This is a genomic window from Mesorhizobium sp. ArgA1 (assembly GCF_053714375.1).
Window position 1 is genome coordinate 1 of the sequence record NZ_JBSKBQ010000022.1, and the last position, 53,078, is coordinate 53,078.

The window sequence follows — 53,078 nt, forward strand, 5'->3', positions numbered from 1 at the left end:
AGAGAAGCTGCGCTTCGCCATCCGTGAAGGCGGCCGCACCGTCGGTGCCGGCATCGTCGTCACCATCAAAGAATAATTGGACTTAAACCGATCTGTCGCGGGCGCGGAGTTGCCCGCGCCGCGCCAGAACAAGGAAGTGACGCATGAACGGACAGAATATCCGCATCCGCCTGAAGGCGTTTGATCACCGGGTGCTCGACGCCTCGACGAAAGAAATCGTGTCGACGGCCAAGCGCACCGGAGCAAACGTCCGCGGCCCCATTCCGCTGCCGACGCGGATCGAAAAGTTCACGGTCAACCGGTCGCCTCACGTCGACAAGAAGAGCCGCGAGCAGTTCGAGATGCGCACGCACAAGCGTCTGCTCGACATCGTCGATCCGACCCCGCAGACGGTCGATGCTTTGATGAAGCTCGATCTGGCCGCCGGTGTCGACGTCGAGATCAAGCTCTAAGGGAATGAGAGCGCGGTAAGGGGCGGTGCCCCTGGCCCGGAACTCTAAAGGAATTGAACCGATGCGTTCAGGTGTGATTGCAAAGAAGGTGGGAATGACCCGCATCTATAATGATGCCGGGGAACATGTTCCCGTCACCGTTCTCCAGATGGAGAACTGCCAGGTCGTGGCTCAGCGCACGCAGGAGAAGAACGGCTATACGGCCGTCCAGCTCGGCGTTGGCCTTGCCAAGGTGAAGAACACGTCGAAGGCGATGCGCGGCCATTTCGCGACCGCTTCCGTCGAGCCGAAGGCGAAGGTCGCCGAGTTTCGCGTCTCCGCCGACAACATGATCGACGTCGGCGCCGAGATCACCGTCGAGCATTTCGTCGCCGGCCAGAAGGTCGATGTGACGGGCACGACGATCGGCAAGGGTTTCCAGGGCGTCATCAAGCGCCACCACATGGGTGGTGGCCGCGCGACGCACGGTAACTCGGTCTCGCACCGTACGCACGGTTCGACCGGCCAGCGTCAGGACCCGGGCAAGGTGTTCAAGGGAAAGCATATGGCTGGCCATATGGGCGACACCCGCGTCACCACACAGAATGTCGAGATCGTTTCGACCGACGCCGATCGCGGCCTGATCCTGATCCGCGGTGCGGTTCCCGGATCGAAGGGCGCCTGGATCCTGGTCCGCGATGCGGCCAAGGTGGCACTGCCGGCCAATGCGCCGAAGCCTGCCGCGATCCGCGCCGTTGCGAAGAACGAGGCTCCGGCCGCAGAGGGAGCAGAATAATGGATCTCAAGATCACAACGCTTGGCGGCAAGGACGCCGGCAAGGTGAAACTCTCCGAGGAGATTTTCGGCCTTGATCCGCGCGAGGACATCCTGCAGCGCGTCGTGCGCTGGCAGCTGGCCAAGCGCCAGCAGGGCACGCACAAGGCCAAGGGCCGCGCCGAAATCGCGCGCACCGGCGCCAAGATGTACAAGCAGAAGGGTACGGGCCGCGCCCGTCACCATTCGGCACGCGCTCCGCAGTTCCGCGGCGGCGGCAAGGCCCACGGCCCGGTCGTTCGCAGCCACGAGCACGATTTGCCGAAGAAGGTGCGTGCGCTCGGCTTGCGGCATGCTCTCTCGGCCAAGGCCAAGAGCGCGTCGATCATCGTCATCGACGAGCTGAAGCTGACCGAGGCCAAGACGAAGGCGCTGATCGCGAATTTCGCGACGCTGGGCCTGACCAATGCTTTGGTGATCGGCGGTGCCGAGCTTGACCAGAACTTCAAGCTGGCGGCGACCAACATCCCGAACATCGACGTGCTGCCCATCCAGGGCATCAACGTCTACGACATTCTTCGCCGCGGCACGCTGGTCCTTTCGAAGGCCGCCGTCGAGGCTCTCGAGGAGCGCTTCAAATGACCGACCTTCGTCATTACGACGTGATCGTCTCGCCGGCGATCACCGAAAAGTCGACCATGGCCTCCGAGCAGAACCAGGTCGTCTTCAACGTCGCCAAGAAGGCGTCGAAGCCGGAAATCAAGGCCGCTGTCGAAGCGCTGTTTGGCGTCAAGGTTACGGCCGTGAACACGCTTGTCCGCAAGGGCAAGATCAAGCGCTTCCGCGGCACGATCGGCCGCCAGAGCGACGTCAAGAAGGCGATTGTGACGCTGGCCGACGGCCAGTCGATCGACGTCGCGACGGGTCTCTGAGCAAGGCCGCGAGGACAGGACAATGGCACTTAAAAAATTCAACCCGGTAACGCCGAGCACCCGCCAGCTGGTCATCGTCGACCGCTCGGGCCTCTACAAGGGCAAGCCCGTCAAGGGTCTGACCGAAGGCCTGACCAAGTCGGGCGGCCGCAACAATCACGGCCGCATCACGGCCCGCTTTATCGGCGGCGGTCACAAGCGTTCGTACCGCATCATCGACTTCAAGCGCCGCAAGTTCGACGTCGTCGGCACGGTCGAGCGCATTGAATACGATCCGAACCGCACCGCCTTCATCGCGCTGATCAAGTATGACGATGGCGAGCTGTCCTACATCATCGCTCCGCAGCGTCTTGCCGCCGGCGACAAGATCGTGGCCGGCGAAGCGGTCGACGTGAAGCCGGGCAATGCGATGCCGCTGGCTTCGATGCCGGTCGGCACGATCGTCCACAACATCGAGCTGAAGCCGGGCAAGGGCGCCCAGGTCGCCCGTTCGGCCGGCGGCTACGGCCAGCTGGTCGGTCGCGACCAGGGCATGGCGATCCTGCGCCTCAACTCGGGCGAGCAGCGTGTCGTTCACGGCTCCTGCATGGCCACTGTCGGCGCCGTGTCGAACCCCGACCATGGCAACATCAACGACGGCAAGGCCGGCCGCACGGTCTGGCGTGGCAAGCGCCCGCACAATCGCGGCGTGACAATGAACCCGGTCGACCACCCGCATGGCGGTGGTGAAGGCCGCACCTCCGGTGGCCGTCATCCGGTCAGCCCGTGGGGCAAGCCGACCAAGGGCAAGAAGACGCGGTCCAACAAGGCGACCGACAAGTTCATCCTGCGCTCGCGCCATCAGCGCAAGAGCTAAGAAGAGGTAACGCCAAGTGACTCGTTCTATTTGGAAAGGCCCCTTCATCGACGGCTACCTTCTCAAGAAGGTGGACAAGGTTCGTGAAGGTGGTCGCAATGAGGTGATCAAGATGTGGAGCCGTCGCTCCACCATCCTGCCGCAGTTCGTCGGCTTCACCTTCGGTGTCTACAACGGCCAGAAGCATGTTCCCGTCTCGGTGAACGAGGACATGGTCGGTCACAAGTTCGGTGAATTCGCTCCGACCCGGACCTATTACGGTCACGGCGCGGATAAGAAGGCGAAGAGGAAATAATCATGGGCAAGGCCAAAGCTCCGCGCAGGCTTGCTGACAACGAAGCGCGCGCCGTTCTGCGCACGATCCGTATCAGCCCGCAGAAGCTGAACCTGGTTGCCGCGCTGATCCGCGGCAAGAAGGTCGCGACAGCGCTTTCCGACCTCGAATTCTCGGCCAAGCGGATTTCCGGCACGGTCAAGAAGACGCTGGAATCGGCGATCGCCAACGCGGAAAACAACCACGACCTCGACGTCGATGCGCTGATCGTGGCGGAAGCCTATGTCGGCAAGTCGATCGTCATGAAGCGTTTCCACGCTCGTGGCCGCGGTCGCGCCAGCCGTATCGAAAAGCCGTTCTCGCACCTCACGATCGTCGTTCGTGAAGTCGAAGAAAAAGGGGAGGCCGCATAATGGGCCAGAAAGTCAATCCGATCGGTCTGCGCCTCGGCATCAACCGCACCTGGGATTCGCGCTGGTTCGCGAACACCGGCGAGTACGGCAAGCTGCTGCATGAGGACATCAAGATCCGCAAGTATCTTGAGAAGGAACTCAAGCAGGCTGCGATCTCCAAGGTCGTGATCGAGCGCCCGCACAAGAAGTGCCGCGTCACCATCCATGCGGCACGCCCGGGCCTGATCATCGGCAAGAAGGGCGCCGACATCGAGAAGCTGCGCAAGAAGCTGATGGAGATGACGAAGTCCGAGACGCACCTCAACATCGTTGAAGTGCGCAAGCCGGAAATCGACGCGACCCTGGTCGCCCAGTCGATCGCCCAGCAGCTCGAGCGCCGTATCGCGTTCCGCCGCGCCATGAAGCGCGCCGTTCAGTCGGCGATGCGCCTCGGTGCCGAAGGCATCCGCATCAACTGCGCCGGCCGTCTCGGCGGCGCCGAGATCGCGCGCATGGAATGGTACCGCGAAGGCCGCGTGCCGCTGCATACGCTGCGCGCCGATGTCGATTACGGCACGGCCGAGGCGAACACGGCTTACGGCATCTGCGGCGTCAAGGTCTGGGTGTTCAAGGGCGAAATCCTCGAGCACGATCCGATGGCTTCGGAGCGTCGCGCGACCGAGGGTGATGCTGCGCATGGCGGTGGTGGTGATCGCGAACGCGGTCGTCGTCGCGAAAACGCCTGATTATTTAGGAATTTGGAGTTAGAACGATGCTGCAGCCAAAGCGCACAAAGTTCCGCAAGCAGTTCAAGGGCCGTATCCATGGCACCGCAAAGGGCGGCACCAACCTGGATTTCGGTGGTTTCGGGCTGAAGGCGCTTGAGCCGAACCGCGTCACCGCGCGTGAGATCGAGGCGGCCCGCCGCGCGATCACTCGTGAGATGAAGCGTGCCGGCCGCGTATGGATCCGTATTTTCCCTGACGTGCCGGTGACGTCGAAGCCGACTGAAGTGCGCATGGGCAAGGGCAAGGGCGCTGTCGATTACTGGGCGGCGCGCGTCAAGCCGGGCCGCATCATGTTCGAGATCGACGGCGTCAACGAAGAAACCGCCCGTGAGGCGCTGCGTCTCGGCGCGGCCAAGCTCTCGGTCAGGACGCGCTTCGTACAGCGCATCGCAGAATAAGGACGGGCTGATCATGAAAGCCGAAGACATCCGGACCAAGACCCAGGACCAGCTGACCGACGATCTGGCCAGCCTGAAGAAGGAGCAGTTCAACCTGCGCTTCCAGAAGGCCACGGGCCAGCTCGAGAAGACCGCGCGCGTGAGGCAGGTCCGCAAGGACATTGCGCGTATCAAGACCATCGCTGCGGAAAAGTCCGCGGCCAAGAAGGCTTAAGGACGAAAACCATGCCAAAGCGCATTCTGCAGGGCACTGTCGTCAGCGACAAGAACGAGAAGACGGTAGTCGTCAAGGTCGAACGGCGCTTCACGCATCCCGTGATGAAGAAGACCGTGCGCATGACCAAGAAGTACAAGGCGCACGACGAGAACAACGCCCACAAGGTCGGCGACCAGGTGTTCATCCAGGAATCGAAGCCGATTTCCAAGGACAAGCGCTGGATCGTCGTGTCTTCGGACCAGGCGTAAACAACGAATTTTGGACAGACCGGGGAGGGGCTTTGCGCCCATCCCGTTAGAAAAGAAGAAGGCGGCCAGTCATGATTCAGATGCAAACAAACCTCGACGTCGCGGATAATTCCGGCGCGCGTCGTGTCATGTGCATCAAGGTGCTGGGCGGCTCGAAGCGGAAATACGCTTCCGTTGGCGACATCATCGTGGTGTCCATCAAGGAAGCCATTCCGCGCGGCCGCGTTAAGAAGGGCGATGTGATGAAGGCGGTCGTGGTTCGCACGGCCAAGGACATCCGCCGCCCGGACGGCAGCGTGATCCGTTTCGACAAGAACGCGGCCGTTCTCGTCGACAACAAGAAAGAGCCGATCGGCACGCGTATCTTCGGACCGGTTCCGCGCGAACTCCGCGCCAAGAACCACATGAAGATCATCTCGCTCGCGCCTGAAGTGCTGTAAGGAGCCGGACCAATGCAAAAGATTAGAAAAGGCGACAAGGTCGTCGTGTTGGCCGGCAAGGACAAGGGCCGTTCGGGCGAAGTCCTCTCGGTTCAGCCGAAGGAAGACACCGCGCTGGTGCGCGGCGTCAACATGATCCGTCGTCACCAGAAGCAGTCCCAGTCCCAAGAGGGCGGGATCATCACCAAGGAAGCGCCGATCCAGCTGTCGAACATCGCGCTGGCCGACCCCAAGGATGGCAAGCCGACCCGCGTCGGTTTCATCTTCCAGAAGGACGGCAAGAAGGTGCGCGTCGCCAAGCGCTCGGGAGAAGTCATCAATGGCTAAGGCTCAAACCACGAAGCCCAAGGCTGAAAGCAAACAGTCCAAGGCCCAGAACACGCCGCGCCTCAAGCAGGTCTACAACGAGACCATCCGCAAGGCGTTGCAGGAGCAGTTCGGCTACGACAACGAGATGCAGGTTCCGCGCATCGACAAGATCGTGCTGAACATGGGCGTCGGCGAAGCGACCGCAGATTCGAAGAAGCCTTCGATCGCGGCCGAAGACCTGGCGATGATCGCCGGCCAGAAGGCCGTCGTCACCCGCGCACGCAACTCCATCGCCGGGTTCAAGGTCCGCGAGAAGATGCCGATCGGCGCCAAGGTCACGCTGCGCAAGGAACGCATGTACGAGTTCCTCGACCGCCTCGTGAACATCGCACTGCCACGCGTCCGCGACTTCCGCGGACTCAATCCGAAGAGCTTCGATGGCCGTGGCAACTACGCCATGGGCATCAAGGAACACATCGTGTTCCCGGAGATCAACTACGACAAGGTTGATCAGATCTGGGGCATGGACGTCATCGTTTGTACGACTGCGAAGACGGACGACGAAGCCAGGGCATTGCTCAAGGCCTTCAACTTCCCCTTCCGCCAGTAACGGCAGCGAGAAAAGGAAAAATCTGAAATGGCAAAGACCAGCTCAGTCGAGAAGAACAACAGGCGCCGCAAGCTTGCCGACCAGTACGGTCCCAAGCGCGCTGCCCTGAAGGCGATCATCATGGACCAGTCCAAGCCGATGGAGGAGCGCTTCCGCGCTCAGCTGAAGCTTGCTGCCCTGCCGCGCAACTCGGCCAAGATTCGCATCCGCAACCGCTGCGAAGTGACGGGGCGTCCGCGCGCCTACTATCGCAAGCTCAAAGTATCGCGCATCGCGCTTCGTGATCTCGGCAATAACGGCCAGATCCCGGGCCTGGTCAAGTCGAGCTGGTAAGGAGGACATAACATGTCATTGAGCGATCCTCTCGGCGATATGCTGACCCGCATCCGCAACGCGTATGGCCGCAAGAAGTCGAGCGTCTCGACGCCGGCCTCGCGCCTGCGTACCCGCGTCCTCGACGTGCTGAAGGCTGAAGGCTATATCCGCGACTACAGCCAGACCGACTTCGACAACGGCAAGTCCGAAATCGAAATCGAGTTGAAGTATTTCGACGGTGCTCCGGTCGTGCGCGAAATCGCCCGCGTCTCGAAGCCGGGCCGTCGCGTTTACGTGTCGGCCAAGTCGATCCCGCACGTCGCCAACGGCCTCGGCATCGCCATCCTTTCGACGCCGAAGGGCGTGATGGCCGACCACGAAGCCCGCGAGCAGAACGTCGGCGGCGAGATCCTCTGCCAGATCTTCTGATCTGGCAGCTGACCCGCAAAGTGGAATCCGGTCTTCGGATCGTTTCCGAAGACAGAGACCTGAAACAAGAGAAGTGACGAGGACAACAAAATGTCTCGTATTGGAAAGAAACCCGTTTCGCTGCCGCAGGGCGTGACCGCGACCGTCAACGGCCAGACCGTGACGGCGAAGGGCCCCAAGGGCGAGCTGAAGTTCGTGGTGAACGACGAAGTGCTGGTCAAGATGGAAGGCAGCGAGATCGCTGTCCAGCCGCGCGACCAGACCAAGACCGCCCGCTCCAAGTGGGGCATGTCGCGCACGCAGATCGTCAACATCCTGCAGGGCGTCAAGGATGGTTTTGAGAAGAAGCTCGAGATCACCGGCGTCGGCTATCGCGCAGCACTTCAGGGCAAGAACCTGCAGCTGGCTCTTGGCTTCAGCCATGACGTCGTTTACGAGACGCCGGCCGGCATCACCATCACTGTGCCGAAGCCGACGGAAATCACCGTGACCGGCATCGACAAGCAGCAGGTCGGCCAGGTTGCCGCCGAGATCCGCGAGTATCGCGGTCCCGAGCCTTACAAGGGCAAGGGCGTCCGCTATGCCGGCGAGAAGATCGTCCGCAAGGAAGGCAAGAAGAAGTAAGTTTAACGCCGCGGGGAGCGGTCGCGGGAGGCGCTTTCGCCTACCGCATATGGCGGCCCCCGTCTTTTGAAGGCAAGGAAGACTAGTATGGCCGACAAGGAATCCATCCAGCGCCGCGCGCAGCGCGTCCGCCGCCAGATCAAGAAGGTCGCCGGCGAGCGTCCGCGTCTGTCGGTGCACCGCACATCGAAGAACATCTACGTCCAGGTCATTGACGACGCCAAGGGCCACACCATCGCTGCCGCCTCGACGCTCGAAAAGGACTTCAAGGGATCGCTCAAGACTGGCGCCGACACGGCCGCAGCCGCCGCGATCGGCAAGCTGATCGCCGAGCGCGCTTCGAAGGCCGGCGTCAAGGAAGTCGTCTTCGACCGCGGCCCATACATCTATCACGGCCGCGTCAAGGCGCTGGCCGAGGCTGCCCGCGAAGGTGGTCTCAGCTTCTGATTTTTTCACCGTCGGCAACCCAAGCGGTGCCGACAAATAGCAACCCGTGCTTCCGGAAAAGAACAAGGAACAGGATATGGCACAGGAACGTAGGGATGGCGGCCGCGGCCGCGATCGTGAAGAGCGCGATGACGGCATGGTGGACAAGCTCGTCCACATCAACCGCGTCGCCAAGGTCGTCAAGGGCGGCCGTCGCTTCGGTTTTGCAGCGCTCGTCGTCGTCGGCGACCAGAAGGGTCGCGTCGGCTTTGGTCACGGCAAGGCGCGCGAAGTGCCGGAAGCGATCCGCAAGGCTACCGAATCGGCAAAGCGCGACATGATCTTCGTGCCGCTGCGCTCGGGCCGCACACTGCACCACGACGTCGAGGGACGCTGGGGCGCCGGACGCGTGCTGCTGCGCGCTGCCAAGCAGGGTACCGGCATCATCGCCGGCGGCCCGATGCGCGCTGTCTTCGAGACGCTCGGCATGCATGACGTGGTGGCCAAGTCGATGGGTTCGTCGAACCCCTACAACATGGTTCGCGCCACGTTCGACGCGCTGAAGAGCCAGATGCATCCCAAGGATGTGGCTGCCGCGCGCGGCATCAAGTATTCGACCCTTCAGGCCCGCCGCGGCACCGCCGTTGCGGCTGAAGAATAGTCGATCTGACCAGGGATTTTTGACCATGGCCAAGAAAGCAACCAAGACCATCACCGTTGAGCAGATCGGTTCGCCGATCCGCCGCCCGAAGGAACAGCGCGCGACGCTGGTCGGCCTCGGCCTCAACAAGATGCACAAGCAGCGCACGCTGGAGGACACTCCCTCGGTGCGCGGCATGATCGCTGCCGTCCAGCATCTCGTCCGCGTCGTGGACGAGGGCTGAGCAAAAGCGCAGGAGAACCCAGATGAAACTCACCGATCTGCGTGACAATGAAGGCGCGACGCACTCCAAGAAGCGTCTCGGCCGTGGCATCGGCTCCGGCTCGGGCAAGACCGGCGGTCGCGGCGTCAAGGGTCAGAAGGCGCGTTCCGGCGTCGCCATCAACGGCTTCGAGGGTGGCCAGATGCCGCTCTACCGGCGCCTGCCGAAGCGTGGCTTCAACAACATCTTCGCCAAGAGCTTTGTCGTTGTGTCGCTCGCCCGTATCCAGACGGCGCTCGATGCCAAGAAGCTCGACGCCAAGGCGACCGTGACGGCCGAGGCACTGGTTGCCGCCGGCGTCATCCGCCGCGCCAAGGATGGCGTGCGCATCCTCTCGGATGGCGAGCTCAAGGCAAAGTTGGCATTCGACGTTGCCGGCGCTTCGAAGGCTGCGATCGAGAAGATCGAAAAGGCCGGCGGTTCGGTCAAGCTGCCGGAGCAGGCTGCTGCCGAGTAACGGCAATTTGAAGCGCGCTTGGCAGGAACGGCCTCCGTTTTTGCTCACGATTGCGCTTTGATCCGATCAATTAAGCGGCCGCGTCAACGCGGCCGCTTGCATGTTGAGAGCCCGGAGCTTATCTCGTGAGCTTCGGTGAAACGCGCCGCCTGAGCTGCGGGCATCGAGCGTGATCAAGCGGAGAATCAGGCATGGCTTCGGCTGCTGAACAACTAGCCTCGAATCTGAATTTTGCGGCCTTCGCCAAGGCGGAGGACCTGAAGAAGCGAATCTGGTTCACCATCGGCGCGCTGCTCGTCTATCGCCTCGGTACCTATATCCCGCTGCCCGGTATCAACCCGGATGCGTTCGCGCAGGCCTTCTCTTCGCAGGCCAAGGGCGTGCTCGGCATGTTCAACATGTTTGCCGGCGGTGCCGTGCAGCGCATGGCTATCTTCGCGCTCGGCATCATGCCTTACATCTCGGCCTCCATCATCATGCAGCTTATGACCTCGGTCATCCCGTCGCTGGAAGCGCTGAAGAAGGAAGGCGAGCAGGGCCGCAAGGTCATCAACCAGTATACGCGGTACGGCACGGTTCTGCTGGCGCTGGTGCAGGCCTACGGCATTTCGGTCGGTCTGGAAGGCGGTAACGGCATCGTCAACGATCCCGGCATGTTCTTCCGCATCTCGACCGTCGTCACGCTGGTCGGCGGCACCATGTTCCTGATGTGGCTGGGCGAGCAGATCACCGCGCGCGGCATCGGTAACGGCATTTCGCTGATCATCTTCTCCGGCATCGTCGCTGGCCTGCCACGCGCTATTTCCGGCACGCTGGAACTCGGCCGGACCGGCGCCTTGTCGACCGGGCTGATCCTGGCGATCATCGTGCTGGCCATCGTCGTCATCGCGCTCATCGTCTTCTTCGAGCGCGCGCAGCGCCGCCTGCTGATCCAGTATCCGAAGCGCCAGGTCGGCAACCGCATGTTCCAGGGGGACACCTCGCACCTGCCGCTGAAGCTCAACACGTCGGGCGTCATTCCGCCGATCTTCGCGTCGTCGCTGCTGTTGCTGCCGGCAACGGTTGCCGGCTTCTCGCAGTCGACGAACCTGCCGGCGTGGGCAAGCACGGTGCTCGCCTCGCTCGGCCACGGCCAGCCACTCTATATGCTGTTTTATGCGGCGATGATCGTGTTCTTCGCCTTCTTCTATACGGCGATCGTCTTCAATCCCAAAGACACAGCCGACCAGCTCAAGAAGCATTCCGGCTTCATTCCCGGCTACCGTCCGGGTGAGCGCACCGCCGATTACATCGACTATGTCCTGACGCGCATCACCGTCGTCGGCGCCATCTATCTGGTGCTGGTGTGCCTGCTGCCCGAGTTCCTGATTTCGGCGACTGGCGTACCATTCTATCTCGGTGGCACATCGCTTCTGATCGTGGTCAGTGTAACCCTCGATACGGTGGCGCAGATTCAGGGCCACCTGATCGCGCACCAGTATGAGGGCCTGATCAAGAAGTCGAAGTTGCGCGGGGGGAAGAAGGCCAGATGAGATTGATTTTGCTTGGGCCGCCAGGGGCGGGCAAGGGGACGCAAGCACAAAGACTGGTAGACAGACACGGCATACCCCAGCTGTCGACGGGCGATATGCTGCGGGCGGCCGTGCAGGCCGGCACCGAAGTCGGCAAGCGCGCCAAGGCGGTGATGGACGCCGGCGAGCTGGTTTCAGACGCCATCGTCAACGCAATCGTCGCCGAGCGCATCGATCAGCCCGATTGCGCCAACGGTTTCATCCTCGACGGCTACCCGCGCACGCTGGTGCAGGCTGATGCGGTTGAATCGATGCTCGGCGAGCGCGGCATCGGCCTCGATGCGGTGATCGAGTTCGTCGTCGACGACAAGGCGCTGGTCGGCCGCATCGTCAAGCGCGCCGAAGACGCCAAGGCCGCCGGCCAGCCGGTGCGCAAGGACGACAACCCGGTGGTGTTCGAAGAGCGCCTGCGGGAATATTACAAGAAGACCGCGCCGCTGATCGGCTATTACTATGCCAAACGTACGCTGAAGAGCGTCGACGGCATGGCCGGCATCGACACCGTGACAGCAGAGATCGAAGCGCTGCTCACGGCAGTGACGCGGGAGACCGTTACGGCAAAGTAAAGATTGCGCTTGACTGGAACGGTTCGCTGGGTTATGGCGGCCCGTCTTCCTATCAGGCATGAGGCTTGCTTGTCCGCAAGGGCAAGGCAGCCGCATTGAAACCAGGAAACTCCCGCATGGGCCGGCCTCCACCGGACGCGGGGTAATTTGAACAGCGCCGGGCCTACCTTTTGAAGGTTGGCCGGCCCACATGGAGAAGAGAAGAATATGGCTCGTATAGCCGGCGTCAACATTCCGACCAACAAGCGCGTCGTCATTGCGCTTCAGTACATTCACGGCATTGGCAAGAAGTTCGCCCAGGAGATCGTCGACAAGGTCGGCATCCCGGCCGAGCGCCGCGTCAACCAGCTGACCGACGCGGAAGTGCTGCAGATCCGCGAGACCATCGACCGCGATTACCAGGTCGAAGGCGACCTGCGCCGCGAAGTGTCGATGAACATCAAGCGTCTGATGGACCTCGGCTGCTACCGCGGCCTGCGTCACCGTCGCTCGCTGCCGGTTCGCGGCCAGCGCACGCACACCAATGCACGCACCCGCAAGGGCCCGGCCAAGTCGATCGCCGGCAAGAAGAAGTAATTAGGGGAATAAGGGAGTAGGGGAGTAAGGCAGTAGGGAACGCAGCCGAGCCGGTCGCACTTTCCCCTACTCCCTTACTGCCCTATTCCCCTACTCCCTTACGAAGGTGGAGCCGCTGGCATTACGGCGGTGTAGAGATCAACTGAAAGGACTATCATGGCCAAGGAAGCCGCTCGTGTTCGCCGTCGCGAACGCAAGAACATCTCGTCGGGCGTTGCCCACGTCAATTCGACCTTCAACAACACGATGATCACCATCACCGACGCGCAGGGCAATTCCATTGCCTGGTCGTCGGCCGGTGCCCAGGGCTTCAAGGGATCGCGCAAGTCGACCCCGTTTGCCGCCCAGATGGCTGCCGAAGACGTCGCCAAGAAGGCCCAGGAACACGGCATGCGCATGCTCGAAGTCGAGGTCTGCGGACCCGGCTCCGGTCGTGAATCGGCGCTTCGCGCCCTGCAGGCGGCTGGCTTCACCATCACCTCGATCCGTGATGTGACGCCGATCCCGCACAATGGCTGCCGCCCGCGCAAGAAGCGCCGCGTCTAAAGAATTATTGAACGCCACGCGAGCGCTTAAGCACGCTCCTCCGGGGCATTCCAGGTCGCCCGCCACGATTGGATGGTGGCGGGTCAACGGAAGGAAAGCATCATGATCCAGAAAAATTGGCAGGAACTGATCAAGCCGAACAAGATCGAGTTCTCGTCGAAGAAGAAGACGCTGACCACGCTGGTCGCCGAGCCGCTCGAACGCGGCTTCGGCCTGACGCTCGGCAACGCGCTGCGCCGAGTGCTTCTGTCTTCGCTGCGCGGTGCGGCTGTGACCGCCGTGCAGATCGACGGCGTTCTGCATGAATTCTCGTCCATCGCCGGTGTGCGTGAAGACGTGACCGACATCGTGCTCAACATCAAGGAAATCGCCATCCGCATGGAAGGCGATGGCCCCAAGCGCATGGTCGTTCGCAAGCAAGGCCCGGGTGCGGTTCTGGCCGGCGACATCCAGACGGTTGGCGACGTCGAGATCCTCAACCCCGACCACGTCATCTGCACGCTGGACGAAGGCGCTGAAATCCGCATGGAATTCACTGTCGACACCGGCAAGGGCTACGTGCCGGCAGAGCGCAACCGCGCCGAAGACGCGCCTATCGGCCTTATCCCGGTCGACAGCCTATATTCGCCGGTCAAGAAGGTCTCCTACAAGGTCGAAAACACCCGCGAGGGCCAGGTTCTCGACTATGACAAGCTGACCATGACCATCGAGACCGACGGTTCGATCTCGGGCGAGGACGCGGTGGCATTCGCTGCCCGCATCCTGCAGGACCAGCTTGGCCTGTTCGTCAATTTCGACGAGCCGCAGAAGGAAGTCGCCGCCGAAGCCGTCACCGAGCTCGCCTTCAACCCGGCGCTGCTCAAGAAGGTCGACGAGCTCGAGCTTTCGGTGCGTTCGGCCAACTGCCTGAAGAACGACAACATCGTCTATATCGGCGATCTCATTCAGAAGACTGAAGCGGAGATGCTGCGCACCCCGAACTTCGGCCGCAAGTCGCTGAACGAGATCAAGGAAGTCTTGGCGGCGATGGGCCTGCACCTCGGCATGGAAGTGCCGGACTGGCCGCCGGAAAACATCGAAGACCTCGCCAAGCGCTACGAAGACCAATATTGAGCATGAATTCCAAGGATCGGCGGCGAGAGCCGCTCGATCCGACGGTCATGCGGAAAACCATCAGAGGCCGTGGCCTCTTGAACAACTGAAGAAGGAAAAGAGCCATGCGCCACGGTTTTAAGGGCCGCCGCTTCGCCCGCAGCATCAGCCATCGCAAGTCGATGTTCGCCAATCTCGCCGTCTCGCTGATCGAGCACGAGCAGATCGTCACCACCCTGCCGAAGGCGAAGGATCTGCGTCCGATCGTCGAGAAGCTGGTGACGCTCGGCAAGCGCGGCGATCTGCACGCCCGCCGCCAGGTGATCGCCCAGATCGGCAATGAAGGCGTCGTCAAGCGCCTGTTCGACACCATCGCGCCGCGCTATGCCAGCCGCAATGGCGGCTACCTGCGCATCATGAAGGCGGGCTTCCGCCACGGTGACAATGCCGCCATGGCTGTCATCGAGTTCGTCGACCGCGACCCCGACGCCAAGGGCGCCGGCGACCGTGCTCGCCTCGAAGCCGAAGGCGCCAATGAGGAAACCGCGGCCGCATAAGGCTCGGGTTTTCCAGGAATGACTTCAAGGGGCCCTCGGGCCCCTTTTTAATTGTCGCGAGGCCGTCTGCACCTAAAGGTCTTTTGCCTGCCAGCTGCGTGCTTTTGCACGACAATCGCCGCATTTCAGTGCATTAGCCTTTCATTCTGCACAATCGTCGGGACAATGCGCCCGAACTGGAGGGAATCGGAATGCACTTCAAACGGCTGTTTCTTGTCGCCCTTTGCGCGCTGGCCGCCTTTGCCGCGGCACCGGCTGTGAGACAGGCGCTGGCCGAGGACGCAGCCAAGCCCGCCGATCCCGGGCTGTCCGATGTGCTGACCGACCTCCTGCATGGCGTCGAGGGCGAGAACGGCACCTCCGGCCCGGACAAGCGCGTGCCGTTCGGTCGCGAGGAGGTGCAGCTGTCGTTTGCGCCGCTCGTCAAGCAGACGGCGCCCGCGGTGGTCAACGTCTACGCCTCGCAGACGGCAAAGGTGACGTCGCCCTTCGATGGTGATCCTTTCTTCGAGGAATTCTTCGGCCGCGCGCAGCCGCGCGCTCAATCTTCGCTCGGCTCGGGTGTGCTGGTTGACCCGAGCGGTGTGGTCGTCACCAATTTCCACGTCATCAAGGATGCCGACGAGGTCAAGGTGGCGACCGCGGACGGGCGCGAATTCACCTCGAAGGTCATGCTCAAGGACGAGACGCTTGACCTTGCCGTGCTCAAGATCACGTCCGACAAGCCGTTTCCGGTAATCGCCATCGGCGATTCCGACGCGCTTGAGGTCGGCGACCTGGTGCTGGCCATCGGCAACCCGTTCGGCGTCGGTCAGACCACCACCAGCGGCATTGTTTCGGCGCTTGCGCGCAGCCATATCGGCGTTTCGGATTCGGGCTACTTTATTCAGACGGACGCTGCCATCAATCCCGGCAATTCCGGCGGCGCCCTCATCAACATGGGCGGCCAGTTGGTCGGCATCAACACCGCCATCTATAGCCGCAGCGGCGGCTCGATCGGCATCGGTTTCGCCATTCCCGCCAACATGGTTCGCGCTTTTGCCGACGCGGCCAAGGCCGGGCTCGATTTCTTCGAGAGGCCCTATATCGGCGCCGAGTTCGAGGCGGTGACGCCACAGATCGCCGAATCGCTCGGCATGGAGAAGCCGACCGGCGCGCTGGTGTCGTCGGTAGAGGAGGCCGGACCGGCGGCCAAGGCAGGGCTGAAGCCCGGCGATGTCGTGCTGCAGCTCAACGGCACGACCGTCGAAGGCATCGAAGCGCTGGACTACCGCATGGCGACGCTGTCGATCGGCACCAAGGCGACCTTCGCCATCCTGAGCAAAGGCCAGCAGGCGACGATGGAGATTGCACTGGAGCGCGCGCCGGAGGGCGCCAAGGCCTCGGAAGTGACGCTGCATGGCCGCAGCCCGTTCTCCGGCGCCAAGGTCGCGGAACTGTCGCCCAGGCTCGCCCAGCGGCTTGGCCTGCGCACCGACCTCAAGGGCGTCACCGTGGTCGACATCAACCGCGATTCGCCGGCCGCCGATTTCGGCTTCCAACCGGGCGACATCGTGCGCGAGGTAAACGGCACGGCGGTCGATACGGCGGCTACACTGGCGCAGCTTGCCCAGCAGGATACGCGCTGGTGGCGCTTTACCGTCGAGCGTGGCGGGCAGATACTGCGCCAGGTGTTGCGCTATTAAGCTGGCCGCCCCATCTGCGGGCGATCAGCTCCAACCAGAAGACCTACATGGCCGATCTGTTCAGCGTCGATGAACCGGAAAGAGCGCCCCCCGGCCGGCCGCTCGCCGATCGGCTGCGTCCGAAAAACCTTGGCGAAGTCGTCGGCCAGGAGCATCTGACCGGGCCCGACGGCGCGCTGACGCGGCTGATCAATTCCGGTTCGCTCGGCTCGATGATCTTTTGGGGGCCGCCGGGAACCGGAAAAACCACCGTGGCGCGGCTGCTGGCCGGCGAGACCAGTCTTGCCTTCGAGCAGATTTCGGCCGTGTTTTCCGGCGTCGCCGACCTGAAGAAAGTGTTCGAGGCTGCAAAACTACGCCGCGCCAATGGCCGCCAGACGCTGTTGTTCGTCGACGAGATCCATCGCTTCAACCGTGCCCAGCAGGATTCTTTCCTGCCGGTGATGGAGGACGGGACAGTCGTGCTGGTTGGCGCTACAACCGAGAACCCGTCCTTCGAACTCAACGCCGCTTTGTTGTCCCGCGCGCGGGTCATGGTTTTTCATTCGCTTGGTGAGGACAGCATCGCCAAGCTGATGACGCGGGCCGAGGAGACGGAGGGCAGGGCGCTGCCGCTCGACGACGAGGCGCGGGCGATGCTCATCCGCATGAGCGACGGCGACGGCCGTGCCTCGCTGACGCTCGCAGAGGAAGTCTGGCGTGCCGCCAAACCTGGCGAGGTTTTCGATCCCGAAGGGCTACAGCGTATCGTCCAGCGCCGCGCGCCGATCTACGACAAGGGTCAGGACGGCCATTACAATCTGATCTCGGCGCTGCACAAATCGGTGCGTGGATCCGATCCCGACGCGGCACTCTACTATCTCGCCCGCATGTTCGACGCCGGCGAGGACCCGCTGTATCTCGGCCGCAGGCTGGTGCGCATGGCGATGGAGGATATCGGGCTGGCCGACCCGCAGGCGCTGGTCGTCGCCAACGCCGCCAAGGACGCCTATGACTATCTGGGCTCGCCCGAAGGCGAACTCGCTTTCGCCGAGGCCACCGTCTATCTCGCCACAGCGCCCAAATCCAATGCCGTCTACACCGCCTTCAAGGCCGCCACGCGCGCGGCGAAGGAGTTCGGTTCGCTGCTGCCGCCCAAGCACATCCTGAATGCGCCGACCAAGCTGATGAAGGAAGAGGACTACGGCGCCGGCTATCGCTACGATCATGATGAGCCCGATGCCTTTTCCGGCCAGGACTATTTTCCCGAAAAAATGGGCCGGCAGACATTCTACGATCCGCCCGAACGCGGCTTCGAGCGCGACATCAGGAAACGGCTGGATTATTGGGCGAAGCTGCGCGGCGAGCGGGAAAAATAGGTTTCCTGCTGCCGGTGCATTGAGATCAGTTGAGTGATGTATCTAAAAGAGGTCCTGCCGGCTCGAAGCTGCATATTCGGCCAGTGGAACAATCCGTCAGCAGTGAGGTTTTCGCTGTTTGAAGTTGGATTATCTATTTTTTTCTGAACACATATGTCCACCATGGTCGAGCGGCCTTTTCTGCACGAGCACGCTGCGCATCAACAGCCTGCAAAAATCCCGGGTTCCAACCGTGTTTTTCGGGGCCTCTCTTCAGATTCAATTTTTCTCCAAATGAGAGAAAACCCAATACCCTCCGGCCATATTTCGTCAGTTCCAAGCTTGGTTGAATGGAAACATAAAGGTCTTCTTTGGTGCCATAACCAAGGCCGGGATATACCATAAATTGATCTATCTCTTGCGAAATCATGGCAGCAAAAGTAGCCTCACTCACCGTTTTCTCTGCCGCACTCAAAAGCCCATATTCATTGAGAAGCCCCCCTCGTATCGCCCGCAGACCATCTTTGTGACGGATCAGAGCAAAGTAGATACCAAAGCCTATCATTGCGATGTTACGCCATCCGGATTTTTGAATGTAACGTTTCATGATTACATCAGTGGAATAAACGTCATATTCGCCGTTTCGCTTGGCTAGGTAACTCCTAAGAATGTCATGGGAGTCTGGGTCGATACTCAAAAGAGCTTGCATTGCTGGAGCGAGCGCCCCCTGACCCTCTGGTCCCCAGAGTTGGCGAAAAATTCCTTTCTCCTCGATGGCGGCAGAATGGGCATTTAAGTAAGCCGTCATGAGACGACGAAGTGCCGGCGCAACGGGAATGCGATCTTGCGTCAACCGCTTAAAGAATGCTGCTTCAGTCAGCGTTCGTTTCTCAATTTTGAAAGATAGCTCCAGCACGTCGTTTTGTAGAAGCTCTGTGAGACGCTGGTCTATGTCCTCAGCGAGGCGAACAAGAGCCTCGGAGATTGCGTCCTTGGAAAATTCATTAATATGTACGACATGCCGACGATCTGATTTGGCAAGAAAGCGTTTGACCAGTTTTTCGGGTGGATATGGAGATGTATCCTCAACGAAACCGTCCTCGCCGTCTGCTATCAGTCGAAATCTCAAATTGCTCGTACACCAAGCGCGCTGGATATAAACGGAATTCGAGTACGAACGTATCTCGATCCGATTGGGATCCGCGAGATCAACAATGTCCTGAAGATAGGGATAGCTTTTATCGCGAAATCGCTGAAAGCTGAAGACAGGTGATCGTTTCTTTCCATTTATATCGACCCGTTGGAAATCAATTCGCCGATGATCTCCGGCGAATTTGATCCAAAAAGCGACCTCATTTGGTTCCCAAACGATGTCGTCGACAAAATCTGGAGGCATTCCATTGCGAGTTCTAATCAGTTTGACCTGTTTTGGCGGGTCAATTGTCCATAGTTCAACTGTACCCTTGTTACGATGATACCCCTTAAGATTATCGTCCCATTTTAACTGTGGACTACTAAAATCGCTCTGAAAGACCGTGCTTAAGGTCTTCCTTGCGAAAGCATCAATTACATCTAGTTTTATTCTCAGATTGCGACGCCGTCGCGTGCCCAAATGAGGTACGAGAGCATAATCTCCACTTTGGCTGTACCATCGCCACGGGTTGTCGGCTGCTGGGAGAGGTGTGAATTTCAACGACCAATCCGTTGGATCGATTCGACAGAAACCAAGCTTCGGCCTTATTGAATTAGAATAGTAGCACAGAAATGACAGCCGGCCGGAATTATCCTGAAAGATATTCTTGGCAATATCTAAATCAATGGATCCGTCAGTGTTACCTCTGCTGCCTCCGTCACGATAGACGATTCGCCCCGAATTTTGCCCTGTCGGCAAATCGATAAAATTACCCTCGGTAATTGTTGAAAGGTCGGTGGCCTTCAATATTGCGATATGATGAGGGTACCAGGTGGTATTTGAGCTCCGCGGCAAGCCAATCGAGCTCGCATTATAAGCAACAATAAACTCCGAATTACGCGCCACAAGGAGTCGGTACCGTCTGCCCGACAACAAACTTCGTCTCGCGATTTCCAGGCCCGAGCGGAAATTGATCAGGCAGATTTCGCCTTCGTCCGACAGGCATACCAAAATATCGGTGCCAACGAGCGCCACTTCCTCAATTGTGTTTCGATGAAATGGCAGAAACATTTTCCAGTCGCCGTTGTCGTTTACGGCAGCGACTTTGTTATAGTGCCGTTCTGTTCCTGTGACGTGAGCGCATAGCATTATATGTATACTCCACGATCGTGCTTGGAAATAACATTGAGGCAACCTCGGACGACGGACGGCGATTCAACTGCGAATAGATACCGAGCCCTTGTTGCGGATAGAAGTGTCGCATTGGCGACCCCGGGCAACGGGATCTTTAAACGCAGCAGCATGGATGAAGCGCCGGTCCACAATGCGCGAGTCGGTCAATAATGCAGCTTCGAGCCGATAGGGCCAAATGCTGACATCCTCGCCGTTCTGCGTATGCGATAGCATTGTGCAGGGAAACAAAAAATCCTATCAAGGCGCACGGCTGGCGGGGGTCGCCGCAATTTGGCTCATGCAAACAGGATCGCGCTCCCGCGCGGAACACAATGACAAAGCAAACCCGTAAAATCCTACGTCAGGCTGCGATCGCCATTCCGCTTCTCGCGCTCGGCTTTTACTTCATCCCGATCCTGACCACGATCTGGATCGTCTGCGGCCTGATCGACGTGCTGCGCAACGCCAACAAGAGCTGGTCGCTGTTGCGTGCCTATTTCCTCGGCAACGGCATCTTCACCTGGCTGCTTTCGCCGTTCAATCTGCTGGTCGACCTCGTCTGCTACCGCAATCCGGGTGTGTGGAAGCTTGACCAGTTTCCGCCGGACTATCAGCGCGAGGTCAACGAGGTTTTGGACGTCTTCAAGGCGCGCAAGGACGAGATCATTGCCGACATCGACACCAATCTCGGCACGGCCAGGCGCGGCATGTATGTCTATCAGTGGTATGGCAAGCACAAGATCGACAACGTTGCCGAGTTCAACAAGGATTTCAAATACATCAAGACCATTGCCGTGTCGGTCTTCAGGGGCAAGGAATCGACCTCCTGGCATTTCGGTCCGCTGCGTCTCAGCCTGCGCATCCTCTACAATCTGCTGCCGGTGAAGGCCGAGGTTTTCGTCGAATGCAACGGCGCCAGAAACTACTGGCACGACAATCCGCTCTATATATTCGACGACACGCTGCTGCACCGCTCGGTCAACGAGTATGACGGGCACCGTTACTGCGTGTTCATGGACATTGTCCGTCCGTCGCCGTTCCCGGGCCTCATGGCCGGCCTCCTCGCCATCGTCTCGGTTAGCGTCGAGCGCATCAATTCCATGTTCTACAAGAACTGGAAGATGCTGGGCTCGAGCAAGGCAAAGAAGGTCGGCGCGACCTGAGCGGGTCATAAGGGGCAGCAAGCGGCAATGCTCAATCTCCTTCTGGTGGTCATCGGCGGCGGTATCGGCGCCGGCATTCGCCACCTGACCAATATCGGCGCGCTGCGCCTCTTCGGTCCGAACTACCCCTGGGGCACGATGGTGATCAACATCGTCGGCTCATTCGCCATGGGCCTGTTCATTGCCACGCTGATGCGGCGCGGCGGTTCGAACGAGCTCAGGCTGTTCGTGGCCACCGGCATTTTTGGCGGCTTCACCACCTTCTCCGCCTTTTCGCTCGATTTCGCGACATTGTGGGAACGCGGCGCGACGCTGCCGGCGCTGGGCTATGCGCTGGCCAGCGTCGTCGGCGCCATTGTCGCCCTGTTTGCGGGACTTTGGCTCGCAAGAACCGCATAGGCTTGGCTCCGGGACTTTATTGAATCTAAGCTTTCTGAAAATCGATTCCGATTTTCGAGCCGATAGTGCTATTGCCCCGCTTCGAAACGGATAGATAAAAATCATGGCAGGCGTTGAACAGATCACGGTGGAGGCCGGCGAGGCGGGCATGCGGCTCGATCGCTGGTTCAAGACCCATTTCCCCGGCCTCGGCTTCGGCCATCTGCAGAAGCTGCTGCGCTCCGGCCAGATTCGCGTCGACGGTGGCCGGGTCAAGGCCGACAGCCGTGTCGAGCCGGGCCAGGTGGTGCGCGTACCGCCGCTCGAGGTCGACAAGAAGGGCGAGAGCGCACTTACGGGTCACTCGATCCGCAACCAGGGCGATGCCGATGTGCTGGCCAAGATGCTGATCCACGAAGACCCGAAGGTCTTCGTCTTCAACAAGCCGGCCGGCCTGGCCGTGCAGGGCGGGTCGGGCGTCACCCGCAATGTCGACGACATGCTGGAGGCGTGGCGCAGCCAGAAGGGCGAGAAGCCGCGCCTGGTGCACCGGCTCGACCGCGATACGTCGGGCGTGCTGGTGGTTGCCCGCACCAGGCTTGCGGCGATGAAGCTCTCCGAGTCCTTTCGCGCACGCGAGACCAAGAAGACCTACTGGGCGCTGGTCAAAGGCGTGCCGCCCAAGCGCGAGGACAAGATATCGACCTGGCTGATCAAGGAGCCGACCGAGGACGGCGACCGCGTGCGCGTGGCAGCCCACGGTGAAAAGGGCGCCGACCACGCCGTGTCGTACTACCGCATCATCGAGCAGGCGGCGCAGACGATGACCTGGCTGGAAATGGAGCCCTATACCGGCCGCACCCACCAGCTTCGCGTTCATGCCGCCTATATTGGCTGCCCGATCATCGGCGATCCCAAATATTTCGAGGCCGACACCAATTGGGATTTCCCAGGCGGCATTCAGAATCGCCTGCATCTGCATGCGCGCCGCATCGTCATTCCGCATCCGGACAAGGGCGTCATCGACGTCACTGCGCCGATGCCGCCGCATATGCGCCAGAGCTGGAACCTGATCGGCTTCGACGACGCCAGCGCGGAGGACTGACATTGGCTGTTGCCTCGGCATTGGATCGCCGTGACGCGGTCGATCTGGCGGCCGCTTCCATCATGGTCGGGCTGACCTTTTCCTGGGGGCTGAATTATGTCGCCGCCAAGATCTCCTTGCCGTCGGTCTCATCATCGTCAACCGGCCGGCGCGCAAGCAGGTACCTGGATAGAAAGTTCTACCATGCGTGACATCCTCAATGACCTCGAAGCAGGCAAGCAGCTTACCGATCCGGATCCGGTGCGCCGTGCACAGATCCAGATGAAGACGCACCTGCCGAAGCGCTTCTACAAGGACGTGTCGGTCGCGGCTGTCGAAGACGGCTTTGCCGTGCATCTCGACGGCAAGCCGGTGCGCACGCCGGGCAAGGCGCTGTTGGCGCTGCCGACCGAGAAGGCGGCACAGTTGGTAGCCGGCGAATTCGAAGCGCAAGGCGAAACCATCGACCCGGTGACGATGCCGGTGCTGCGTCTGGTCAACACTGCCATTGACGGCGTCGCCAGCGACCCGCAGGCGGTGCTGGAGGACGTGTTGCGTTTCGCGTCGTCCGATCTGACCTGCTACCGCGCCGACGCGCCGCAGGGACTGGTCGAGCGCCAGAACCAGCATTGGGACCCGGTCATCGACTGGGCGAGGGCGACATTGGGGGCTCGGTTCAATCTCGCCGAGGGCATCATCCATGTCGAACAGCCGCGCGAGAGCATCGCGGTGCTCGGCGCCCATCTTGCCCAGCGCGCCGAGCCGCTGCGGCTGGCCGCAATCCATGTCATGACGTCGCTGACCGGCTCGGCGCTGCTGGCGGTTGCGGTCGACTATGGCGCACTCGACGGCGAGGCGGCCTGGGCCGCCGGCCATGTCGATGAGGACTGGCAGATCGAGCACTGGGGGCAGGATGCCGAGGCGGTGGCGCGCCGTTCGGCCCGCAAGCGCGACATGATGGCCGCCGTCAGCCTGCTGGAAGCGCTTGAGAGCTGATCTCGGCTCATTGCCGCACTGCACCTAATACCAAAGTCATAAACCCAATGTCGGTCTGCCTCCGGCTGCGGCTTTCTGTCATTTTCGCGCCGATGGCTGTGCTGAGTCTGCACTCGGAGGAGAGGCGGACGTTGAGGCGCAGCATCGAGGACAGTGGGTCTCACGGGAGGACAAATTCAATGGCAATGGCATCGACCGCCGGCGGAGCAAGCCGCGGCATGACGCGAGAGGAAAAGAAGGTCATCTTCGCCTCCTCGCTCGGCACCGTTTTCGAATGGTATGATTTTTATCTCTACGGTTCGCTCGCTGCGTTTATCGGCAGCACCTTTTTCAGCCCGACCATCCCGGAAGCGACGCGCAATATCTTCGCGCTGCTGGCTTTCGCGGCCGGGTTTCTGGTGCGCCCGTTCGGCGCGCTGCTCTTCGGCCGCATCGGTGACCTTGTTGGCCGTAAGTACACCTTCCTCGTAACCATGACGATCATGGGTCTGTCGACCTTCCTCGTCGGCCTGCTGCCTGGCTATGCAACGCTGGGCCTCGCTGCTCCAGTGATCCTGATCGTACTGCGCATGCTGCAAGGTCTGGCGCTTGGCGGCGAATATGGTGGTGCGGCGACCTATGTCGCCGAGCACGCGCCAGACAACCGGCGTGGCTACTACACCTCATGGATCCAGACAACGGCGACGCTCGGTCTGTTCCTGTCGCTGGTCGTCATCCTGATCGTGCAGGCCTCGTTGAGCAAAGAAACCTACGCGGCCTGGGGCTGGCGTATTCCGTTCATCGTCTCCTTCCTGCTGCTCGCCATCTCTGTCTGGATTCGTCTGTCGCTGTCAGAATCGCCGACTTTCCAGCGCATGAAGGATGAGGGCAAAGGCTCCAAGGCGCCGCTCACGGAAGCTTTCGGTCAATGGAAAAATGCCAAGATTGCGCTGCTGGCGCTTCTCGGCTTGACCGCTGGCCAAGCCGTGGTCTGGTACAACGGCCAATTCTACGCCTTGTTCTTCCTCACGAACGTGCTGAAAGTCGACGCGCAGTCGGTCAACATCATGATCGCCATTGCACTGGCGATCGGTTCGATTTTCTTCGTCGTCTTCGGCTGGCTCTCTGACAAGATCGGCCGCAAGCCGATCATCATGGCGGGTCTGGCACTGGCCATCGTCTGCACCTTCCCACTGTTCAAGGCGCTGACCTGGGCCGCCAATCCGGCGCTCGCCACGGCCCAGCAGACTACGCGCGCGACGGTCACCGCTGCACCCGGCGACTGCAGGTTCCAGTTCAATCCGGTTGGTACGGCGAAGTTCACGACGTCCTGCGACATCGCGACCTCGTTCCTGACCAAGAACTCGGTGCCTTACGATGTGGTTTCGACCGCAGCCCCTGGCACGGCCGCCTCGGTCAAGATCGGCAATGAGACGGTTGAGTCCTACGATGCCATCGCCGCCGGCGATCAGGCCAAGGCCAAGGACGCCGCCTTCGTCAAGGCGGTCAACATGTCGCTGAAGGACAGTGGCTATCCCTTGAAGCGCGCAGCAGCGAAAGTGACCGACCAGAAGCTCGATGCTTTCATTGCGGCCAACCCGGAGCTCAAGCTCGACGCCGCTGCGATCCGCGCCGGCGAGAAGGCCACAGTTCCGATCGAGCAGGCGGTGAAGGATAAGCTGCTGACTGCCGAAGAGGCAGCAGGGGCGACCGAGGTAACCGTCTACAGCATCGCGGGAGGCGGCGCCTTTGCCATGTTCGCCGACCCGGCGGCGGTGAATTGGCCGATGACGATCGGTATCCTGTTCATCCTCGTGATCTTCGTCACAATGGTCTACGGGCCGATTGCCGCGATCCTGGTCGAGATGTTCCCGACCCGCATCCGCTACACCGGCATGTCGCTGCCCTATCACATCGGCAATGGTTGGTTCGGCGGCCTGCTGCCAGCGACGGTGTTCGCCCTTAGCGCCTACAAGGGCGATATCTATTACGGCCTCTGGTATCCAGTGGTGGTCGCGGCGATGACGCTGGTCATCGGCATGATCTTCGTCAAGGATACGCTGGGAACCGACCTGCACGCCAAGCAGTAGCCAGGCAGCTCCAGTATGCAAAGAAAAAGCCCGGCGCGAGCGATCGCGCCGGGTTTTTCAATTGTCGGGCTTTCCAGCTGTTGGCCCGGATAACGGCTAGCTCTTGCGCGGCTGCTCGATTTCCGCGATGGCCGCCTCATGATACCAGGCCTCGCCATAGGCCAAGGGGTGATCGCGCAAGGAAGCGAGCTCTGCCGCGAACTTAGCCTTTACGCCTAAATTTGAGGCAGCTGCTCGCGCCGCCACCGGGAACATCAAGATTTTTGCCGACGGACGGGCTGAGGTGATTTCCATTGTCAGGCCCCTTTCTTTTGCGAACGCTGGTCGATTCATCTTTCCATCAAAGTAAGTCCTGCAATCGGTTTAGGCAAGATGCCTAAAGAAAGATCAGTAATTGCCTGTAATTTAAGCAAAGCCTGCCTTTGATCGGTTCTGGCGCATTGCTTAGACGGCTTGATCGGATCGTCGAGTCGCATGGGCATTTTTGACGCACCCCGCGCAGCGGAAATGGCACATGACTTGCATTTTATCGACCGGCAGCCGGCCTGCCGGATGGTTCGGTGCATGCGCCGGCGGTCCAGCTTCGGTGAACAAGCAACGAGAGGCTTCTAGAATGACGAAATACAAGCTCGAGTATATCTGGCTCGATGGATACACCCCGGTCCCCAATCTTCGCGGCAAGACCCAGATCAAGGAGTTCGCCGAGTTCCCGACGCTCGAGCAGCTGCCGCTGTGGGGTTTTGACGGCTCCTCGACGCAGCAGGCCGAAGGCCACAGCTCCGACTGCGTCCTGAAGCCGGTCGCCGTGTTCCCCGATCCGGCCCGCACCAATGGCGTGCTGGTGATGTGCGAAGTGATGATGCCGGATGGCGTGACGCCGCACGTGTCCAACAAGCGCGCCACCATCCTCGACGATGAAGGCGCCTGGTTCGGCTTCGAGCAGGAATATTTCTTCTACAAGGACGGCCGTCCGCTCGGCTTCCCCGAGAGCGGCTATCCGGCGCCGCAGGGCCCGTACTACACCGGCGTCGGCTATTCGAATGTCGGCCCGGTCGCGCGCCAGATCGTCGAGGAACATCTCGACCAGTGCCTCGCCGCCGGCATCAACCATGAAGGCATCAACGCCGAAGTGGCCAAGGGCCAGTGGGAATTCCAGATCTTCGGAAAGGGTTCCAAGAAGGCCGCCGACCAGATGTGGATGGCCCGCTATCTCTTGCAGCGCCTGACCGAAAAGTACGAGATCGACATCGAGTACCACTGCAAGCCGCTCGGCGACACCGACTGGAACGGCTCGGGCATGCACGCCAACTTCTCGACCGCCTATATGCGCGAAGTTGGTGGTAAGGCCTATTTCGAAGCGCTGATGGCGGCGTTCGACAAGAACCTGATGGACCACATCGCCGTCTACGGCCCGGACAACGACAAGCGCCTCACCGGCAAGCACGAGACCGCGCCGTGGAACCGGTTCAGCTACGGCATTGCCGACCGCGGCGCCTCGATCCGCGTGCCGCATTCCTTCGTCAACAATGACTACAAGGGCTATCTGGAAGACCGCCGCCCGAACTCGCAGGGCGACCCCTACCAGATCGCCTCGCAGATCCTGAAGACGATCGCGGAGGTTTCGACCAGCTCCCAGGTTTCGGCCGCGGCTTGAGCATTCGCTGCGGGGCAGGCTTGAGCGCCTGCGCCGCTCCAAAAACAAAAACCCCGGCGTCGTGAACTGACGCCGGGGTTTTTCATTGTCTCTGAAACGATCGCTCAGACCGAATAGTACATGTCGTATTCGACCGGATGTGGGGTCATTTCGAAGCGCATCACTTCGGCCATCTTGAGCTCGATGTAAGAGTCGATCTGGTCGTCGTCGAAGACGCCGCCGGCTTTCAGGAAGCCGCGGTCCTTGTCGAGGCTCTGCAGGGCTTCGCGCAGCGAGCCGCAGACGGTCGGGATCTTTTTCAACTCCTTCGGCGGCAGGTCGTAGAGATCCTTGTCCATCGGCTGTCCCGGGTGGATCTTGTTCTTGATGCCGTCGAGGCCGGCCATCAGCATGGCGGCGAAGGCGAGGTAGGGGTTCGCGCCCGGATCGGGGAAGCGGACCTCGACGCGCTTGGCCTTCGGCGATGAGCCGAACGGGATGCGGCAGGAAGCTGAACGGTTACGCGCGGAGTACGCGAGCAGCACCGGCGCTTCATAGCCAGGCACCAGGCGCTTGTAGGAGTTGGTCAGCGGGTTGGTGAAGGCGTTGATCGCCTTGGCGTGCTTGATGATGCCGCCGATGTAGAACAGGCAGCTCTCCGACAGGCCGGCATATTCGTTGCCGGCGAAGGTCGGCTTGCCGCCCTTCCAGATCGACTGGTGGACGTGCATGCCCGAACCATTGTCGCCGAAGATCGGCTTCGGCATGAAGGTGGCCGTCTTGCCGTAGGCGTTGGCGACCTGGTGCACGACGTACTTGTAGATGAGCATCTTGTCGGCGTTGCGGACCAGCGTGTCGAACTTGATGCCGAGCTCATGCTGGGCGGCGGCCACCTCGTGGTGGTGCTTTTCGACGCGCACGCCCATTTCGGCCAGAACGGTCAGCATTTCGGAGCGCATGTCCTGCGCGCTGTCGATCGGCGGCACCGGGAAATAGCCGCCCTTGATACGCGGGCGGTGGCCGAGATTGCCGGTCTCATAGTCGGTGTCGTCGTTGGACGGCAGTTCGGTGGAGTCCAGACGGAAGCCGGTGTTGTAGGGATCGACCTTGTACTTGACGTCGTCGAAGACGAAGAATTCGGCTTCGGGGCCGACATAGATGGTGTCGCCGATGCCTTCGGCCTTCATGTAGGCCTCGGCCTTCTTGGCGGTGCCGCGCGGGTCGCGGTTGTAGGATTCCCCGGAAACCGGATCGAGGATGTCGCACAGGATGACCATGGTCGACTGAGCGAAGAACGGGTCCATGTGGACGGTATCCGCATCGGGCATCAGCACCATGTCGGACTCGTTGATCGCCTTCCAGCCGGCGATCGAGGAGCCGTCGAACATGACGCCGTCGGCGAACATGTCTTCCTCGACCTCGATGACATCCATCGTCACGTGCTGCAGCTTGCCCTTCGGATCGGTGAAGCGCAGGTCGACGAATTTCACGTCGTTGTCCTTGATCTGCTTCATGATGTCTTTGGCTGTCGTCATGTCGTTTCTTCCCTGTGTGATGAACGTTTCGAGGAGACGTTAATCTGAAATCAGAAAGCTCAGACGGCGTCCATACCCGTTTCGCCGGTGCGGATACGAACGACTTCCTCGATGTTGGAGACGAAGATCTTGCCGTCGCCGATGCGGCCGGTCTGCGCCGCCTTGCGGATGGCTTCGATGGCGCCTTCGACGGCGTCGTCGCCAAGCACGACTTCGATCTTCACCTTGGGCAGGAAGTCGACGACATATTCGGCGCCGCGATAGAGTTCGGTATGGCCTTTCTGGCGGCCGAAACCCTTGGCTTCGGTCACGGTGATGCCTTGCAGCCCGGCCTCCTGAAGCGCTTCTTTTACTTCGTCTAGCTTGAACGGCTTGATGATCGCTTCGATCTTTTTCATGTAAAAAGTGGCCTCCACTGCCAAAAAAGACGGGTTGTGCGCCCCGCTTGCGCCTCAATCAAGCACGAACTGTGCCAATTTCAGGCCACGAGAAGCGGTTTCGCGCAATTTCAATGCCGCGCCGGGCCGGGATGCACATTCGCGTCATCCGCTGCTTCGGCTGCGGCAAAGCTGCCTTGAGCCTACACATCGCCGCTTCGGGCGTCTGCACGATAATTAGGCAGGTCGCGCATTTTGCGGGCGCGCGGATGCGCGGCGCCAGTCTGCGAGAGGATTGGCCGCACGCCAACTCAGCACCTGGCCGTTTGCTTCAAACCGGAAACTGGACAATGCTCGACCCGGACAAAGAGGCCTAGAGCGAAATACGGATCGGCAATTCATGAGCAACGAAGTTCTGTCGCCGGCCGAGATGGCAGAGGCCGATCGACTGGCGATCGCGGCCGGTCCACTCGACGGCTATGGCCTGATGCAGCGCGCCGGCGAAGCGGTCGCTGCCGTGGTGCTGGCGCGCTATCCCTCGGCGAGCCGCGTGCATGTGCTGTGCGGCCCCGGCAACAATGGCGGCGACGGCTATGTCGTGGCGCGGCTGCTTGGGAAAAGCGGTGTCGATGTCACGCTATGGGTGTCAGGCGAACCGAGGGCGGGTAGCGATGCCGCGACCGCCGCGGCCGAATGTCTGCTGGAGCGCCGGCCGCTGGCGGCTTTTGTCGGCGAGCCGGGCTCGTTGATCATCGATGCTCTCTATGGTGCGGGGCTGTCCAAGGACCTCTCGGGCGAGAGCGCACGCGCTGTGAATATTACAGCTGGCCTGTCTGTCGTTGCCGTCGATTTGCCTTCAGGTGTTTCCGGTGACAGCGGCGATGTCCTTGGCACGTCATTTCGTGCCGAGATCACCGTCACCTTCGCGCGCAAGAAACCGGGGCATCTGCTGTTGCCTGGGCGTGAGCGATGCGGCGAGATCGTCGTCGCCGACATTGGCATTGGCGACGAGATCGTCGCGCAGGTCTCCCTGCGCGCGTTCGAAAACAAGCCGGCGTTTTGGCTTGAGGCGTTGCCGGTGCCGGCGATCGATGCGCACAAATACAAACGCGGCCATGTCGGCGTCTTCTCCGGCGGACCGTCGGCGACGGGCGCGGCGCGGTTGGCCGCGCTTGCAGCGGCACGAAGCGGGGCAGGGGCAGTTACCGTGCTGTCGCCCGCCAATGCCATGCAGGTCAATGCCGCGCATCTGACCTCGATCATGCTGCGCAAGACCGATGCTATCGAGGATGTGCACGACTTTCTCGGCGATCGCCGGTCGTCGAGCTTCGTCCTTGGCCCGGGCTTCGGTGTCGGTGACAAGGCGCGCGATTTCGCTCTCGCCGTGCTCGCCAGAAGACGACAAGAGGGGGGTGTCGAGGGGCTGGTGCTCGACGCCGACGGTATCACGTCTTTCCGCAACGCGGCCTCGACGCTGTTCGAGGCAGCCAGCAGGCCGGATGCGCCAGCACTGGTCATGACGCCGCACGAGGGCGAGTTCGGCCGACTGTTTCCCGACATCGCTGATGACAAGAGCTTGTCCAAGCTTGCCAAGGCCCGCGCGGCGGCGGCGCGCGCCAACGCCACCGTCATCTACAAGGGCGCAGACACGGTGATCGCGGCGCCTGATGGTCGGGCGGCGATCAACAGCAATGGCGCGCCATGGCTGGCCACGGCTGGGTCGGGTGACGTGCTGGCAGGCATCACTGCGGGATTCTTGGCGCAAGGCATGCCGGCTTTCGAGGCTGCCTGCGCCGCGGTCTGGATCCATTCCGAAGCCGGTAGCTGCTTTGGACCAGGGCTGATCGCCGAGGATCTGCCGCTGGCGCTGGTGCCGGTGTTGCGCGGACTGGTCCATGCACGGCAGAAGGCGCCGATCGGATGAGGCCGTTCGCGCTCGCCCTTGCGGTTGTCATCGCGCTGTTCACCTCGGGTGGCGTGCGCGCCGAGCAGCCGGTGACCATCGTCGACGATCCGGCCGTGCTCGCTGCTCTCGATGACAAAGGCTTTGGCTTTGCCGGCCTTTTCGCTGTCGACGGCGCCGACGATCTCAAGACGCTCCACAGCGAGGCGCCGGCCTATCATGCCGTCGTCGACATGGTGGCGGCCGACCTTGCCGCGTTGCGAGCCGAGATCAAGGCCGGCGGGCGCACCCTCTATGAGGTGACCGACGGCAATGTCGGCCGCATCATGGACATGCGCTGGCTGAAGACCGAGGCTGCACGTTTCCGCCTGGTCGGTGTCGTCAACCGTCTCGACCGGCGCGATTTCGCGGCGCTCAAAGGCGACAAGAGCTGCGGCGAGGTGCGCTTTATCTATCGCCTGGCCTACAGTTTTCGCAAGAACGGCAAGGTGCTGGCGTCGCGGCTGCCGTTCAACTTCAACGCCGTCTACAGCGTGGCGCCGGATGCCGATGGCGGCTGCGTCGGCGTTGCCGGACGCTGGACGCCGCAACTCGACGAAAACGTCGATGCCGGCTGGCTGGCCGGCGGTCCGCTGGCACCGGAGGAACTCACCTTCAAACAGTTGGAGCTCAACGCGCAAGTCGTGCGCTTTCCCTCAGGCCAGGAGACCGAGTTCGGCGGGCAGGCTGCCTACCTCATGCGGATTTTTGGCATCGATGGCGCAGCTGTCAGCGAGAGGCCGCTGGAGAACACGCCTGACACAGCGCGGCTCTCGGCCGATGCGGCGCTGAAGAAGCGGCTGGCCGACTATGTCAGCGCCAATGTCGCGGCGGTCGATCTCGGCGTCTACGAAATCCCCGACGAGTTTTTGGCGAAGAAGGTGATCTCGTGGTCGACCTTCGGCAGCGCAAGACAGGCCAACCATCCGTTCACGCCGCTGTTTGCGCCGGCGGATTTCGCCGGTCTCGACTATATGCCGCTGAAACTGGTGCGCACGCCGGAGGCGCTGGTCGAGCGGCTGGACAATGGCGCCTGCCAGGGCTGTCATCAGGCAGGCTCTACCGCCGGCTTTCATTTCATCGGCCTTGACGACAAGACGACGTCGCCGCTCAACCGCATCGAGGTCGGCATCTCGCCGCATCTCCATGCCGAGATCCCGCGGCGCCAGGCCTGGCTGCGCGCGGGGCAGGAAGGCAAGCAGCCGAACCGCTACCGGCCGCTGTCCTTCGCCCCGCCCGCGACATGGACCGATGCCGGCGGTGTCGACTACGCGCCGGCCGAAATGGCGATGCCGTGCCTGATGCCGGACGATGCAAAACGCTTCGGCGCGACCTGGCAATGCGGCGGCGGTACCGTTTGCGCGCCGCTCGCGACGGCATCGGGCGTGCGCACCACGCTGGCGCAATGTCTGTTGCCCAAGGACAGCCCAAAGATGTTTTCCGGCCATCCCTGCCTGACCGGCTCGATCGCCAGCAATCCGTCGCAGCCTTTCAACGACCGCTATAAGATCACCGGCCAGTTCGCTGCTTTTGCACCGACCTTTTCGCGGACCGCCTATACTTGCCGACCGCCGAAGATCGGCGTGCCGGCAGGCATCGCCTACCGCGCCTGTGACGACAAGGACCGCAGCTTTGCCGCCTTCAAGACGGGCAAGCCGATGCCTTCGGAAATCTGCGGGCTGGTCGGTGGCAAGAAATTCGACACCTGCGTGGCGACCAACAATTTCGACCAGTGCCTCGGCGGCGCTGTCAATCGCGGCAACCGGCCGGCCTGCTCGGCCGACCATTTCTGCCGCGAGGATTATATGTGCCAGTCGTTGCCACCGGACACGCCGGGTGCGGCCAAGGTGAAAGGCATCGGCTACTGCTCGCCGACCTATTTCATTTTCCAGATGCGCATCGACAACCATGCGACGCCCTGGGCAAGCGCTACTGCGGCCACTAGGGATGCAGGGTTTGGTGCGGCGGAAGAGGAGTAGGTGCCGCAGTTGTCGGGAAGTACTACAGCGGGATGTTGTCGTGCTTCTTCCAGGGGTTCTGCATGTCCTTGTTGCGCAGCATGCGCAGCGCCCGCGCGATGCGGCGGCGAGTGGAATGCGGCATGATCACCTCGTCGACATAGCCGCGTTCGGCGGCGACGAAAGGCGACAGGAAGCGATCCTCGTAAGCTTTTGTATGGGCTGCGATCTTTTCGGCATCACCGATGTCCTTGCGGTAGATGATCTCGACCGCGCCCCTGGCCCCCATTACCGCGATCTGCGCCGTCGGCCAGGCATAGTTCATGTCGCCGCGCAGATGTTTTGAGGCCATGACGTCGTAGGCGCCGCCATAGGCTTTGCGGGTGATGACGGTGATCTTCGGCACGGTCGCCTCGGCGTAGGCGAAGAGCAGTTTGGCGCCGTGCTTGATCAGGCCGCCATATTCCTGAGCGGTGCCGGGCAGGAAGCCCGGAACATCGACGAAGGTGACGATCGGGATGGAAAAACAATCGCAGAAGCGCACGAAGCGCGCCGCCTTGCGGCTGGCGTCGGAATCGAGCACGCCGGCCAGCACCATCGGCTGGTTGGCGACGAAGCCGACGGTACGGCCCTCGACGCGGCCGAAGCCGGTGACGATGTTCTTGGCAAAGCTCTGCTGGATCTCGAAGAAATCGCCTTCGTCGGCAACTTTGAGGATCAATTCCTTGATATCATAGGGCTTGTTGGCGTTATCCGGGATCAGCCGATCGAGCGACATGTCGTGGTCCGTGACCGACTGGTAGCATTCGATCTCGGGAAGCTCCGACGTGTTGGATGCCGGCAAGAGGTCGACCAGCCGGCGCATCTGCAAGAGCGCTTCGACGTCATTGTCATAGGCGCCGTCGGCGATCGAGGACTTTGTCGTGTGGACGGAAGCGCCGCCAAGACTCTCGGCCGTCACTGTCTCGTTGGTGACGGTCTTCACCACATCCGGCCCGGTGACGAACATGTAGGAGGTGTCGCGGACCATGAAAATGAAGTCGGTCATGGCCGGTGAATACACGTCGCCGCCAGCGCACGGGCCCATGATGACGGAGATCTGCGGAATGACACCGGAGGCCAGCACGTTGCGCTGAAAGATCTCGGCATAACCGCCAAGGGCAGCCACGCCTTCCTGGATGCGCGCGCCCCCGGCGTCGTAGAGGCCGATGATCGGCGCGCGGTTGCGCAGCGCCATCTCCTGCACCTTGATGACCTTCTCGGCGTGCGCCTCCGACAGCGAACCGCCGAACACGGTAAAATCCTTGGCGAAGAGGTAGACTGGACGGCCGTTGACCGTGCCCCAGCCGGTGACGACGCCATCGCCGGCGATCTTGGTCTTTTCCATGCCGAAATCGGTCGAGCGGTGCTCGACATACATGTCGAACTCCTCGAACGAGCCTTCGTCGAGAAAAACCTCGATGCGTTCGCGGGCGGTGAGCTTGCCCTTCTTGTGCTGGGCGTCGATGCGGGCCTTGCCGCCACCCAAACGGGCGATATCGCGGCGGCGCTCGAGTTCCTTCAGCACGTCCTTCATCGCTCGGTCCCCAGAATGGAAGCTGCCTTTGTGGTAATGATGCCCGCAGGCGTGCGCAAGCGCCGCTTTCGCCGTCGTTTTGTTGCACTGCAACATAGTGCCCCTTGCATTCCCGAGCGAACTCAGCCATATGCAGCCCATAGGCGCTTGGGCCGGGAGATTCCGGCCTTCTCGACGAATGAGACTGGTTGCGTCTGTTTTCCCTCTTTCCGTTTGAACGGCAAGGTGGCGGAAAAGCCCCGTGGCATGATGCCTGCGGGCACGACAGCGCAGCCGAGTGGACGTTACCGTCCGCCCGCCTTGTCGTTTCATATCAAATTTTTCGACGGCAGGTTGCGCCCTGCCGCCATCGATGTTTGCGGCCGCAGGCCGCGTGAAAGAAGACTATTTTGACCAATGAAAACACCTCGACCGGTAGCAACATTGTGACCGGCAACACTGCGGAACTCACCGGTTTCGCAGCACTTGGAATTACCGGCGCTCTGCTTAAGGCGACCCTTGGCGCCGGCTTCACCGAGCCGAAGCCGATCCAGATGCAGGCGATCCCGCCGCAGATGGAAGGCCGTGATATCTTCGGCATCGCCCAGACCGGCTCCGGCAAGACCGCTGCCTTCGCGCTGCCGATCCTGTCCAAGATCATCGCGCTCGGCACCAAGCGTCGGGCCAAGACCACCCGTGCGCTGATCCTGGCGCCGACGCGCGAACTCGCCGTGCAGATCGAGGACACCATCAAGATCCTCGCCAAGGGCGCGCATGTCTCGACCGCACTCGTGCTTGGCGGCGTTTCGCGCTTCAGCCAGGTGAAGAAGGTTGCTCCCGGCGTCGACGTCCTGATTGCCACGCCCGGCCGTCTGACCGACCTGGTGCGCGAGGGCGACCTCATCCTCTCCGATACCAAATGGCTGGTGCTGGACGAGGGCGACCGCATGCTCGACATGGGCTTCATCAATGACGTCAAGCGCATCGCCAAGGCGACCGCGCCCGACCGTCAGACGGTGCTGTTCTCGGCCACCATGCCCAATGAAATCGCCGAACTGGCGAAGGGCCTGTTGAAGAACCCGATCCGTGTCGAAGTGGCGCCGCAGAGCACCGCGGCGGCCGAGATCGTGCAGGGCGTCGTCTTTGCCCGCACCAAGCAGAAGCGCCAGGTGCTGTCGACGATGCTCGCCGACGCGGCGATGAAGTCCGTCATCATCTTTTCGCGCACCAAGCATGGCGCCGACCGGGTGACCAAGGACCTCGAGCGCGACGGCTTCAAGGCCGCCGTCATCCACGGCAACAAGTCGCAGAACGCCCGCCAGAAGGCGCTCAACGATTTTCGCGAGGGTTCGGTGCGCATTCTGGTCGCGACCGATATCGCGGCACGCGGTATCGACGTGCCCGGCATCAGCCATGTGGTGAATTTCGACCTACCCGACGAGGCGGAAAGCTACGTCCACCGCATCGGCCGTACCGGCCGCAACGGCATGGACGGCATCGCGATCACGCTTTGCGATCCTTCCGAAAACAGCAAGCTGCGCCAGGTCGAGCGTATTATCCGCAGCAAGCTGCCGATCGTTGCCGACCATCTCGGCAGCCCCGATCCGGCACGCAATCCGGCTGAAAAGAACGAGCGCTTCGAGCCAGCGAACGATCGCAACGATCGCAATGGCCGTCGCGACGGTAGGCGGCCCGGTGGCCAGAACAATGGCTTCGGCAAGAAGCGCTTCGGCGACAAGCCGGCCTTTGCAGGTGCCGGCGAGCGCAAGCCGGAAGGCGCCAAGCCGTTCAAGGGCAACAACAAGCGCCGCTTCGGCGGCAAGCGCCCCGCGGCGCGGGCTGCCTGATCGGACAATAGGCCAAGCTCGTCGAGAGCTGGCTTGATTGCTGACTGTAGAAATGAGGACGGCCGGAGCAACGCTTCGGCCGTCTTTTTGTTTGTGGCTACTCGGTAATTGCCTTCACCCAAACGACAATCCGCTGCGCCAGGAAGGCCGTGGTCGATGGCGACAGCGCGTCGCCGGCAATGACGTGGTTGTCGGGATCGCCATTGTCGTCGACCGGCACCAGTTCGTGCGGTGCGCCCCAGCGGCCGGCGATTTCGCGGGTGCGGTCTTGGCGCACGACTGAGTCCGAATCCGAGAAGATGAACAGGGCCGGAATCGTCGCTTTTTCTACCGGGGAGGCGTAGGCGAGCTCGGTCAACGCCGCCATCGGCACTACGGCGGCCATCGGATAAGTATGGGTCCAGAGTTTCGCGTGCAGCGCATTGCGGGTCGGAAAGCTGCGCTCCTTGCCGCCGACGAGTTCGGCAATCTGCTTGCCCCACGGCATGGTCAAGAGTTCGGCGCCGGAGGCCCTGACGCCGAAATTCGGCGAGATGAACGCGATGGCGGCGACGCCCTCCGACGCGCCAGGCTCGGTCGCCGCCCATGCCGCCAGCGATCCGCCGGTCGAGGTGCCGATGACGATCACCTTGTCGCCGATCGCTCGGCCGATGGCGAGCGCCTCCTCATAGTCGTTGATCCAGGCATTGACGCTGCCTTGCGCCATTGCGGCGCCGTCCTGCCCATGGCCGGTGAGGCGGGTGTAGAAAAGGTTGGCGTCGAGCTGGTCGGCGACCTCGTCGGCCAGCGGGCGAACCTCGCCCTTCGATGCCGAGAAGCCGTGGATGTAGACGACTGCCAGCGGCGTCCTGGCGTGAACCATCGGATCGGCCCAGATGATCTCCTTCTCCAGCCCGTCGCGGATATTGGGAACGGCAGCCTCTTCGCGCGCCAGATAGGCCCGCGGATCGTCGCCGATCACTTTGGGATCGAAATGGATCGTGGTGTCGACGGGAACGCGCGGACCAAGGAGGACGGCCAGGACAAGGATGACAACGACGCCCAGCACCGCAAGCACGATCCGTCGCCCCATCGCAGACTCCACGCAACAAATCTCAACCTATGGCGGCAGTTGCGCCTGAGCAACAGCGGGCCTGTGGACAGTTATTCGTTCGGCGGCTTGCGATCGAAATTCAGTGGCCGCCCTGTCCAGCGGGTCGCCGTGCTGATGAACCAGCGGATAACCGGCCTGGGCAGCAGCGCCAACAGCTTCAGCCCCCAGCTCAATCGGCGCGGGAAGGTGACCTCGAAGCCGCCGGTTTCGATGCCGCGCAGCATGCGTCGCGAGGCGCGGTTGACCGGCATCAGTCCCGGCATTGGCAGCATGTTCTTTTCGGTCAGCGGTGTGTCGATGAACCCCGGGTTCATCACCTGGACGCGGACATTCATCTTGTCGAAATCGTATTTCAGCGACTCGGCCAGGATGTTGATCGCCGCTTTCGAGCCGCCATAGGCGGCCGTGGTCGGCCAGCCGAAATAGGCGGTAACCGATCCGACAAGCACGATATGACCCCGCGCGCGGACGCGCATGCGCTCCATCAGCGGGACGAGACCATTGATGATGCCGAAATAGTTGACCTCGAAGGACTGGCGAAAATCGCGGACCCTGAGGTCTTCGCCGGGCGTGGCGATGTAGTTGCCGGCGTTGAAGACGGCGAGCACGATCGGGCCAAGATCCTTTTCGATCGCCGCCACAGTGCTTGCCATGCGCGGCTCGTCGGTGACGTCGCAAGGGTAGGCAACCACGCGTCCCGGCATCTGTGCCGTCTCGACGATGAGCGCGTCGATCGGATGCTCGTCGAGCGCGCTCACCGCGACGACAAAGCCCTTTGCCGCAAGGTCCTTGGCCAGAGCACGGCCGATGCCGCTGCTGCCGCCGGTGATCCAGGCGACGCCGTGCTTCGGGTTGGCCCGGTAAAGTGTCATTCTGCGCCCTGCCGATCTGTCATTAGTGCTCTAGCGGTGAAAAAATCGAATGAAAAGAGCGCTTTTTCAGACAAGGTTGAAATGATCGTCGTCGCGCCTCATCCGGCGGCAGGAGATTGCAGTACCCGAAATGCGACTGGACCAGGCGAATTCTTGCCTTGAAACGCAAGCTTCGGGTTTCTAGGGTCTCGCCGCAGCTACATGAAGGAATCCCGGATGCCCCGTTCTGTGATCGAAGCGATCGGCAATACGCCCCTGATCCGCCTCAACAAGGCGTCGCAAGCAACCGGCTGCGAAATTCTGGGCAAGGCCGAGTTCATGAATCCGGGCCAGTCGGTCAAGGACCGCGCCGGCCTGTTCATCATCCGCGACGCAGAACAGCGTGGGCTGTTGAAGCCGGGCGGTGTCATCGTCGAAGGTACGGCCGGCAATACTGGCATTGGCCTGACGCTGGTCGCCAAGGCGTTGGGCTATCGCACCGTGATCGTCATTCCCGACACCCAGAGCCAGGAAAAGAAGGACACGATCAAACTGCTTGGCGCGGAGCTGATCGAAGTGCCGGCGGTGCCTTACAAGAACCCCAACAATTACGTGAAGCTGTCGGGACGGCTGGCTGAGCAGATGGCACGCTCGGAGCCGAATGGCGCGATCTGGGCGAACCAGTTCGACAATGTCGCCAACCGCGATGGCCACATCCGCACCACGGCGGAAGAGATCTGGGCGCAGACCCACGGCAAGGTCGACGGCTTCGTGTCGGCAGTCGGGTCGGGCGGAACGCTGGCCGGCGTCGCCTTCGGGCTGAAGGCGAAGAGCAAGGACGTCAAGATCGCGCTCGCCGATCCGCTCGGCGCCGCACTTTACTCCTTCTATACCAGCGGCGAATTGAAGTCTGACGGCAGCTCGATCACCGAAGGCATAGGGCAGGGGCGCATCACGGCAAATCTCGAAGGGTTCACACCGGACTTCTCGTTCCAGGTACCGGATGAGGAAGCGCTGCCGATCGTCTTCGACCTGATCCAGGAAGAAGGCCTGTGCGTCGGCGGTTCGACCGGCATCAACATTGCCGGCGCGATCCGGTTGGCGCGTGAGCTTGGCCCCGGCCACACCATCGTGACCATCCTTGCCGACTACGGCACGCGTTACCAGTCGAAGCTGTTCAATCCGGAATTCCTGCGCGAGAAGAACCTGCCGGTGCCGGGCTGGATGGACGAGCGCAGCACAATTCCGGTGCCGTACGAGAAGGTCGTCTGATGGCGCACATGACCGAAGCGCTGTTTCGTGACGACGCCTATTTGAAGACGGCCGAAGCCACGGTGGTCGCGATCAATGAGCGTGGCGGCATCATTCTCGATCGGACGATCTTCTACGCCACATCGGGCGGCCAGCCGGGGGACACTGGCGCGCTGGAGCGCGCCGACGGCAACCGCATCGCCATATCGGCTACAATCACCGGCGAGACCAAGGACGAAATCATCCATGTGCCGGCGCCGGAGCAGGCCGCGCCCGAAATCGGCGAGCGGGTGAAACTCGCCATCGATTGGGAGCGGCGGCATCTGCTGATGCGCATGCACGCGGCCTGCCACCTGCTCACCGTCGTCTGTCCGTTTCCGATCACCGGGGCTGCGGTTTCCGAGGATGACAGCCGTGTCGATTTCGACGCCCCGGAAGCCGGCTTCACCAAGGAAGATGTTACCGCCGGGCTGATGGAACTGGTACGTGCCGATCATCCGATCTTCATCAGGCTGATCACCGACGAGGAACTGGCGGCCAATCCGGGCCTGGTGAAATCCAAGAATGTCCGGCCGCCGGTCGGCACCGGCAAGATCCGCCTGGTCTGCATCGGCGACAATGCTTCGGTCGACAGCCAGCCCTGCGGCGGTACCCATGTCAAAAGCACCGGCGAAGTCGGCGAGATCCATATCGGCAAGATCGAGAAGAAGGGGCGCGAGAACCGGCGTTTTCGCATTCGCTTCGGACCGATGCCAGCGAATTAAGGCCAGATAGGCCCAGCCTTCTATAATTGCTGAGGCGGTCCTGAAACGCTTGCTTACCCAAGGTGTCGGAAGCTGGACAGCGGTCGCTCCACCCACGCTTCGATCTGCTCGGTGACGAACCTGGCTGCCTGATGGTGGATGAAATGACCGGCGCCGGGCAGGGCTATCAACGCGGTCACATTGTCGACCTCACGGAAGGTGCCATCGAAAGCACTGGCCGGAACATAGGGGTCGTCGGTGCCGAATAGCACAAGGGTCGGGGCCTTGACCAAAGGCAGTTGGCCCAGTTCCGGCACTCTGCCAAGCGGAATGTTGGCCCTGTAGTAGCCCAGCATCGCTTCCGGATCGGATCGCCTGAGCGAGTCTATCAGGGCCTGCCTGTCCTGCGGATCGGTGACCCAGGTGGCAAGTTCGTCGATATCCAGCATCTGGGCGGCGCCCGGGACCTGGAAGCGACGTATATATCCGGTGATCTCGGCATTGGCCGGATCGGCAATGGCACGCAGATGGTTGCGGGGGTGAGGCGTCGACAGCAGGACGAGATGGCGCACGACCTGCGGCACGCGCATAGCCAGCCACCACGCGATGATGCCGCCCCAGTCATGGCCGACAATGGCGGCCTGGGTCAGCTTTTCAGCGGCGAGAACGGCCAGCACGTCGTTGATCAAGTTCGTCAGCACGTAGCTGCCGTGGCCCTGTGGCGCATCGCTTTGTCCGAAGCCCCGCAGGTCCGGCGCAATCACGCGATAACGGCCGCAAAGCGCTTGCATCTGCCGGCGCCAACCCATTCCGTGATCGGGAAAGCCATGCAAGAAGACGATCGGCGGGCCAGAGCCCGCCGCCGTGTAGTGCAATTTGACGTTGCCGTTGACCGCGATCCTGGCTTCGAACATCGCGTCCAAGCTCACCGCGTGCGGGTTACTACGATCACATTTTGACTTCGAGACGAAGGAACGGGCCGTGGAAGGTCTGGGTGGTACTATCCGCATTGACAAGCAGATTGTGCCACTGCTCGATCTTGTAGCCGGCCGTAAAGGTCGCGCCTTCGAGGGGCATCCAGCTCAGGCCGGCCGAGGCGTCGAGATTTGTCACTGTCTTGTTCTCGGACTCGCTCCCCAACTGGACAGAGCCCTGTTGACCCGTTGTGAAGTCGAAGTTGATTCCGGCGCGGTTTTCACGGCGGCCCCACATGACGGAGCCGGAAACAGCACCTGTCAGCCCCCAGGTTTCGTTCAGCGGGTAGTATGCCTCGGCGCCGACACGCGGACCAATGCCCCAATATTCCGACGATCCTATCTTGTCGAAGGTACCGCCCTTGTCGGCTGGATTGTCCGGGTTGAAGCTTTCGGAGGCAACAACTCTTTCATCCGAATGCACCAGGCGCAGACCGCCAAAGAAGCGGATATCGGCGGCCTGAACCTTGACGTGCTTGCCGACGTCGAAATCGAACGCCTGGAAATTGTAGTCGTCGCCGTAGCCTATGGTCAAAAAGCCTTGTGGTATCTGGCCACTCTCTTCCCAGGAACGGTTCTTGCCCAAGTGAAACGCACCTGCAAGGCGCCAGTCCATGTCCGACGAAATCTGCTTGGTCAGCGCGATCGAACCTGAGAAGTCACCGTTGCTATTTCCAAGCTTGTCGGCGCCGCCGGTCTTGTCGTCCTCATGGACGTTGTTTTGAAGGAACGCGCCCTCGAAGGCGATTTTGACACGTGAATCGATGACCGACTGGTCTGTGGCCTTCGCATCTTCTGCATGCGCGGCAATCACGCCCGCCGAAGTCACAGAAGCGGCGGATGCCGCGACAGTCGCCAATAGTTTACCCGGTGCCCTAGCCCGCATTTACTTAACCCCGCCCAGAATCTTGCCCTAAAACCCAGCATTACAGACATAACCTAACGGGACATTGCAGCAAGTCCGGCCAGCAATTTTATAGGATGGTGTTGCGGCCTTGCCACGGTGCCCGGTAGCGCCGCTGGACAGATGTGGTAAGCGTCGCGTTGGGGCTGACCGAGCCGCGGCTGACAGGGGGTTTGGTGGACAATCCAGCGCAAATCGAAAGCGTGCTCAACAACCTTGTCTATGCGCTTTTCGCCCAGAGCGGGCAGGTGGGGCCGAACGGGAGAGCCCGAGATCTCGGCAATCTGGCTGTCTTCGACAATCCCGAGGCCGTCGACGTCATCGTCAAGGCGCCGGAGCTCTTTCGAAAGAACTTCTCCCTGATCTCGGCGCTGGGTTTCAGCCGCTTCAACACCAATGATGAGGACTGGTCTGTCCGGCGCGCCATTACCCAGGATATTTACTTGGCGGCCGCCAGGCCGGCGCAGCAGCATTCCGTGGCGGAAATCTTCGCCGCCTGTCTGTCCAGTAGCGGCGCTACGCTACCAGCCATCCAGCAAGCGTTGTTCGCCGCGTCGATGACGATATTTTACCGGGCTTTCGGCCTTGTTCCCGACAGGGCGGCGACGCTGTTGCTGCTCGACAGGGTCCGCGACGTACTGAGGCGTCTCCAATATTATTCCTGGGTGACGCCGACGACCGCCGAACGTGGGAACGCCATCCAGGACGCTCGCGCGGTGGTCGCCGATTTCGCATCGCTGCTGATGGCGGATCCCCGCGCCGCTGCGGAGATGGACCGCTTTAGAAGCGAAGCCACAGATGTCGAAGGCTTCTCGCCGGTCGAGGAGTTCGTCATGAACTTCTTCGCTGGCGTCGAAACAACGGTGACCACCGCGCTTTGGGTGGCCGACCGACTCGGGGCGAACCAGAAGGTGCAGGAGCGTATCCATGCAGAGGTTCTCTCGGGCGATGCGCAGACGCCGTACACCGATTGCATGATCAACGAGACGATGCGTTATTTCCCGCCGATACCGTTTCTGACCCGGGAAGTCGGCGCCGATACGGTTCTCGACGGCCAGAACCTCTATGCTGGGCAACTGATCATGGTATCGATCGTCGGCGTGCACCAGAATCCGGCTTTCTGGTCAAACCCGCATGTCTTCGACTCCAGCCGCAGGGAATTCCTCGAGAACAGCTTTGATCGACGGGCCTTTATTCCCTTCCTTACCGGACCGCGCATGTGCGGTGGCGCGCGTCTCGGCCGGCTGGAAGTCAGGGAGGCGGTCCTCGCCATCGTGCGGCAGTTCGCTTTCAGCCGTACCGACGATGTGATTCGGTTCGACTACGCGCTCGCATTGCGTCCAGCGCAGGGGTCTTCCGTCAGTGTTTCGCGCCGATGAAACGCCAGGTCAGATATGGTCCTGCCAGAACCGGCGGAGGTAGTCCCCAAATTGCCTTTTGATCATGGTCTTGAATTCGACATCATGCGCATAGCGCGTGCTCGCCGATATGGCCTTTGATTTCGGCTCGAAGCCCGGGAACCAGTTGCTCATTGTGGCGGAAACGTTTTCTTGCTGGTTCGCGACAAAGTCCTCATAGCAGACGTGGGCCACTCTGCGGCGATCAACAGTGTTCAGATAATTTTTCCACCTGATTTCGCTATCGAGAATGTGCAGCGCGACATCCTTGACAACCTTTTCGCTCAGAGTTGTCACCATGGGAACTCCTGCCAGTGTCTCCTGGCTGTCGAACGGCTGTCCCGTATGCAGCATCGAGAGCAGGCTTATGGTCTGATCGATCTTGTTTCTCCTGGAGAGGAAGACATAGAACGAGTTGCCGTCGTCATCGCCGATTGAACTGCGCGCGAATGGCAGGTTTTCGAAGAAGATCTTGGCGGCGAATACGCCGTTCTCAGTCCTTTTTGCCAGGAGACGGCTACCATAGGCGGGCGCTAGCTGATTGAGCTTTTCAAGGGCCATGCTGTCGTCGGCCGACCACCGTCTCATCAGCGGCAAGGCATACTGCCACTGAAAATACTCCGTGGGTATTCCCAGACCCAACTGCTGCAAGACCTGACAATAGGAATGGCCCGCCGTTCGCGGAGTCGTGCAAATCAGGATTTTGGCTGGGTTTTCGGCAGAGCTTTGGCGATCATAGGTCGCGGCGATATACTCGCTGTATAGATCGTCGAAATGCATTTCCGGAACCAGCCCCACCACGACACGCCAAGTTTTCAGACAGCAGACAAGAACCCCAAGATGAGCAGGGCCTGGTCCAGTGTCATCAATGACGGAGGATCGCCCGCGTCGATATTGTCGACAAGCCACAGGTCAGGCCGAGCCAGCCGCGCGCCGTCGATGGCACGCCGGTCGATGACATCGCTGTCGCGGCCGTACAGCAACAGGAACCGTGCATCGATCTTGGCGGCGATCGGGAAAAGATCATATTCGCGCCCGACCATGGCGCCAAAACTTCCAGTGGTTGCCGGGTCGTAAGCCAGCCTAAAGCCATCCGGACCAGCGACGATCCTGTTTTCGGCATAGCGGTTGAAGACCGTCTCCTCGACCGGCCCCATCGCGGCTCTCGTGGCGCTCAGATAGTCCTTGGCCGCCCCGCGGGTCGGAAACGCAAGTACGCTCTCTTTCAAAACCTCGTTTCTCATCGAGTCCACCTTCGGCCCGCCAAGCATGGGCACATCGTTGAGAATGATTTTCGAGGCTTTGGAGCGGGTCATGTGCAGAAACAACAGCAAGATCGTGCCGCCCCACGAAGTGCCGATGAAGTGGTTCTCCGTGCCGGCGAATTCGCCGAGCGCACGCAGGCATTTGGAGTAGACGTTGATGTCGTATCCCGAACCCAGATAGGCGCTGCGCCCGCGTCCCAACAGGTCGGGACAGATCACCAGGAAGCCGTTACGGCACAGGAAGGTGGCGAGGTAATCAAAGTCGGCACCGTTGCCGGTAAAGCCATGCAGGCAGAACACGGTTGCGCACGGGGTACCGGCGGGCTGCCAGATGCGCACGAACATTGCGGCATAGCGGTCGTCCAGCCGGATGAGGATCTCTTGCGTCAGCGCCTCGGCGGAGCCGGCCGTATCCATCAGACGTCACGCTTGCGGACGGCACGCTTGACCGAGCCGCGGTTGTCGATGAAGTCGCGCTTCCAGAATACCGATTTGTCCAGGTTGATGCGCTTGGCTTCTTTGATCATCGGCAGGATGTGGGACGAAGACCGCGTCGCCAGCACCGTCACGGCGGTGGCATCGCCGCCGGGAAAGGGGTTGAGTGGCCCGCCATTCGTCGCCCAGGCCTCCGCTATCTCGCGGCTGGTTTGGATCCAGCCTACATAGGCGACGATGGCGTCGTCGATCGACCCGATCATGTGGGTTTGCTGGTCCAACTGATAGCGTAGCGTCTTGACCATCAGGCCAAATTCGTAACCGTCGAACGGTGGATAGTGCGCAATGAAGTTGCAAACAAGCCCAAGCGAAAGCGGATTGCTGGGAATACGGGAAAACAGAAGATTGCTCATGCCAGGATTATTGACCCCACCCACCCCAGATCATAACCATCAATCCGTACTCGCCATAAAATGCGAAAACAATTGGAATTAGCATGCTGCCAAAGACGAAGCAGGAGAACAGCAATGGCCGATGACAGCCCTTTCACCGTCGATGCGGACTGGTTGGAGAGCCGTCTTGGCGAACCCGGCCTGACGATTGTCGATGCGTCCTGGTATCTGCCGGCACAGAAGCGCGACGCGCGCGCCGAGTATGAGGCGGCGCATATTCCGGGCGCCCGTTTCTTCGACCACGATGCGGCCTCGGACCCGGATGCCAAGCTGCCGCATACGCTGCCTTCGCCACAGCATTTCGCGCAGTATGTCGGCACGATGGGCATTTCGGCCGACGACACCATTGTCGTCTATGACGGTCCGGGCTTCTTTTCGGCGCCGCGCGCCTGGTGGATGTTCCGGGTCATGGGCGTGTTCCAGGTCTATGTGCTGGACGGCGGCTTCGACCGCTGGAAGGCGGCGGGCCGGCCAGTGACGGCGGAACCGACCAAGATCGCGCCAAATGTGTTTCATGCCGATTTCGACGCCGCCCGCGTCGCCAGCCTTGCCGACATGCGCCGCATCGTCGAGACCAAAGAGAGCCAGATAGCGGATGCCCGTGGCGCCGGCCGCTTTACCGGGGTCGAGCCAGAGCCTCGCGCGGGTGTCCGTTCCGGCCACATGCCGGGCGCGCGCAATGTGCCTTATTCGGCGCTGTCGCAGGATGGCGCGCTGTTGTCGACGGATCAACTGCGCAAGGCCATTGAAGATGCCGGCATCGACCTGTCGAAACCTGTCGTCACCTCTTGCGGCTCCGGCATAACGGCGGCTGTGGTCACGCTGGCGCTTGAGACGCTCGGCCACACCGACAACAGGCTCTATGACGGCTCATGGACGGAATGGGGCGGACTATCGGATACGCCCGTTGCAACGGGCAAGGAGTGATGGCGATGGAAAACGGCGCGCTGGACGACATCGAGGTTACGGTCACGTTTCTGGAAATGCACGTGCCGCCGGCCTATTCGCCGCCCGTGCCCTACAACAAGCAGATCGCGCTGCTGAAGACCAAGGACATTCCGCTGCATTTCTATCGCTATCTGATGGATCGCGTCGGGCGCAAATGGCACTGGGTCAATGTGCTGCGGCTGGACGATGACGAGCTTGCCGCCGGCATCCACCGCGAGGACCGCGACATCAGGGTGCTTTATCTCGACGGCGCGCCGTCGGGTTTTTTCGACCTCAAGCCGCATCTGCCGGACGAAGTCGAGCTCGCGTATTTCGGCATGATGGAGCATGCGACCGGGCAAGGGATAGGCCGTTGGTTCCTGGGCGCGGCGATCGCCGCCGCCTGGTCCTACGGGCCGAAGCGCGTGACGGTGCAGACCTGTACGCTCGATCATCCGGCCGCCTTGCCGCTCTACCAGAAGCTGGGTTTTGCGCCGGTGGCGCAGAAGAAGGAGACCGTGCATCCGCTGCCGTTCGCCGAGCGCTCGGCCAGCGTCATGCGGCCGTAATCTCTCCGAAAGCTGAACCGTCTGTTCGTCGGCGGTTCTGGCCGCCTTTGCCATGGTGACGCCCAAACGACGCGATCGATATTGAAGCAGCCTGGCTTGAAATAGCCGGGCTGCCGGCGGTCTCACCGCCTTGGCAGGAATCGGGTGGGAAGCGTCCGAGTGGCGGCATATTTTCCGGTCAACGACACCGGAGATTCAGCCATGGCCGTTCAGTTCAAAGCCTTGCCGACAGAAGATGTGAGAGCGCTGCAGCGCGGCGGGCCGGACGCCTATGGCCAAAAACCGGAGCGGAAGGTTTCCGATGGCGACGGCGTGCCGTGCCGGCATTGCCTGAGAAACGTCGCCGAAGGCGATGGCTATCTGGTCTTGGCCTACCGGCCGTTCCCGGCGTTGCAGCCTTACGCGGAGACAGGACCGATTTTCCTGCATGCGCAGGAATGCGAACGTGCCGCCGAGGCGGAAGCGCTTCCGGACGTGCTCGAGAGCAGCGACTATATCGTGCGCGGCTATGGAGCAGATGACCGCATCGTCTATGGCAGCGGCGGCGTCATCCCCACGGACGCCATCGCTGCGCGGGCCAAGACGCTGTTTGAACGCGACGACATTGCTTATCTCCATGTCCGTTCGGCGCGCAACAATTGCTATCAGTGCCGCATCGAACGGGCGTGACGGCAACACAAAAAGATGCCCGCCGGTGGTCTGGCGGGCAGTTGGGAACCTTTGACAGAAGCCGCGGTCAAAGCAGCCGGCAGGCCGGTGATCACCGGCTTCCGGAGGCGCTTGAGCCGTAACTCGGCACCTCTGTCTAGGCATGTTTTTCGAACGCCTGATGTGAAGTACTTCACACAGCCCGCGCGATCGTCGCCGACATGGCGCACGGCGACTGCCGGTTGAGAGCTGTCGTACTGCCGTCGCATTCGCGCGCTAAAAGGGGATCGTCGATGGATTTGCCGACCGCGGATGAACCGGCGGGAATCTCGATGACTGAGGAAGCGGGGCTTTGGCTCCGCTTTTTTGTTGCCCGCTCTATTCCGCGCCAAGAAAAAGCCCGCCGGAATTGACCGGCGGGTGAGGGAGGCAGAAGCGTCTTGAAGTCTGGTCAGGCGGCCAGAACCGCCTTCGGTTCGACCAGCTCATAACCAAGCGCTTCGGCGACGGCGCGATTGGTGATCTTGCCCCTGTAGACATTGAGACCGTTGCGCAGATGATGGTCGTCGACCAGCGCCTTCAGGCCCTTGTCGGCCAGCTGCAGGCCATAATGCAGCGTCGCGTTGTTGAGCGCATGCGCCGAGGTGACCGGCACGGCGCCTGGCATGTTGGCGACGCAATAATGGATGACGCCATCGACCTCATAGGTCGGCTCGGCATGGGTGGTGGCGTGCGAGGTCTCGAAGCAGCCGCCCTGGTCGATGGCGACATCGACCAGCACCGAGCCCTTCTTCATGCCCGACAGCATTTCGCGGGTCACCAGCTTGGGTGCAGCCGCGCCCGGGATCAGCACGGCGCCGACGACGATGTCGGCGGAGAAGCATTCTTCTTCCAGCGCCTCGACAGTGGAATAACGGGTGTGGACGCGGCCGGTAAAGAGATCGTCGAGCTGGCGCAGACGCGGGATCGAGCGGTCGATGATGGTGACATCGGCGCCGAGGCCGACCGCCATGCGGGCGGCATGCAGGCCGACGACGCCGCCGCCCAGCACGGTGACCTTGCCGGGGAGCACGCCGGGCACGCCGCCGAGCAGCACGCCGCGGCCGCCATTTGCCTTCTGCAATGCGGTGGCGCCGGCCTGGATCGACAGGCGGCCGGCGACTTCCGACATCGGTGCGAGCAGAGGAAGGCCGCCGCGGTCGTCGGTTACCGTCTCGTAGGCGATTGCCGTGACGCCGGAGGCGAGAAGACCCTTGGTCTGTTCCGGATCCGGAGCCAGGTGAAGATAGGTGTAAAGGATCTGACCGTCGCGCAGCTGCGCCCATTCATTGGGCTGCGGCTCCTTGACCTTGACGATCATGTCGGACTTGGTGAACACGTCGGCGGCGGTCTTGGCAATGGTGGCGCCGGCGGCGCGATAGGCATTGTCATCGGCGCCGATGCCGGCGCCGGCGCCGGTTTCGATCAGCACCTCATGGCCATGCGCGACATATTCGCGGACCGAGCCCGGCGTCATGCCGACGCGGTATTCGTGGTTCTTGATTTCCTTGGGGCAACCGACGCGCATCGTCTTCTCCTGATCCGGCCCTTGGGGCTCGTTCCCTGTATGAACTCAGTGAACCACGAATCGTTGCGCAGGTGTTTGCGAATGCGCTTGCGTGGGGTCGCCCGTTTCGATAATCGTTGCGCCAAATCGCACGATTTTCGCAGGAATCACGAAAAATGCCGCTCGACAGGATTGATATCGCCATTCTCGAGACTTTACAGAAGGATGGGCGCATACCCAATGCGGCGCTCGCCGAGCGGGTCGGGCTGTCGCAATCGGCCTGTTCTCGTCGCCTCGACAATCTGGAGAAATCCGGGACCATTCGCGGCTATCACGCCAGGCTTTCGAATGCCGCGCTCGGCCACCAGATGACGGCGATCGTGCATATATCGCTGTCGGGACAGTTCGAAAAGACGCTGTCGGATTTCGAGGCGGCGATCAAGCGCTGCCCGAATGTGCTGTCCTGCCACCTGATGTCGGGGGAATACGACTACATCCTGCGCATCGCGGCCAAGGACCTGGTCGACTATGAGCGTATCCACAAGGAATGGCTGTCGGCGATGCCGCATGTGACCAAGATCAATTCGTCGTTTGCCTTGCGCGAGATCGTCGATCGGACAGCCATGGGCATGAAGCCGGAACTGGCTTAACGCCAAAGGCACACCCGTACGTCCTTCCCGATACAGCACGCGCCTTCGCGGCGAAGCTCTTCCCAACGTTCATCGCCGTGCGTTGCGCGAATGTCGGAGTTCGCATAGCCCGCCCACACATCACCGTCCTTGTAGACAACCGCCCAGTAATCTTCGGACATTTCACCAGCGCCGCTATGCGGATCAGGGTAGTCGATGCCTGCAAAAACCTGCCGAGGGCCCTGGATATTGAAATCGCCGCCGCTCTCGATTTGGTAGGAGCATCTTCCGGAGATGCGAGTCTGACCGTCAACAACAAGCAGGCAGCGGCCCCATTTGTAGCCGCCCGGTAAACGATGCTGTGGTTGCGCATGCAAAGGCGAGAACGAAACCGCAATTGCAAGGGCAGCCGCTAACGTTCGTCCGATCATCTCGTCATCCGTTGTGAAGCAGCCAATCCAAAGAGTGACAGGACACTGTTGGATCCGCCCAGAGCGCCTGTCGAAACAGTGCTTCGCAGCGTGGTCTTCTGGAAGATCATATTATCGACGAAGTCGGATTTTTGTCACGTGACATTGCACTGCTACAAGGCGGAAGCCTCGGTCACCAGCCGATCCATCGGGATATCGTGCGTCTGCGGGTAGATGGTTGTGATACGCTGCAACTCGTAGCCGACGCCGATGACCAGTGGCTTGAACGGCATTGCCGCCAGCGTGCGGTCGAAAAAGCCGCCGCCATAGCCCAGACGGTAGTTTTTGGGATCGATGCCGACGATCGGCGAAATGACAATGTCGGGCAGCACCGGATCGCCTTCGGCGGGGATCGGGATGTTCCAGACGCCCTTTTCCAGCCGGTCGCCAGGGACGTAGGCGCGGAAGATCAACGGCTGGGCCTTCTCGATGACGATGGGCAGGGCCGTGCGGCCACCACGCTCGTTGATCGACGCCATCCATGACCGCAAGTCCGGCTCGCCGCGAAACGGCCAATAGAGGCTGACCATACGGCCGGCGATGTCGCCGATCACCGCGTCCAGGCCGTTGGCAATACGCTGCGACATGGTTGTGCGTGCATCGGCCGAAACCGCCAGTCGCGCCGCGATCAGGCGTTCGCGCTCGACCTTGCGCCAGCGCCTGACATCGGTCCAGTCGGATAGCGGCACGCGAAATTCCGGGTCGAGTTCGTGCATGAAACAAGGCGGCGAGGCGTATAGCGCCGGGCCGTCGTGATCTTTGGCGTCATCATCGTCGTTGGCCATGCCTCACTCCCGTGGTCCTGCCGTGTGAAGCTATACCGGTCTGAACCTGACAACGTAGGCATTCACGACATTGGAAGGCGAGTCTGGGGCAGCCTTGATGCATGGCAGTCCTGCGCCCCACGACATTGTTGCGGTGCACAAGAACCACTAAATACGGACGGTGAAAACGAGATGAGTGCGATGAACGAAACAAGCCATCATGTCGTTGTCGTCGGTGCGGGATTCGGCGGTCTTGAACTCACCCACGCACTGGCCGGTGCACCTGTGCGCATCACGATGATCGACAAGCGCAACCACCACCTTTTCCAGCCGCTGCTCTACCAGGTGGCGACCACATCGCTCGCAACCTCCGAGGTTGCCTGGCCGATCCGCCATCTCTTGCGCAATCGCAAGGATGTGACGACCCTTCTGGGCAACGTCATCGGCGTCGACCGTGCCGGCAAACGTGTAATGCTCGAGGACGGCAGTTCGATCGCCTACGACACGCTGGTGCTCGCTACCGGCGCCCGCCACGCCTATTTCGGCCATGACGAATGGGAGCCCTTTGCACCGGGGCTGAAGACGCTTGAGGACGCCACCACCGTTCGCCGCCGCATCCTGCTTGCCTTCGAGCAGGCCGAGCGAGAGACCGACCCGGCCACGCGCCAGGCGTTGCTGACGCTGGTCATCGTCGGCGGCGGCCCGACTGGGGTGGAGCTTGCCGGCACCATTGTCGAACTCGCGCATGAGACGCTGCGGGGCGAATTCCGCAACATCGACACGCGTGAGGCGCGCGTGGTGCTGGTCGAGGCCGGCGACCGGATTCTCGCCAATTTCGCGCCGGAACTGTCCGACTATGCCCGCAAGGCGCTGGAACGGCTGGGCGTAACGGTCGAACTCGGCCGCGCCGTTACGCGCCTCGATGCCGAAGGCGTTGTCTTTGGCGAGACGCATCTTCCGGCAAGGACGATCCTGTGGGCCGCTGGCGTCGCCGCTTCGCCCGCAGGAGAGTGGCTGGGAGCGCCGGTCGACCGGGTGGGCAGGGTGATGGTCGAGCCCGATCTTACCGTGCCGAACAGTCCGGAGGTCTTCGTCATCGGCGACACTGCGCATGTGTTGCGGCCGGACGGCAAGCCGGTACCCGGCGTGGCGCCTTCCGCAAAGCAGGAAGGCAAGCATGTTGCGGCAACGATCAAGGCGCGGCTGGCCGGCGATAGCTCGCCGCGCCCTTTCCGCTACAAACATGCCGGCGACCTGGCGACGATCGGCAAATGGGCAGCCGCGATCGATTTCGGCTGGATCAAGCTGACCGGCTGGCTCGCCTGGTGGCTGTGGGGCGTGGCGCATATCTACTTCCTGATCGGTTTCCGCAACCGACTGTCGGTATCGCTTAGCTGGCTATGGATCTATTTCACCGGCCAGCGCAGCGCGCGGCTGATTACCCAGGGCGATGACGACAAGGGCTGAGCTCGACTTTGTACGTTTAGGTGGTGAAGCACAGGGCTTGCGCCATTCGCAGGATGCGCTCTGGCGGGATATTCTCTG

General features: G+C 61.5%; 62 protein-coding genes and 1 pseudogene. 48 read left to right on the forward strand and 15 right to left on the reverse strand.

Features of this window, described 5'->3' with window-relative positions; translation table 11 throughout:
* The 30 genes from ACWGTI_RS28525 to ACWGTI_RS28670 form a co-directional block, all read left to right on the forward strand.
* On the forward strand, positions 1 to 76 hold a 76-nt coding region (locus tag ACWGTI_RS28525), incomplete at its 5' end, for an EF-Tu C-terminal domain-related protein (protein WP_454589835.1).
* Positions 77 to 143: 67 nt separating this feature from the next.
* A complete protein-coding gene (rpsJ, locus tag ACWGTI_RS28530) occupies positions 144 to 452 on the forward strand; it encodes a 30S ribosomal protein S10 (protein WP_010909272.1) in 309 nt (102 codons plus the stop codon).
* 61 nt (positions 453 to 513) lie between these two features.
* A complete protein-coding gene (rplC, locus tag ACWGTI_RS28535; RefSeq protein WP_112395064.1) occupies positions 514 to 1,227 on the forward strand; it encodes a 50S ribosomal protein L3 in 714 nt (237 codons plus the stop codon).
* Complete coding sequence (gene rplD / locus ACWGTI_RS28540) at positions 1,227 to 1,847, forward strand: 50S ribosomal protein L4 (protein WP_454575221.1); 621 nt, start codon at positions 1,227 to 1,229, stop codon at positions 1,845 to 1,847. Before rplC ends, rplD begins: the two co-directional genes overlap by 1 nt.
* The gene (locus ACWGTI_RS28545) at positions 1,844 to 2,137 is read left to right on the forward strand and encodes a 50S ribosomal protein L23 (RefSeq protein ID WP_115143199.1); all 294 of its coding nucleotides are present in this window, start codon (positions 1,844 to 1,846) and stop codon (positions 2,135 to 2,137) included. Before rplD ends, ACWGTI_RS28545 begins: the two co-directional genes overlap by 4 nt.
* 22 nt (positions 2,138 to 2,159) lie before the next feature.
* On the forward strand, positions 2,160 to 2,993 hold the full coding sequence (rplB, locus tag ACWGTI_RS28550) for a 50S ribosomal protein L2 (RefSeq protein ID WP_112618131.1): 834 nt from the start codon (positions 2,160 to 2,162) through the stop codon (positions 2,991 to 2,993).
* Between the two features lie 16 nt (positions 2,994 to 3,009).
* Positions 3,010 to 3,288 carry a 30S ribosomal protein S19 gene (rpsS, locus tag ACWGTI_RS28555; RefSeq protein WP_006205463.1) on the forward strand — a complete coding sequence of 93 codons (279 nt, stop codon included), beginning with the start codon at positions 3,010 to 3,012 and terminating at the stop codon, positions 3,286 to 3,288.
* A gap of 2 nt (positions 3,289 to 3,290) precedes the next feature.
* Entirely contained in the window at positions 3,291 to 3,680 is a 390-nt protein-coding gene (rplV, locus tag ACWGTI_RS28560; RefSeq protein ID WP_006205462.1) for a 50S ribosomal protein L22, read from the forward strand.
* Entirely contained in the window at positions 3,680 to 4,405 is a 726-nt protein-coding gene (gene rpsC, locus ACWGTI_RS28565; RefSeq protein WP_013895697.1) for a 30S ribosomal protein S3, read from the forward strand. The genes rplV and rpsC overlap by 1 nt, the downstream gene beginning before the upstream one ends.
* A gap of 26 nt (positions 4,406 to 4,431) precedes the next feature.
* The gene (gene rplP, locus ACWGTI_RS28570) at positions 4,432 to 4,845 is read left to right on the forward strand and encodes a 50S ribosomal protein L16 (protein WP_006205460.1); all 414 of its coding nucleotides are present in this window, start codon (positions 4,432 to 4,434) and stop codon (positions 4,843 to 4,845) included.
* Between the two features lie 13 nt (positions 4,846 to 4,858).
* Complete coding sequence (gene rpmC / locus ACWGTI_RS28575; protein WP_006205459.1) at positions 4,859 to 5,059, forward strand: 50S ribosomal protein L29; 201 nt, start codon at positions 4,859 to 4,861, stop codon at positions 5,057 to 5,059.
* Between the two features lie 11 nt (positions 5,060 to 5,070).
* Positions 5,071 to 5,310 carry a 30S ribosomal protein S17 gene (gene rpsQ / locus ACWGTI_RS28580; protein WP_010909280.1) on the forward strand — a complete coding sequence of 80 codons (240 nt, stop codon included), beginning with the start codon at positions 5,071 to 5,073 and terminating at the stop codon, positions 5,308 to 5,310.
* Positions 5,311 to 5,381: 71 nt separating this feature from the next.
* Positions 5,382 to 5,750: a 50S ribosomal protein L14 gene (gene rplN / locus ACWGTI_RS28585; RefSeq protein WP_006205457.1), complete on the forward strand. Its 369-nt coding sequence runs from the start codon at positions 5,382 to 5,384 to the stop codon at positions 5,748 to 5,750.
* A 12-nt stretch (positions 5,751 to 5,762) separates the two neighbouring features.
* On the forward strand, positions 5,763 to 6,077 hold the full coding sequence (gene rplX / locus ACWGTI_RS28590) for a 50S ribosomal protein L24 (protein WP_013531428.1): 315 nt from the start codon (positions 5,763 to 5,765) through the stop codon (positions 6,075 to 6,077).
* Positions 6,070 to 6,669, forward strand: coding sequence for a 50S ribosomal protein L5 (rplE, locus tag ACWGTI_RS28595; protein ID WP_013531429.1), 600 nt, complete (start codon positions 6,070 to 6,072; stop codon positions 6,667 to 6,669). Before rplX ends, rplE begins: the two co-directional genes overlap by 8 nt.
* Positions 6,670 to 6,696: 27 nt before the next feature.
* Positions 6,697 to 7,002: a 30S ribosomal protein S14 gene (gene rpsN / locus ACWGTI_RS28600; RefSeq protein WP_010909282.1), complete on the forward strand. Its 306-nt coding sequence runs from the start codon at positions 6,697 to 6,699 to the stop codon at positions 7,000 to 7,002.
* A 12-nt stretch (positions 7,003 to 7,014) separates the two neighbouring features.
* Complete coding sequence (gene rpsH, locus ACWGTI_RS28605; RefSeq protein WP_006205453.1) at positions 7,015 to 7,413, forward strand: 30S ribosomal protein S8; 399 nt, start codon at positions 7,015 to 7,017, stop codon at positions 7,411 to 7,413.
* A 90-nt stretch (positions 7,414 to 7,503) separates the two neighbouring features.
* Positions 7,504 to 8,037 (forward strand): 50S ribosomal protein L6, encoded by a 534-nt coding sequence (rplF, locus tag ACWGTI_RS28610; protein ID WP_023682603.1) that lies wholly within the window; start codon positions 7,504 to 7,506, stop codon positions 8,035 to 8,037.
* Between the two features lie 87 nt (positions 8,038 to 8,124).
* Positions 8,125 to 8,484: a 50S ribosomal protein L18 gene (rplR, locus tag ACWGTI_RS28615; protein WP_454575220.1), complete on the forward strand. Its 360-nt coding sequence runs from the start codon at positions 8,125 to 8,127 to the stop codon at positions 8,482 to 8,484.
* Positions 8,485 to 8,560: 76 nt separating this feature from the next.
* Entirely contained in the window at positions 8,561 to 9,124 is a 564-nt protein-coding gene (gene rpsE, locus ACWGTI_RS28620; protein WP_006333394.1) for a 30S ribosomal protein S5, read from the forward strand.
* A 25-nt stretch (positions 9,125 to 9,149) separates the two neighbouring features.
* Positions 9,150 to 9,347, forward strand: a complete 198-nt coding sequence (gene rpmD, locus ACWGTI_RS28625; protein WP_006205449.1) for a 50S ribosomal protein L30 — start codon at positions 9,150 to 9,152, stop codon at positions 9,345 to 9,347.
* Positions 9,348 to 9,369: 22 nt separating this feature from the next.
* Positions 9,370 to 9,843: a 50S ribosomal protein L15 gene (gene rplO / locus ACWGTI_RS28630; RefSeq protein ID WP_454575219.1), complete on the forward strand. Its 474-nt coding sequence runs from the start codon at positions 9,370 to 9,372 to the stop codon at positions 9,841 to 9,843.
* Positions 9,844 to 10,034: 191 nt separating this feature from the next.
* On the forward strand, positions 10,035 to 11,375 hold the full coding sequence (gene secY / locus ACWGTI_RS28635) for a preprotein translocase subunit SecY (RefSeq protein WP_454575218.1): 1,341 nt from the start codon (positions 10,035 to 10,037) through the stop codon (positions 11,373 to 11,375).
* On the forward strand, positions 11,372 to 11,980 hold the full coding sequence (locus tag ACWGTI_RS28640) for an adenylate kinase (RefSeq protein ID WP_454590155.1): 609 nt from the start codon (positions 11,372 to 11,374) through the stop codon (positions 11,978 to 11,980). The genes secY and ACWGTI_RS28640 overlap by 4 nt, the downstream gene beginning before the upstream one ends.
* Before the next feature lie 207 nt (positions 11,981 to 12,187).
* Entirely contained in the window at positions 12,188 to 12,556 is a 369-nt protein-coding gene (gene rpsM, locus ACWGTI_RS28645) for a 30S ribosomal protein S13 (RefSeq protein ID WP_006205445.1), read from the forward strand.
* A gap of 156 nt (positions 12,557 to 12,712) precedes the next feature.
* On the forward strand, positions 12,713 to 13,102 hold the full coding sequence (gene rpsK / locus ACWGTI_RS28650; RefSeq protein ID WP_006205444.1) for a 30S ribosomal protein S11: 390 nt from the start codon (positions 12,713 to 12,715) through the stop codon (positions 13,100 to 13,102).
* Positions 13,103 to 13,204: 102 nt separating this feature from the next.
* Positions 13,205 to 14,215, forward strand: a complete 1,011-nt coding sequence (locus tag ACWGTI_RS28655; protein WP_006205443.1) for a DNA-directed RNA polymerase subunit alpha — start codon at positions 13,205 to 13,207, stop codon at positions 14,213 to 14,215.
* 104 nt (positions 14,216 to 14,319) lie between these two features.
* A complete protein-coding gene (gene rplQ / locus ACWGTI_RS28660) occupies positions 14,320 to 14,751 on the forward strand; it encodes a 50S ribosomal protein L17 (protein WP_454575216.1) in 432 nt (143 codons plus the stop codon).
* 191 nt (positions 14,752 to 14,942) lie between these two features.
* Positions 14,943 to 16,436: a DegQ family serine endoprotease gene (locus tag ACWGTI_RS28665; protein WP_454590156.1), complete on the forward strand. Its 1,494-nt coding sequence runs from the start codon at positions 14,943 to 14,945 to the stop codon at positions 16,434 to 16,436.
* A gap of 47 nt (positions 16,437 to 16,483) precedes the next feature.
* A complete protein-coding gene (locus ACWGTI_RS28670; protein ID WP_454590157.1) occupies positions 16,484 to 17,794 on the forward strand; it encodes a replication-associated recombination protein A in 1,311 nt (436 codons plus the stop codon).
* Between the two features lie 133 nt (positions 17,795 to 17,927).
* Here the strand turns inward: ACWGTI_RS28670 and ACWGTI_RS28675 are convergent, their stop codons facing one another.
* A complete protein-coding gene (locus tag ACWGTI_RS28675; protein WP_454590158.1) occupies positions 17,928 to 19,976 on the reverse strand; it encodes a hypothetical protein in 2,049 nt (682 codons plus the stop codon).
* 434 nt (positions 19,977 to 20,410) lie between these two features.
* Between ACWGTI_RS28675 and ACWGTI_RS28680 the strand changes: the two genes are divergently transcribed.
* The 6 genes and pseudogenes from ACWGTI_RS28680 (at position 20,411) to ACWGTI_RS28705 (ending at position 25,768) form a co-directional block, all read left to right on the forward strand.
* The gene (locus tag ACWGTI_RS28680; RefSeq protein WP_454590159.1) at positions 20,411 to 21,241 is read left to right on the forward strand and encodes an aspartyl/asparaginyl beta-hydroxylase domain-containing protein; all 831 of its coding nucleotides are present in this window, start codon (positions 20,411 to 20,413) and stop codon (positions 21,239 to 21,241) included.
* A 27-nt stretch (positions 21,242 to 21,268) separates the two neighbouring features.
* Entirely contained in the window at positions 21,269 to 21,640 is a 372-nt protein-coding gene (gene crcB, locus ACWGTI_RS28685) for a fluoride efflux transporter CrcB (protein WP_454590160.1), read from the forward strand.
* 103 nt (positions 21,641 to 21,743) lie between these two features.
* On the forward strand, positions 21,744 to 22,724 hold the full coding sequence (locus ACWGTI_RS28690; protein ID WP_142865539.1) for an RluA family pseudouridine synthase: 981 nt from the start codon (positions 21,744 to 21,746) through the stop codon (positions 22,722 to 22,724).
* A gap of 2 nt (positions 22,725 to 22,726) precedes the next feature.
* Positions 22,727 to 22,840, forward strand: a pseudogene (locus ACWGTI_RS28695) (EamA/RhaT family transporter); the annotation flags it as partial.
* Between the two features lie 67 nt (positions 22,841 to 22,907).
* Positions 22,908 to 23,699 carry an ATP12 family chaperone protein gene (locus ACWGTI_RS28700; RefSeq protein WP_454590161.1) on the forward strand — a complete coding sequence of 264 codons (792 nt, stop codon included), beginning with the start codon at positions 22,908 to 22,910 and terminating at the stop codon, positions 23,697 to 23,699.
* 179 nt (positions 23,700 to 23,878) lie between these two features.
* Entirely contained in the window at positions 23,879 to 25,768 is a 1,890-nt protein-coding gene (locus ACWGTI_RS28705; protein ID WP_454590162.1) for an MFS transporter, read from the forward strand.
* Between the two features lie 96 nt (positions 25,769 to 25,864).
* On the opposite strand, the gene ACWGTI_RS28710 is transcribed toward ACWGTI_RS28705, so the two are convergent.
* On the reverse strand, positions 25,865 to 26,062 hold the full coding sequence (locus ACWGTI_RS28710) for a DUF2735 domain-containing protein (protein ID WP_454590163.1): 198 nt from the start codon (positions 26,060 to 26,062) through the stop codon (positions 25,865 to 25,867).
* A 319-nt stretch (positions 26,063 to 26,381) separates the two neighbouring features.
* Here ACWGTI_RS28710 and ACWGTI_RS28715 point away from each other — a divergent pair, with 319 nt between their 5' ends.
* The gene (locus ACWGTI_RS28715) at positions 26,382 to 27,422 is read left to right on the forward strand and encodes a glutamine synthetase beta-grasp domain-containing protein (RefSeq protein WP_454590164.1); all 1,041 of its coding nucleotides are present in this window, start codon (positions 26,382 to 26,384) and stop codon (positions 27,420 to 27,422) included.
* A gap of 104 nt (positions 27,423 to 27,526) precedes the next feature.
* Here ACWGTI_RS28715 and glnA read toward each other — a convergent pair whose 3' ends face one another.
* Positions 27,527 to 28,936 (reverse strand): type I glutamate--ammonia ligase, encoded by a 1,410-nt coding sequence (gene glnA, locus ACWGTI_RS28720; RefSeq protein WP_454590165.1) that lies wholly within the window; start codon positions 28,934 to 28,936, stop codon positions 27,527 to 27,529.
* 59 nt (positions 28,937 to 28,995) lie between these two features.
* Entirely contained in the window at positions 28,996 to 29,334 is a 339-nt protein-coding gene (locus ACWGTI_RS28725; RefSeq protein ID WP_006205430.1) for a P-II family nitrogen regulator, read from the reverse strand.
* Positions 29,335 to 29,713: 379 nt separating this feature from the next.
* Here ACWGTI_RS28725 and ACWGTI_RS28730 point away from each other — a divergent pair, with 379 nt between their 5' ends.
* Positions 29,714 to 31,237 carry an NAD(P)H-hydrate dehydratase gene (locus ACWGTI_RS28730; protein ID WP_454590166.1) on the forward strand — a complete coding sequence of 508 codons (1,524 nt, stop codon included), beginning with the start codon at positions 29,714 to 29,716 and terminating at the stop codon, positions 31,235 to 31,237.
* A complete protein-coding gene (locus tag ACWGTI_RS28735) occupies positions 31,234 to 33,234 on the forward strand; it encodes a hypothetical protein (protein ID WP_454590167.1) in 2,001 nt (666 codons plus the stop codon). The genes ACWGTI_RS28730 and ACWGTI_RS28735 overlap by 4 nt, the downstream gene beginning before the upstream one ends.
* 22 nt (positions 33,235 to 33,256) lie before the next feature.
* Here ACWGTI_RS28735 and ACWGTI_RS28740 read toward each other — a convergent pair whose 3' ends face one another.
* Entirely contained in the window at positions 33,257 to 34,789 is a 1,533-nt protein-coding gene (locus ACWGTI_RS28740) for an acyl-CoA carboxylase subunit beta (RefSeq protein WP_454575204.1), read from the reverse strand.
* A 389-nt stretch (positions 34,790 to 35,178) separates the two neighbouring features.
* Here ACWGTI_RS28740 and ACWGTI_RS28745 point away from each other — a divergent pair, with 389 nt between their 5' ends.
* The gene (locus tag ACWGTI_RS28745; protein ID WP_454590168.1) at positions 35,179 to 36,615 is read left to right on the forward strand and encodes a DEAD/DEAH box helicase; all 1,437 of its coding nucleotides are present in this window, start codon (positions 35,179 to 35,181) and stop codon (positions 36,613 to 36,615) included.
* Between the two features lie 97 nt (positions 36,616 to 36,712).
* Here the strand turns inward: ACWGTI_RS28745 and ACWGTI_RS28750 are convergent, their stop codons facing one another.
* Positions 36,713 to 37,687 (reverse strand): alpha/beta hydrolase, encoded by a 975-nt coding sequence (locus ACWGTI_RS28750; RefSeq protein WP_454590169.1) that lies wholly within the window; start codon positions 37,685 to 37,687, stop codon positions 36,713 to 36,715.
* Between the two features lie 71 nt (positions 37,688 to 37,758).
* Positions 37,759 to 38,580 (reverse strand): SDR family oxidoreductase, encoded by an 822-nt coding sequence (locus ACWGTI_RS28755; RefSeq protein WP_454590170.1) that lies wholly within the window; start codon positions 38,578 to 38,580, stop codon positions 37,759 to 37,761.
* A 216-nt stretch (positions 38,581 to 38,796) separates the two neighbouring features.
* On the opposite strand from ACWGTI_RS28755, the gene ACWGTI_RS28760 reads away from it, so the two are divergent.
* Positions 38,797 to 39,831, forward strand: coding sequence for a cysteine synthase A (locus ACWGTI_RS28760; RefSeq protein ID WP_454590171.1), 1,035 nt, complete (start codon positions 38,797 to 38,799; stop codon positions 39,829 to 39,831).
* Positions 39,831 to 40,574 (forward strand): alanyl-tRNA editing protein, encoded by a 744-nt coding sequence (locus ACWGTI_RS28765; protein WP_454590172.1) that lies wholly within the window; start codon positions 39,831 to 39,833, stop codon positions 40,572 to 40,574. The genes ACWGTI_RS28760 and ACWGTI_RS28765 overlap by 1 nt, the downstream gene beginning before the upstream one ends.
* 53 nt (positions 40,575 to 40,627) lie before the next feature.
* On the opposite strand, the gene ACWGTI_RS28770 is transcribed toward ACWGTI_RS28765, so the two are convergent.
* Both ACWGTI_RS28770 and ACWGTI_RS28775 read right to left on the reverse strand, forming a co-directional pair.
* The gene (locus ACWGTI_RS28770; RefSeq protein WP_454590173.1) at positions 40,628 to 41,467 is read right to left on the reverse strand and encodes an alpha/beta fold hydrolase; all 840 of its coding nucleotides are present in this window, start codon (positions 41,465 to 41,467) and stop codon (positions 40,628 to 40,630) included.
* Positions 41,468 to 41,501: 34 nt separating this feature from the next.
* A complete protein-coding gene (locus ACWGTI_RS28775; protein WP_454590174.1) occupies positions 41,502 to 42,386 on the reverse strand; it encodes an Lpg1974 family pore-forming outer membrane protein in 885 nt (294 codons plus the stop codon).
* Positions 42,387 to 42,607: 221 nt separating this feature from the next.
* Between ACWGTI_RS28775 and ACWGTI_RS28780 the strand changes: the two genes are divergently transcribed.
* Entirely contained in the window at positions 42,608 to 43,810 is a 1,203-nt protein-coding gene (locus tag ACWGTI_RS28780; protein WP_454590175.1) for a cytochrome P450, read from the forward strand.
* A gap of 9 nt (positions 43,811 to 43,819) precedes the next feature.
* Here the strand turns inward: ACWGTI_RS28780 and ACWGTI_RS28785 are convergent, their stop codons facing one another.
* The 3 genes from ACWGTI_RS28785 to ACWGTI_RS28795 are packed head-to-tail and all read right to left on the reverse strand — an operon-like array spanning position 43,820 to position 45,941.
* Entirely contained in the window at positions 43,820 to 44,608 is a 789-nt protein-coding gene (locus ACWGTI_RS28785; RefSeq protein WP_454590176.1) for a Stf0 family sulfotransferase, read from the reverse strand.
* Positions 44,609 to 44,643: 35 nt separating this feature from the next.
* On the reverse strand, positions 44,644 to 45,510 hold the full coding sequence (locus ACWGTI_RS28790; RefSeq protein WP_454590177.1) for an alpha/beta hydrolase: 867 nt from the start codon (positions 45,508 to 45,510) through the stop codon (positions 44,644 to 44,646).
* Positions 45,510 to 45,941 carry a hypothetical protein gene (locus ACWGTI_RS28795; protein ID WP_454590178.1) on the reverse strand — a complete coding sequence of 144 codons (432 nt, stop codon included), beginning with the start codon at positions 45,939 to 45,941 and terminating at the stop codon, positions 45,510 to 45,512. The genes ACWGTI_RS28790 and ACWGTI_RS28795 overlap by 1 nt, the downstream gene beginning before the upstream one ends.
* Before the next feature lie 114 nt (positions 45,942 to 46,055).
* On the opposite strand from ACWGTI_RS28795, the gene sseA reads away from it, so the two are divergent.
* From sseA to ACWGTI_RS28810, 3 genes are all read left to right on the forward strand, one after another.
* Complete coding sequence (sseA, locus tag ACWGTI_RS28800; RefSeq protein WP_454590179.1) at positions 46,056 to 46,907, forward strand: 3-mercaptopyruvate sulfurtransferase; 852 nt, start codon at positions 46,056 to 46,058, stop codon at positions 46,905 to 46,907.
* Positions 46,908 to 46,912: 5 nt separating this feature from the next.
* Positions 46,913 to 47,476 (forward strand): GNAT family N-acetyltransferase, encoded by a 564-nt coding sequence (locus ACWGTI_RS28805; protein ID WP_454590185.1) that lies wholly within the window; start codon positions 46,913 to 46,915, stop codon positions 47,474 to 47,476.
* Positions 47,477 to 47,677: 201 nt separating this feature from the next.
* Positions 47,678 to 48,145 carry a DUF1203 domain-containing protein gene (locus ACWGTI_RS28810; protein ID WP_454590180.1) on the forward strand — a complete coding sequence of 156 codons (468 nt, stop codon included), beginning with the start codon at positions 47,678 to 47,680 and terminating at the stop codon, positions 48,143 to 48,145.
* A 430-nt stretch (positions 48,146 to 48,575) separates the two neighbouring features.
* Here the strand turns inward: ACWGTI_RS28810 and ald are convergent, their stop codons facing one another.
* Positions 48,576 to 49,691: an alanine dehydrogenase gene (ald, locus tag ACWGTI_RS28815; protein WP_454590181.1), complete on the reverse strand. Its 1,116-nt coding sequence runs from the start codon at positions 49,689 to 49,691 to the stop codon at positions 48,576 to 48,578.
* 155 nt (positions 49,692 to 49,846) lie between these two features.
* On the opposite strand from ald, the gene ACWGTI_RS28820 reads away from it, so the two are divergent.
* Entirely contained in the window at positions 49,847 to 50,320 is a 474-nt protein-coding gene (locus ACWGTI_RS28820; RefSeq protein ID WP_112395099.1) for an Lrp/AsnC family transcriptional regulator, read from the forward strand.
* Here the strand turns inward: ACWGTI_RS28820 and ACWGTI_RS28825 are convergent.
* Together ACWGTI_RS28825 and ACWGTI_RS28830 are read right to left on the reverse strand one after the other, a co-directional pair.
* The gene (locus ACWGTI_RS28825; RefSeq protein WP_454590182.1) at positions 50,317 to 50,730 is read right to left on the reverse strand and encodes a hypothetical protein; all 414 of its coding nucleotides are present in this window, start codon (positions 50,728 to 50,730) and stop codon (positions 50,317 to 50,319) included. The two genes, ACWGTI_RS28820 and ACWGTI_RS28825, sit on opposite strands and share 4 nt — an antisense overlap.
* A 152-nt stretch (positions 50,731 to 50,882) precedes the next feature.
* The gene (locus tag ACWGTI_RS28830; protein WP_454590183.1) at positions 50,883 to 51,554 is read right to left on the reverse strand and encodes a 5-formyltetrahydrofolate cyclo-ligase; all 672 of its coding nucleotides are present in this window, start codon (positions 51,552 to 51,554) and stop codon (positions 50,883 to 50,885) included.
* 180 nt (positions 51,555 to 51,734) lie between these two features.
* On the opposite strand from ACWGTI_RS28830, the gene ACWGTI_RS28835 reads away from it, so the two are divergent.
* A complete protein-coding gene (locus tag ACWGTI_RS28835; protein WP_454590184.1) occupies positions 51,735 to 53,000 on the forward strand; it encodes an NAD(P)/FAD-dependent oxidoreductase in 1,266 nt (421 codons plus the stop codon).
* Positions 53,001 to 53,078 lie beyond the last annotated feature (78 nt).

Excerpts from the sequence above, each read along its gene's own strand:
- rpmC (WP_006205459.1), top strand. The coding sequence starts at position 4,859 with ATGAAAGCCGAAGACATCCGGACCAAGACCCAGGACCAGCTGACCGAC.
- ACWGTI_RS28735 (WP_454590167.1), top strand. The coding sequence starts at position 31,234 with ATGAGGCCGTTCGCGCTCGCCCTTGCGGTTGTCATCGCGCTGTTCACC.
- ACWGTI_RS28640 (WP_454590155.1), top strand. The coding sequence starts at position 11,372 with ATGAGATTGATTTTGCTTGGGCCGCCAGGGGCGGGCAAGGGGACGCAA.
- rpsJ (WP_010909272.1), top strand. The coding sequence starts at position 144 with ATGAACGGACAGAATATCCGCATCCGCCTGAAGGCGTTTGATCACCGG.
- rplF (WP_023682603.1), top strand. The coding sequence starts at position 7,504 with ATGTCTCGTATTGGAAAGAAACCCGTTTCGCTGCCGCAGGGCGTGACC.
- crcB (WP_454590160.1), top strand. The coding sequence starts at position 21,269 with ATGCTCAATCTCCTTCTGGTGGTCATCGGCGGCGGTATCGGCGCCGGC.
- ACWGTI_RS28790 (WP_454590177.1), bottom strand. The coding sequence starts at position 45,510 with ATGGATACGGCCGGCTCCGCCGAGGCGCTGACGCAAGAGATCCTCATC.
- ACWGTI_RS28795 (WP_454590178.1), bottom strand. The coding sequence starts at position 45,941 with ATGAGCAATCTTCTGTTTTCCCGTATTCCCAGCAATCCGCTTTCGCTT.
- ACWGTI_RS28755 (WP_454590170.1), bottom strand. The coding sequence starts at position 38,580 with ATGACACTTTACCGGGCCAACCCGAAGCACGGCGTCGCCTGGATCACC.
- ACWGTI_RS28760 (WP_454590171.1), top strand. The coding sequence starts at position 38,797 with ATGCCCCGTTCTGTGATCGAAGCGATCGGCAATACGCCCCTGATCCGC.
- sseA (WP_454590179.1), top strand. The coding sequence starts at position 46,056 with ATGGCCGATGACAGCCCTTTCACCGTCGATGCGGACTGGTTGGAGAGC.
- ACWGTI_RS28690 (WP_142865539.1), top strand. The coding sequence starts at position 21,744 with ATGGCAGGCGTTGAACAGATCACGGTGGAGGCCGGCGAGGCGGGCATG.
- rplC (WP_112395064.1), top strand. The coding sequence starts at position 514 with ATGCGTTCAGGTGTGATTGCAAAGAAGGTGGGAATGACCCGCATCTAT.
- ACWGTI_RS28670 (WP_454590157.1), top strand. The coding sequence starts at position 16,484 with ATGGCCGATCTGTTCAGCGTCGATGAACCGGAAAGAGCGCCCCCCGGC.
- rpsM (WP_006205445.1), top strand. The coding sequence starts at position 12,188 with ATGGCTCGTATAGCCGGCGTCAACATTCCGACCAACAAGCGCGTCGTC.
- secY (WP_454575218.1), top strand. The coding sequence starts at position 10,035 with ATGGCTTCGGCTGCTGAACAACTAGCCTCGAATCTGAATTTTGCGGCC.
- ACWGTI_RS28655 (WP_006205443.1), top strand. The coding sequence starts at position 13,205 with ATGATCCAGAAAAATTGGCAGGAACTGATCAAGCCGAACAAGATCGAG.
- ACWGTI_RS28805 (WP_454590185.1), top strand. The coding sequence starts at position 46,913 with ATGGAAAACGGCGCGCTGGACGACATCGAGGTTACGGTCACGTTTCTG.
- ACWGTI_RS28765 (WP_454590172.1), top strand. The coding sequence starts at position 39,831 with ATGGCGCACATGACCGAAGCGCTGTTTCGTGACGACGCCTATTTGAAG.
- rpsN (WP_010909282.1), top strand. The coding sequence starts at position 6,697 with ATGGCAAAGACCAGCTCAGTCGAGAAGAACAACAGGCGCCGCAAGCTT.
- rplB (WP_112618131.1), top strand. The coding sequence starts at position 2,160 with ATGGCACTTAAAAAATTCAACCCGGTAACGCCGAGCACCCGCCAGCTG.
- rplR (WP_454575220.1), top strand. The coding sequence starts at position 8,125 with ATGGCCGACAAGGAATCCATCCAGCGCCGCGCGCAGCGCGTCCGCCGC.
- rpsH (WP_006205453.1), top strand. The coding sequence starts at position 7,015 with ATGTCATTGAGCGATCCTCTCGGCGATATGCTGACCCGCATCCGCAAC.
- ACWGTI_RS28680 (WP_454590159.1), top strand. The coding sequence starts at position 20,411 with ATGACAAAGCAAACCCGTAAAATCCTACGTCAGGCTGCGATCGCCATT.
- ACWGTI_RS28675 (WP_454590158.1), bottom strand. The coding sequence starts at position 19,976 with ATGTTTCTGCCATTTCATCGAAACACAATTGAGGAAGTGGCGCTCGTT.
- rplP (WP_006205460.1), top strand. The coding sequence starts at position 4,432 with ATGCTGCAGCCAAAGCGCACAAAGTTCCGCAAGCAGTTCAAGGGCCGT.
- rpsE (WP_006333394.1), top strand. The coding sequence starts at position 8,561 with ATGGCACAGGAACGTAGGGATGGCGGCCGCGGCCGCGATCGTGAAGAG.
- rplQ (WP_454575216.1), top strand. The coding sequence starts at position 14,320 with ATGCGCCACGGTTTTAAGGGCCGCCGCTTCGCCCGCAGCATCAGCCAT.
- glnA (WP_454590165.1), bottom strand. The coding sequence starts at position 28,936 with ATGACGACAGCCAAAGACATCATGAAGCAGATCAAGGACAACGACGTG.
- ACWGTI_RS28665 (WP_454590156.1), top strand. The coding sequence starts at position 14,943 with ATGCACTTCAAACGGCTGTTTCTTGTCGCCCTTTGCGCGCTGGCCGCC.
- ACWGTI_RS28810 (WP_454590180.1), top strand. The coding sequence starts at position 47,678 with ATGGCCGTTCAGTTCAAAGCCTTGCCGACAGAAGATGTGAGAGCGCTG.
- rpsQ (WP_010909280.1), top strand. The coding sequence starts at position 5,071 with ATGCCAAAGCGCATTCTGCAGGGCACTGTCGTCAGCGACAAGAACGAG.
- ACWGTI_RS28830 (WP_454590183.1), bottom strand. The coding sequence starts at position 51,554 with ATGGCCAACGACGATGATGACGCCAAAGATCACGACGGCCCGGCGCTA.
- ACWGTI_RS28750 (WP_454590169.1), bottom strand. The coding sequence starts at position 37,687 with ATGGGGCGACGGATCGTGCTTGCGGTGCTGGGCGTCGTTGTCATCCTT.
- ACWGTI_RS28825 (WP_454590182.1), bottom strand. The coding sequence starts at position 50,730 with ATGATCGGACGAACGTTAGCGGCTGCCCTTGCAATTGCGGTTTCGTTC.
- ACWGTI_RS28770 (WP_454590173.1), bottom strand. The coding sequence starts at position 41,467 with ATGTTCGAAGCCAGGATCGCGGTCAACGGCAACGTCAAATTGCACTAC.
- rplD (WP_454575221.1), top strand. The coding sequence starts at position 1,227 with ATGGATCTCAAGATCACAACGCTTGGCGGCAAGGACGCCGGCAAGGTG.
- ACWGTI_RS28715 (WP_454590164.1), top strand. The coding sequence starts at position 26,382 with ATGACGAAATACAAGCTCGAGTATATCTGGCTCGATGGATACACCCCG.
- ACWGTI_RS28700 (WP_454590161.1), top strand. The coding sequence starts at position 22,908 with ATGCGTGACATCCTCAATGACCTCGAAGCAGGCAAGCAGCTTACCGAT.
- ACWGTI_RS28725 (WP_006205430.1), bottom strand. The coding sequence starts at position 29,334 with ATGAAAAAGATCGAAGCGATCATCAAGCCGTTCAAGCTAGACGAAGTA.
- ACWGTI_RS28835 (WP_454590184.1), top strand. The coding sequence starts at position 51,735 with ATGAACGAAACAAGCCATCATGTCGTTGTCGTCGGTGCGGGATTCGGC.
- ACWGTI_RS28705 (WP_454590162.1), top strand. The coding sequence starts at position 23,879 with ATGGCAATGGCATCGACCGCCGGCGGAGCAAGCCGCGGCATGACGCGA.
- ACWGTI_RS28545 (WP_115143199.1), top strand. The coding sequence starts at position 1,844 with ATGACCGACCTTCGTCATTACGACGTGATCGTCTCGCCGGCGATCACC.
- ald (WP_454590181.1), bottom strand. The coding sequence starts at position 49,691 with ATGCGCGTCGGTTGCCCCAAGGAAATCAAGAACCACGAATACCGCGTC.
- rplX (WP_013531428.1), top strand. The coding sequence starts at position 5,763 with ATGCAAAAGATTAGAAAAGGCGACAAGGTCGTCGTGTTGGCCGGCAAG.
- ACWGTI_RS28730 (WP_454590166.1), top strand. The coding sequence starts at position 29,714 with ATGAGCAACGAAGTTCTGTCGCCGGCCGAGATGGCAGAGGCCGATCGA.
- rpsC (WP_013895697.1), top strand. The coding sequence starts at position 3,680 with ATGGGCCAGAAAGTCAATCCGATCGGTCTGCGCCTCGGCATCAACCGC.
- rplN (WP_006205457.1), top strand. The coding sequence starts at position 5,382 with ATGATTCAGATGCAAACAAACCTCGACGTCGCGGATAATTCCGGCGCG.
- rpmD (WP_006205449.1), top strand. The coding sequence starts at position 9,150 with ATGGCCAAGAAAGCAACCAAGACCATCACCGTTGAGCAGATCGGTTCG.
- ACWGTI_RS28820 (WP_112395099.1), top strand. The coding sequence starts at position 49,847 with ATGCCGCTCGACAGGATTGATATCGCCATTCTCGAGACTTTACAGAAG.
- rpsK (WP_006205444.1), top strand. The coding sequence starts at position 12,713 with ATGGCCAAGGAAGCCGCTCGTGTTCGCCGTCGCGAACGCAAGAACATC.
- rplO (WP_454575219.1), top strand. The coding sequence starts at position 9,370 with ATGAAACTCACCGATCTGCGTGACAATGAAGGCGCGACGCACTCCAAG.
- ACWGTI_RS28785 (WP_454590176.1), bottom strand. The coding sequence starts at position 44,608 with ATGCATTTCGACGATCTATACAGCGAGTATATCGCCGCGACCTATGAT.
- ACWGTI_RS28710 (WP_454590163.1), bottom strand. The coding sequence starts at position 26,062 with ATGGAAATCACCTCAGCCCGTCCGTCGGCAAAAATCTTGATGTTCCCG.
- rplE (WP_013531429.1), top strand. The coding sequence starts at position 6,070 with ATGGCTAAGGCTCAAACCACGAAGCCCAAGGCTGAAAGCAAACAGTCC.
- rplV (WP_006205462.1), top strand. The coding sequence starts at position 3,291 with ATGGGCAAGGCCAAAGCTCCGCGCAGGCTTGCTGACAACGAAGCGCGC.
- ACWGTI_RS28740 (WP_454575204.1), bottom strand. The coding sequence starts at position 34,789 with ATGAAGGACGTGCTGAAGGAACTCGAGCGCCGCCGCGATATCGCCCGT.